General features: G+C 48.8%; 61 protein-coding genes, 1 other RNA gene and 3 riboswitches (2 of these 65 cut by a window edge). Of the genes, 11 read left to right on the top strand and 51 right to left on the bottom strand.

All coding sequences use genetic code 11. From position 1 onward, the window contains the following. The 15 genes from ODZ53_RS01875 to ODZ53_RS01945 all read right to left on the bottom strand — a co-directional run. Positions 1 to 340, bottom strand: the 5' portion of a protein-coding gene (locus tag ODZ53_RS01875; protein ID WP_372675721.1) for a protease complex subunit PrcB family protein. 125 nt of this gene lie to the left of the window's left edge; 340 of the gene's 465 nt are visible here — the first part of the coding sequence; its start codon is at positions 338 to 340; its stop codon lies beyond the left edge, outside the window. A gap of 386 nt (positions 341 to 726) precedes the next feature. Beyond that, on the bottom strand, positions 727 to 1,377 hold the full coding sequence (gene rpe / locus ODZ53_RS01880; protein WP_015891988.1) for a ribulose-phosphate 3-epimerase: 651 nt from the start codon (positions 1,375 to 1,377) through the stop codon (positions 727 to 729). Then, on the bottom strand, positions 1,371 to 2,261 hold the full coding sequence (gene rsgA, locus ODZ53_RS01885) for a ribosome small subunit-dependent GTPase A (protein WP_372675723.1): 891 nt from the start codon (positions 2,259 to 2,261) through the stop codon (positions 1,371 to 1,373). The genes rpe and rsgA overlap by 7 nt, the downstream gene beginning before the upstream one ends. An 18-nt stretch (positions 2,262 to 2,279) precedes the next feature. Further along, positions 2,280 to 4,265, bottom strand: coding sequence for a Stk1 family PASTA domain-containing Ser/Thr kinase (gene pknB, locus ODZ53_RS01890; RefSeq protein WP_173604717.1), 1,986 nt, complete (start codon positions 4,263 to 4,265; stop codon positions 2,280 to 2,282). Between the two features lie 5 nt (positions 4,266 to 4,270). Continuing rightward, entirely contained in the window at positions 4,271 to 5,026 is a 756-nt protein-coding gene (locus ODZ53_RS01895) for a Stp1/IreP family PP2C-type Ser/Thr phosphatase (RefSeq protein ID WP_015891991.1), read from the bottom strand. 4 nt (positions 5,027 to 5,030) lie between these two features. Further along, positions 5,031 to 6,101 carry a dual-specificity RNA methyltransferase RlmN gene (rlmN, locus tag ODZ53_RS01900; RefSeq protein ID WP_199929905.1) on the bottom strand — a complete coding sequence of 357 codons (1,071 nt, stop codon included), beginning with the start codon at positions 6,099 to 6,101 and terminating at the stop codon, positions 5,031 to 5,033. Positions 6,102 to 6,312: 211 nt separating this feature from the next. Beyond that, positions 6,313 to 7,659, bottom strand: coding sequence for a 16S rRNA (cytosine(967)-C(5))-methyltransferase RsmB (gene rsmB / locus ODZ53_RS01905; protein WP_372675724.1), 1,347 nt, complete (start codon positions 7,657 to 7,659; stop codon positions 6,313 to 6,315). Between the two features lie 3 nt (positions 7,660 to 7,662). Beyond that, entirely contained in the window at positions 7,663 to 8,613 is a 951-nt protein-coding gene (gene fmt, locus ODZ53_RS01910; RefSeq protein ID WP_372675725.1) for a methionyl-tRNA formyltransferase, read from the bottom strand. Between the two features lie 4 nt (positions 8,614 to 8,617). Beyond that, positions 8,618 to 9,094, bottom strand: coding sequence for a peptide deformylase (gene def, locus ODZ53_RS01915; protein ID WP_372675726.1), 477 nt, complete (start codon positions 9,092 to 9,094; stop codon positions 8,618 to 8,620). A gap of 16 nt (positions 9,095 to 9,110) precedes the next feature. After that, positions 9,111 to 11,546: a primosomal protein N' gene (gene priA / locus ODZ53_RS01920; protein WP_199929908.1), complete on the bottom strand. Its 2,436-nt coding sequence runs from the start codon at positions 11,544 to 11,546 to the stop codon at positions 9,111 to 9,113. Continuing rightward, positions 11,543 to 12,790: a bifunctional phosphopantothenoylcysteine decarboxylase/phosphopantothenate--cysteine ligase CoaBC gene (gene coaBC / locus ODZ53_RS01925; protein ID WP_087347859.1), complete on the bottom strand. Its 1,248-nt coding sequence runs from the start codon at positions 12,788 to 12,790 to the stop codon at positions 11,543 to 11,545. The genes priA and coaBC overlap by 4 nt, the downstream gene beginning before the upstream one ends. Before the next feature lie 75 nt (positions 12,791 to 12,865). Beyond that, positions 12,866 to 13,072: a DNA-directed RNA polymerase subunit omega gene (rpoZ, locus tag ODZ53_RS01930; protein ID WP_007728388.1), complete on the bottom strand. Its 207-nt coding sequence runs from the start codon at positions 13,070 to 13,072 to the stop codon at positions 12,866 to 12,868. A gap of 4 nt (positions 13,073 to 13,076) precedes the next feature. Beyond that, the gene (gmk, locus tag ODZ53_RS01935) at positions 13,077 to 13,697 is read right to left on the bottom strand and encodes a guanylate kinase (RefSeq protein ID WP_199929910.1); all 621 of its coding nucleotides are present in this window, start codon (positions 13,695 to 13,697) and stop codon (positions 13,077 to 13,079) included. Between the two features lie 16 nt (positions 13,698 to 13,713). Beyond that, on the bottom strand, positions 13,714 to 13,974 hold the full coding sequence (remA, locus tag ODZ53_RS01940) for an extracellular matrix/biofilm regulator RemA (RefSeq protein ID WP_015891999.1): 261 nt from the start codon (positions 13,972 to 13,974) through the stop codon (positions 13,714 to 13,716). Between the two features lie 24 nt (positions 13,975 to 13,998). After that, positions 13,999 to 14,886 carry a YicC/YloC family endoribonuclease gene (locus ODZ53_RS01945; RefSeq protein ID WP_372675727.1) on the bottom strand — a complete coding sequence of 296 codons (888 nt, stop codon included), beginning with the start codon at positions 14,884 to 14,886 and terminating at the stop codon, positions 13,999 to 14,001. A gap of 178 nt (positions 14,887 to 15,064) precedes the next feature. Here ODZ53_RS01945 and ODZ53_RS01950 point away from each other — a divergent pair, with 178 nt between their 5' ends. From ODZ53_RS01950 to ODZ53_RS01960, 3 genes are read left to right on the top strand one after another with little or no spacing between them, the layout of a single operon-like run. Next, positions 15,065 to 16,804 carry an Rqc2 family fibronectin-binding protein gene (locus tag ODZ53_RS01950; RefSeq protein WP_372675728.1) on the top strand — a complete coding sequence of 580 codons (1,740 nt, stop codon included), beginning with the start codon at positions 15,065 to 15,067 and terminating at the stop codon, positions 16,802 to 16,804. A 36-nt stretch (positions 16,805 to 16,840) separates the two neighbouring features. After that, entirely contained in the window at positions 16,841 to 17,182 is a 342-nt protein-coding gene (locus ODZ53_RS01955; protein ID WP_015892002.1) for a DUF2512 family protein, read from the top strand. Between the two features lie 32 nt (positions 17,183 to 17,214). Continuing rightward, complete coding sequence (locus ODZ53_RS01960; RefSeq protein WP_372675729.1) at positions 17,215 to 17,664, top strand: hypothetical protein; 450 nt, start codon at positions 17,215 to 17,217, stop codon at positions 17,662 to 17,664. Between the two features lie 89 nt (positions 17,665 to 17,753). Here ODZ53_RS01960 and ssrS read toward each other — a convergent pair. The 5 genes from ssrS to ODZ53_RS01985 all read right to left on the bottom strand — a co-directional run bounded on the left by ssrS (position 17,754) and on the right by ODZ53_RS01985 (position 20,885). Continuing rightward, positions 17,754 to 17,944, bottom strand: a non-coding RNA gene (gene ssrS / locus ODZ53_RS01965) — 6S RNA. 110 nt (positions 17,945 to 18,054) lie between these two features. Then, positions 18,055 to 18,825: an enoyl-CoA hydratase/isomerase family protein gene (locus tag ODZ53_RS01970; protein WP_372675730.1), complete on the bottom strand. Its 771-nt coding sequence runs from the start codon at positions 18,823 to 18,825 to the stop codon at positions 18,055 to 18,057. 18 nt (positions 18,826 to 18,843) lie between these two features. Then, positions 18,844 to 20,019 carry a CaiB/BaiF CoA transferase family protein gene (locus ODZ53_RS01975; RefSeq protein WP_372675731.1) on the bottom strand — a complete coding sequence of 392 codons (1,176 nt, stop codon included), beginning with the start codon at positions 20,017 to 20,019 and terminating at the stop codon, positions 18,844 to 18,846. 131 nt (positions 20,020 to 20,150) lie between these two features. Continuing rightward, on the bottom strand, positions 20,151 to 20,501 hold the full coding sequence (locus ODZ53_RS01980) for a DUF4870 domain-containing protein (protein ID WP_015892006.1): 351 nt from the start codon (positions 20,499 to 20,501) through the stop codon (positions 20,151 to 20,153). 96 nt (positions 20,502 to 20,597) lie between these two features. Beyond that, a complete protein-coding gene (locus tag ODZ53_RS01985) occupies positions 20,598 to 20,885 on the bottom strand; it encodes a hypothetical protein (protein WP_372675732.1) in 288 nt (95 codons plus the stop codon). 282 nt (positions 20,886 to 21,167) lie between these two features. Between ODZ53_RS01985 and ODZ53_RS01990 the strand changes: the two genes are divergently transcribed. Further along, entirely contained in the window at positions 21,168 to 21,338 is a 171-nt protein-coding gene (locus ODZ53_RS01990; RefSeq protein ID WP_007728413.1) for a YjzC family protein, read from the top strand. 49 nt (positions 21,339 to 21,387) lie between these two features. Here ODZ53_RS01990 and ODZ53_RS01995 read toward each other — a convergent pair whose 3' ends face one another. Next, positions 21,388 to 21,642, bottom strand: coding sequence for a hypothetical protein (locus ODZ53_RS01995; RefSeq protein WP_199929916.1), 255 nt, complete (start codon positions 21,640 to 21,642; stop codon positions 21,388 to 21,390). 91 nt (positions 21,643 to 21,733) lie between these two features. Here ODZ53_RS01995 and ODZ53_RS02000 point away from each other — a divergent pair, with 91 nt between their 5' ends. Further along, positions 21,734 to 22,267, top strand: a complete 534-nt coding sequence (locus ODZ53_RS02000) for a DUF309 domain-containing protein (RefSeq protein ID WP_372675733.1) — start codon at positions 21,734 to 21,736, stop codon at positions 22,265 to 22,267. On the opposite strand, the gene ODZ53_RS02005 is transcribed toward ODZ53_RS02000, so the two are convergent. Continuing rightward, on the bottom strand, positions 22,264 to 22,818 hold the full coding sequence (locus tag ODZ53_RS02005; protein ID WP_372675734.1) for an RNA 2'-phosphotransferase: 555 nt from the start codon (positions 22,816 to 22,818) through the stop codon (positions 22,264 to 22,266). The two genes, ODZ53_RS02000 and ODZ53_RS02005, sit on opposite strands and share 4 nt — an antisense overlap. 18 nt (positions 22,819 to 22,836) lie before the next feature. After that, entirely contained in the window at positions 22,837 to 23,517 is a 681-nt protein-coding gene (locus ODZ53_RS02010; protein ID WP_372675735.1) for a CPBP family intramembrane glutamic endopeptidase, read from the bottom strand. 194 nt (positions 23,518 to 23,711) lie between these two features. Between ODZ53_RS02010 and ODZ53_RS02015 the strand changes: the two genes are divergently transcribed. The 3 genes from ODZ53_RS02015 to ODZ53_RS02025 all read left to right on the top strand — a co-directional run bounded on the left by ODZ53_RS02015 (position 23,712) and on the right by ODZ53_RS02025 (position 26,655). After that, positions 23,712 to 24,911 (top strand): MFS transporter, encoded by a 1,200-nt coding sequence (locus tag ODZ53_RS02015; protein WP_015892011.1) that lies wholly within the window; start codon positions 23,712 to 23,714, stop codon positions 24,909 to 24,911. A gap of 98 nt (positions 24,912 to 25,009) precedes the next feature. Further along, positions 25,010 to 25,489, top strand: a complete 480-nt coding sequence (locus tag ODZ53_RS02020) for a CcdC family protein (protein ID WP_372675736.1) — start codon at positions 25,010 to 25,012, stop codon at positions 25,487 to 25,489. 185 nt (positions 25,490 to 25,674) lie between these two features. After that, positions 25,675 to 26,655, top strand: a complete 981-nt coding sequence (locus ODZ53_RS02025) for an arsenic resistance protein (protein ID WP_372675737.1) — start codon at positions 25,675 to 25,677, stop codon at positions 26,653 to 26,655. 55 nt (positions 26,656 to 26,710) lie between these two features. Here ODZ53_RS02025 and ODZ53_RS02030 read toward each other — a convergent pair whose 3' ends face one another. Beyond that, the gene (locus tag ODZ53_RS02030; protein ID WP_372675738.1) at positions 26,711 to 27,526 is read right to left on the bottom strand and encodes a VOC family protein; all 816 of its coding nucleotides are present in this window, start codon (positions 27,524 to 27,526) and stop codon (positions 26,711 to 26,713) included. A 78-nt stretch (positions 27,527 to 27,604) separates the two neighbouring features. Between ODZ53_RS02030 and ODZ53_RS02035 the strand changes: the two genes are divergently transcribed. After that, positions 27,605 to 28,774, top strand: coding sequence for a CapA family protein (locus tag ODZ53_RS02035; RefSeq protein ID WP_372675739.1), 1,170 nt, complete (start codon positions 27,605 to 27,607; stop codon positions 28,772 to 28,774). A gap of 62 nt (positions 28,775 to 28,836) precedes the next feature. On the opposite strand, the gene ODZ53_RS02040 is transcribed toward ODZ53_RS02035, so the two are convergent. The 13 genes from ODZ53_RS02040 to ODZ53_RS02100 form a co-directional block, all read right to left on the bottom strand. Then, positions 28,837 to 30,102 carry a homoserine dehydrogenase gene (locus tag ODZ53_RS02040; RefSeq protein ID WP_372675740.1) on the bottom strand — a complete coding sequence of 422 codons (1,266 nt, stop codon included), beginning with the start codon at positions 30,100 to 30,102 and terminating at the stop codon, positions 28,837 to 28,839. Between the two features lie 86 nt (positions 30,103 to 30,188). Continuing rightward, a riboswitch (SAM riboswitch) is annotated at positions 30,189 to 30,300 on the bottom strand. Positions 30,301 to 30,365: 65 nt separating this feature from the next. Continuing rightward, a riboswitch (SAM riboswitch) is annotated at positions 30,366 to 30,472 on the bottom strand. Positions 30,473 to 30,566: 94 nt separating this feature from the next. Further along, positions 30,567 to 30,701 (bottom strand): hypothetical protein, encoded by a 135-nt coding sequence (locus ODZ53_RS02045; RefSeq protein WP_256436197.1) that lies wholly within the window; start codon positions 30,699 to 30,701, stop codon positions 30,567 to 30,569. Continuing rightward, entirely contained in the window at positions 30,698 to 30,829 is a 132-nt protein-coding gene (locus ODZ53_RS02050; protein ID WP_256436198.1) for a hypothetical protein, read from the bottom strand. Before ODZ53_RS02050 ends, ODZ53_RS02045 begins: the two co-directional genes overlap by 4 nt. Positions 30,830 to 30,860: 31 nt before the next feature. After that, positions 30,861 to 31,066, bottom strand: a riboswitch (cobalamin riboswitch). A gap of 33 nt (positions 31,067 to 31,099) precedes the next feature. After that, positions 31,100 to 31,615, bottom strand: a complete 516-nt coding sequence (locus tag ODZ53_RS02055) for a DinB family protein (RefSeq protein WP_372675741.1) — start codon at positions 31,613 to 31,615, stop codon at positions 31,100 to 31,102. A 17-nt stretch (positions 31,616 to 31,632) separates the two neighbouring features. Continuing rightward, on the bottom strand, positions 31,633 to 32,274 hold the full coding sequence (locus tag ODZ53_RS02060; RefSeq protein WP_372675742.1) for a cyclase family protein: 642 nt from the start codon (positions 32,272 to 32,274) through the stop codon (positions 31,633 to 31,635). A gap of 21 nt (positions 32,275 to 32,295) precedes the next feature. Then, complete coding sequence (locus ODZ53_RS02065; protein ID WP_372675743.1) at positions 32,296 to 33,285, bottom strand: Gfo/Idh/MocA family protein; 990 nt, start codon at positions 33,283 to 33,285, stop codon at positions 32,296 to 32,298. A 23-nt stretch (positions 33,286 to 33,308) separates the two neighbouring features. After that, positions 33,309 to 34,808, bottom strand: a complete 1,500-nt coding sequence (zwf, locus tag ODZ53_RS02070) for a glucose-6-phosphate dehydrogenase (RefSeq protein ID WP_372675744.1) — start codon at positions 34,806 to 34,808, stop codon at positions 33,309 to 33,311. Positions 34,809 to 34,905: 97 nt separating this feature from the next. After that, positions 34,906 to 35,526: an arylformamidase gene (gene kynB, locus ODZ53_RS02075; RefSeq protein WP_372675745.1), complete on the bottom strand. Its 621-nt coding sequence runs from the start codon at positions 35,524 to 35,526 to the stop codon at positions 34,906 to 34,908. A gap of 138 nt (positions 35,527 to 35,664) precedes the next feature. Further along, a complete protein-coding gene (locus ODZ53_RS02080) occupies positions 35,665 to 36,843 on the bottom strand; it encodes an ATP-binding protein (RefSeq protein WP_372675746.1) in 1,179 nt (392 codons plus the stop codon). Positions 36,844 to 37,026: 183 nt separating this feature from the next. Then, entirely contained in the window at positions 37,027 to 37,551 is a 525-nt protein-coding gene (locus tag ODZ53_RS02085) for a phage tail protein (protein WP_142496500.1), read from the bottom strand. Between the two features lie 15 nt (positions 37,552 to 37,566). Continuing rightward, positions 37,567 to 38,076: a phage tail protein gene (locus ODZ53_RS02090; RefSeq protein WP_372675747.1), complete on the bottom strand. Its 510-nt coding sequence runs from the start codon at positions 38,074 to 38,076 to the stop codon at positions 37,567 to 37,569. 27 nt (positions 38,077 to 38,103) lie between these two features. Continuing rightward, a complete protein-coding gene (locus ODZ53_RS02095; protein ID WP_372675748.1) occupies positions 38,104 to 38,619 on the bottom strand; it encodes a phage tail protein in 516 nt (171 codons plus the stop codon). 54 nt (positions 38,620 to 38,673) lie between these two features. Then, positions 38,674 to 39,150 carry a GNAT family N-acetyltransferase gene (locus ODZ53_RS02100; RefSeq protein ID WP_372675749.1) on the bottom strand — a complete coding sequence of 159 codons (477 nt, stop codon included), beginning with the start codon at positions 39,148 to 39,150 and terminating at the stop codon, positions 38,674 to 38,676. 231 nt (positions 39,151 to 39,381) lie between these two features. On the opposite strand from ODZ53_RS02100, the gene ODZ53_RS02105 reads away from it, so the two are divergent. Together ODZ53_RS02105 and ODZ53_RS02110 are read left to right on the top strand one after the other, a co-directional pair. After that, positions 39,382 to 39,699: an ArsR/SmtB family transcription factor gene (locus tag ODZ53_RS02105; protein WP_064200587.1), complete on the top strand. Its 318-nt coding sequence runs from the start codon at positions 39,382 to 39,384 to the stop codon at positions 39,697 to 39,699. A 97-nt stretch (positions 39,700 to 39,796) separates the two neighbouring features. Then, positions 39,797 to 40,894, top strand: coding sequence for a saccharopine dehydrogenase family protein (locus tag ODZ53_RS02110; RefSeq protein ID WP_372675750.1), 1,098 nt, complete (start codon positions 39,797 to 39,799; stop codon positions 40,892 to 40,894). A gap of 29 nt (positions 40,895 to 40,923) precedes the next feature. Here ODZ53_RS02110 and pyrE read toward each other — a convergent pair whose 3' ends face one another. The 14 genes from pyrE to ODZ53_RS02180 all read right to left on the bottom strand — a co-directional run. Next, positions 40,924 to 41,562 carry an orotate phosphoribosyltransferase gene (pyrE, locus tag ODZ53_RS02115; RefSeq protein WP_372675751.1) on the bottom strand — a complete coding sequence of 213 codons (639 nt, stop codon included), beginning with the start codon at positions 41,560 to 41,562 and terminating at the stop codon, positions 40,924 to 40,926. 27 nt (positions 41,563 to 41,589) lie between these two features. Beyond that, a complete protein-coding gene (gene pyrF, locus ODZ53_RS02120; RefSeq protein WP_372675752.1) occupies positions 41,590 to 42,327 on the bottom strand; it encodes an orotidine-5'-phosphate decarboxylase in 738 nt (245 codons plus the stop codon). Positions 42,328 to 42,342: 15 nt separating this feature from the next. Beyond that, entirely contained in the window at positions 42,343 to 45,555 is a 3,213-nt protein-coding gene (gene carB / locus ODZ53_RS02125) for a carbamoyl-phosphate synthase large subunit (RefSeq protein WP_372675753.1), read from the bottom strand. After that, positions 45,539 to 46,636, bottom strand: a complete 1,098-nt coding sequence (locus ODZ53_RS02130) for a carbamoyl phosphate synthase small subunit (protein WP_199929934.1) — start codon at positions 46,634 to 46,636, stop codon at positions 45,539 to 45,541. The genes carB and ODZ53_RS02130 overlap by 17 nt, the downstream gene beginning before the upstream one ends. Positions 46,637 to 46,691: 55 nt before the next feature. Then, on the bottom strand, positions 46,692 to 47,972 hold the full coding sequence (locus ODZ53_RS02135; RefSeq protein ID WP_015892035.1) for a dihydroorotase: 1,281 nt from the start codon (positions 47,970 to 47,972) through the stop codon (positions 46,692 to 46,694). After that, positions 47,939 to 48,880: an aspartate carbamoyltransferase catalytic subunit gene (locus ODZ53_RS02140; protein ID WP_372675978.1), complete on the bottom strand. Its 942-nt coding sequence runs from the start codon at positions 48,878 to 48,880 to the stop codon at positions 47,939 to 47,941. Before ODZ53_RS02140 ends, ODZ53_RS02135 begins: the two co-directional genes overlap by 34 nt. Positions 48,881 to 49,137: 257 nt before the next feature. Continuing rightward, positions 49,138 to 50,487, bottom strand: coding sequence for a solute carrier family 23 protein (locus ODZ53_RS02145; RefSeq protein ID WP_015892038.1), 1,350 nt, complete (start codon positions 50,485 to 50,487; stop codon positions 49,138 to 49,140). Positions 50,488 to 50,666: 179 nt separating this feature from the next. Next, the gene (gene pyrR / locus ODZ53_RS02150) at positions 50,667 to 51,206 is read right to left on the bottom strand and encodes a bifunctional pyr operon transcriptional regulator/uracil phosphoribosyltransferase PyrR (protein ID WP_007728461.1); all 540 of its coding nucleotides are present in this window, start codon (positions 51,204 to 51,206) and stop codon (positions 50,667 to 50,669) included. Between the two features lie 224 nt (positions 51,207 to 51,430). Then, positions 51,431 to 52,792 (bottom strand): hypothetical protein, encoded by a 1,362-nt coding sequence (locus ODZ53_RS02155; RefSeq protein ID WP_372675755.1) that lies wholly within the window; start codon positions 52,790 to 52,792, stop codon positions 51,431 to 51,433. Positions 52,793 to 52,891: 99 nt separating this feature from the next. Further along, positions 52,892 to 53,293 (bottom strand): VOC family protein, encoded by a 402-nt coding sequence (locus ODZ53_RS02160; RefSeq protein WP_372675756.1) that lies wholly within the window; start codon positions 53,291 to 53,293, stop codon positions 52,892 to 52,894. 18 nt (positions 53,294 to 53,311) lie between these two features. Continuing rightward, entirely contained in the window at positions 53,312 to 54,241 is a 930-nt protein-coding gene (locus tag ODZ53_RS02165) for an RluA family pseudouridine synthase (protein WP_015892041.1), read from the bottom strand. A gap of 45 nt (positions 54,242 to 54,286) precedes the next feature. Then, a complete protein-coding gene (lspA, locus tag ODZ53_RS02170) occupies positions 54,287 to 54,736 on the bottom strand; it encodes a signal peptidase II (protein ID WP_172140206.1) in 450 nt (149 codons plus the stop codon). Positions 54,737 to 54,813: 77 nt separating this feature from the next. Further along, entirely contained in the window at positions 54,814 to 55,455 is a 642-nt protein-coding gene (locus ODZ53_RS02175; RefSeq protein ID WP_015892043.1) for a serine/threonine-protein kinase, read from the bottom strand. Between the two features lie 1,595 nt (positions 55,456 to 57,050). Continuing rightward, positions 57,051 to 57,315, bottom strand: partial view of a phosphoglucomutase/phosphomannomutase family protein gene (locus ODZ53_RS02180; RefSeq protein WP_372675757.1) — the end only. It continues 1,160 nt past the right edge of the window; 265 of the gene's 1,425 nt are visible here — the last part of the coding sequence; its start codon lies beyond the right edge, outside the window; its stop codon occupies positions 57,051 to 57,053.

Below are 57,315 nucleotides of genomic sequence, written 5' to 3' on the forward strand. Positions count from 1 at the left end.
GATTTGTCAGCTCTACATAAACCTTGAGCATTTCCCATCCTTGCTCTGTTCCAACAACCTTCAGACTATAACCAGAGGTAGGCATTTCACCACGAGAGACTACATACAAGTCGCCTTGGCGGTGTACACCCTTCTTATCTTTTACTTTTCCTACGAATGTTCGTTCAGCCGCTGATAATGTCCCTTCTTTTTCGATAGACAATTTTTTCGTTTGCACGTCTACCTGAGAAGCCGAGATCGACTCCGAATGTTTTTGTTCAGCCTGCACGGCAGTTTGTGAAAATGGGAGGATGGAGAGAATGGTGAGAACCGCTACACTGTTTTTCAATAACGATTTCATACTTTATCAACTCCTGATTTTTTTTAGAGGGCAACAACATTACTTGATACTGGCCAGTATCTCTCAGATAGGATTTTTACCACTATCTGGATAATTTAATTTAATCATTATATTTATTAAAAAGCAATATTTTCCAAAATGTTTTATTTTTGTTAATTAACCTTTACTCATATATCACCAAAAATCCTTATTAGAGTAAGCATAATTCGATTTCTTTCTATTTGTAGTTTGAACTATAATTATACTTATATTTTTATTATTAATTGATTTATCACATAATTAGTTAAAATATTCAGATGATTACAAATGAACTATGCACAGAGGGAAGCACAAAAAAGCTGACGCCGATTATATCGTCGTCAGCTTACAGCTGCTAAGCATTATTCTTACTGTCCACGAATCGCAGCGATCGCTTGACCGCGATTTTCCTGATTGAATACCGCGCTTCCTGCAACGAGGACTGTCGCTCCTGCTTCCTCGCACAAACGTGCTGTTTGTGCATTGACACCGCCATCGATTTCGATTTCCACATGCCCCAAGCCACGCTCGTTCAGCATTTGACGCAACTGGGCAACCTTTGGCACAACGCTGTGAATGAATTTTTGTCCACCAAAACCAGGGTTCACTGTCATAAGGAGAACCATATCCAAATCAGCAAGGACTGGCTCGATCGTGGAAATCGGTGTAGCCGGGTTCAATACCACTCCCGCTTTCACACCTTGCTCCTTGATCAAGTACAGCGTGCGATGCAGATGACGGCATGCTTCCTGATGAACAGTAATCCAGTCTGCTCCACTTTTCGCGAATTGCGGAATGTAGCGATCTGGCTCCTCAATCATCAAGTGCACATCGAGTGGCAGCTTGGTCACTGGACGAATCGCTTCCACAATCAGAGGACCGATCGTAATGTTTGGAACGAAGTGTCCATCCATCACATCCACGTGAATCCAGTCTGCTCCTCCCTTCTCGACATCGAGAATTTCTTCACCCAGACGGGCAAAATCAGCAGATAGGATAGAAGGTGCAATTTTTACCATGGTTTGTTCCTCCGTTGGTATTCTTTTAGCTCTTCGCGGAATTGCTTGTAGTGCGCGTAACGCTGTTCACTGATTTCTCCAGCCTCCAGCGCGGCCTGCACGGCACAAGCTGGCTCGCTTACGTGAAGACAGCCACGGAACTTGCATTCCGAGCTGCGATCGGCAAAGTCCAGGAAGGATTCCGCCAGGTCAAGCTCGGAGAAATCGATAAATTCCAATGAACTGAAGCCCGGTGTGTCTGCCACATAGCCGCCGCCCGCAAGCGGAATCAGCTCGACATGACGCGTTGTATGCTTTCCGCGTCCGAGCTTTTGGCTGACATCTCCTGTCTGCAAGCTTACACCCGGAAACAGCATGTTGATCAGGGAGGATTTACCCACACCTGACTGACCGGCAAAAACCGAAATACGGTCACGCAAAATCTCACGCACGTCCTCTACACCGCGTTCATCCTCCGTTGAGGTCGGAATCACGCGGTACCCGATCGCTTCATACTTCTTCACGATTTCGGTGACCTCTTCTTCCGACACTTGATCGGCTTTGGATAAGACAATTACGGAATCAATCCCTGCATGCTCCGTGTGCGTCAGGAACTTGTCCAGCAGCAACGGGCTAAACATCGGCTTGTACATCGAAAAGACGAGTACCGCCTGATCCACATTGGAAATGGGCGGACGAACCAACTCATTCGTCCGTTCGCCCACCTCCATGATATAGCCTTCTTCCTCATTGATCGCATCGTAGACGACCCAATCCCCAACCAGTGGGTTTACTTTTGCATCTTTTTTCTTGAAAAGCCCTCGTGCACGGCAACTGTAGATTCGCCCTTCGTCGGCTACATAATAGAAACCGCTGAGCGCTTTCACAATCCGTCCTTCTGGCATTCATGTCCCTCCACTACACTATGGCAAGCTGTTATACGAAACTGGAATCGTCTGGTATTCATTGAAGCCTTGATCAGTCGATCGTTTCACAAAGACCTTGACTACCGAGTCCTTCTGTGGCGCCAAGACGATTGGTACATCGTACTCTTTATTTTCGGTGATCGTCTCCGTCTGGAAAACTTTTGCCTCTCCACGAGCATCTGTCACTTCAATTTTCACTTCCAGTGGTTCACCAGGTACAACCTCTACATAAACCGGAACGTTTGCCAGCTTGGCGTCCTGCGGATATTGGCCATTGCTGACCTCAAGCGGAATCGCTACATCCTTTTGCACTTCCATTCCCGGATCGTAAGGGTGAGTGCTGAGAACAATACCTGGTTTGTCAGTCGTATAAGAAGGTACTTCGGTGATTTTCCCGACAGACAGCCCTTTTTTGAACAATTCTACTTGCGCAGCCTCTACGGATTTATTCCGGACATCCGGCATTTTCACGAAGGTTTTCCCTTTACTGATCGTGACCGTCACATTCGTTTTGGTCGGGAAGACCTTTTCATTTGCTGCTGGAGACTGCTTGATAACCGTCCCTACCTCAGCCTTATCGTCCTCTTCCTCTACGAAAGTGACATTCTCCAGTTTAAAACCATTGCTTTTCAATGCTTCCTCTGCTGTTGCTCGCGGCAACGTAACCAGATTTGGCATGTTGATCTCTTGTTGTCCTTTGCTTACAAACAAGGTCACAACGGAATTTTCCTTTAACCGCATGGGAGGTGCAGGGTCCTGGCGTATCACCATTCCCTTTTCTATCGTATCATTGGCTTCTTCGACGATACGGGCAACAAGTTTGGCATCCTGAATCTTTTTCTCAGCAAGCGTCACTTCGATCCCTTCCACATGAGGCACCTGTGCCTCTGGAACGGACGGGAACAGATTCAACAGTAAGTTAAATCCGAAGAATGCCAGTACGAAAAACAGTCCGATACCGCCTACCCAGAACAGTGCTTTGACCCACCATTGTTTCTTGGCTGGTTTGGCATCCTCTTCTTCTGTACGCTGCTCATAGCGGCTACGCCCCGCTCCTCCGGTTTTGCCATTGGTATGGCCTTCGAGCATGTCAGGTGTGATGATCGGCACCACACGCGTCATTTCTTCATCCACCGGGAACGTCAGCTTTTCTTCGTTTAATCGTTCTGGGAACAGGCAGGTCTCCAAATCTTCTAGCATTTCACTCGCGGATGCATATCTGAGAAATGGATCCTTTACCAGCGCCTTCAAAATGACATTTTCCACACTCTGTGGGATAGCCGGATTGACTTGGCGCGGCTCTGGAAGCGGCTCCTGCAAATGCTTGAGCGCCACTGATATAGGCGAGTCACCGGAAAACGGCAGTTCACCCGTCACCATTTCGTACAAGACGATCCCCAGCGAGTAAATATCGGATTTTTCCCCGGTAATCCCACCGCGCGCCTGCTCTGGCGAAAAATAATGGACAGAGCCAAGCATCGCATTCGTATGCGTAATCGTTGCTGAAGTAACGGCTCGCGCAATCCCGAAATCCGTAACCTTCACCCGACCATTTTTTCCAATCATAATGTTATGCGGCTTAATATCTCGATGAATGATCTGGTTTTGATGCGCATGATCGAGTGCATCGCAAATTTGCTCGGCGATCCGCACTGCCTCTTCTACCGGCAGCGCACCACGTTGAATGATGACCTCTTTCAACGTATAGCCTTCTATGTACTCCATCACCATGTAATGGGTATCGCCATCCTGACCGACATCATACACCCCAACCACATTGGGGTGAGATAAGCTCGCCACCGCCTGCGCTTCACGTCGGAAACGATTCACGAAATCTTCGTCCGTACCAAACTGTGAACGCAGTACTTTAACTGCCACTGGACGATTCAAAATTAAATCTTTGGCCTTGTATACAATGGCCATACCGCCCCCACCGACGCGGGATTCTATTTGGTATCGTCCTCCCAGTCGTTGACCTTCCATCTCTCTCACCCCTCTTTCTGACCGGCATCAAGCGTATTTCGTACGGCAACCAGCGTTATGTTATCTTCCCCACCAGCATCCAGTGCTTCCTGCACCAAACCGTCCACCTTCGCTTGTAACGATATCTGTTTCTGCAACTTTTCTTCCAAGGAAGGATGACTGACCTTGTTGCTCAATCCATCTGAGCAAATCAAGACGATATCACCCTCTGACCATTCAAACTGCCCAAGATCAATGAGTACATCCGGTTCTGTCCCGAGTGAACGCATAATAACATTGCGGTGAGGGTGGACAGACGCCTCCTCGGCTGTAATCTGTCCACTTTTCATCAGCTCATTGACAAGGGAATGGTCTTCTGTTTTCATGACCAGTCCGTCTTGGTTGTAAAAATACAGACGGCTGTCACCGATATGCGCGGTAATCACGGAGGATTGGTCGAACAAGGCAGCAACTACGGTTGTGCCCATGCCACTGCACTCCGGATGTTCAAGCGCATATTCATAGACTTCTTTATTCGCAAGCAGAACGGCGTTCATCAATTGCTCACGCACATCCTCTGCTTCGAGGTCCCCATCTAGGTGACGCAGTTCTTTCACTATTCGCTCAACAGCTAGGCGACTGGCAATATCACCAGCCTGATGGCCACCCATACCATCTGCTACAATGGCGAGCACGCGTCCGTTTAAATCGGTCACACAGGCATAATAGTCCTCGTTAACCTGACGAACGCGACCAACATGGGATTTCATCGCGATTTCCATGGCATCACCCCACGGTTTCTTTAGCGTGTTGTGCCCTCAATTGTCCACAAGCAGCAGCAATGTCACTGCCTTGCTCGCGTCTGATGGTCACATTGATTCCTTTTTCCTCTAAAATGCGTTTGAACTGAAAAATCTCATTACGTGGCGTGCGTACATAATCACGCTCTGGTACGTAGTTCACCGGGATCAGATTCACGTGGCAAAGCATGTCGCCAATGAGTTCGGCCAGCTCCTCTGCATGCTCGGGCTGATCGTTTTTCCCGCCGAAAAGACCGTACTCAAAACTGATGCGACGCCCTGTCTTGTTAATGTAATGGTGACATGCCTCCATCAGCTTAGCAAGCGGAAAGCCACGGTTGATCGGCATCAGCTGGCTTCTCAGCTCCGTGTTCGGAGCGTGTAGGGAAATCGCCAGGTTCACTTGTCCGCCTCGTTCAGCAAACTCGTAAATCTTCGGTACAATTCCACTGGTGGAAACTGTAATGTGACGAGCACCGATATTCAATCCACGGTTATCGTTGATGACGGACAAGAACGCCATCAAGCTCTCGAAGTTCTCGAACGGCTCCCCGATCCCCATGACGACAACGTGACTGACACGCTCACCTTCCGCATCCAGTCTGCGTTGTGCCGTCAATACTTGAGAGACGATTTCACCTGCATCCAGGTTACGCTTCAGTCCACCTAATGTAGATGCACAAAACGTACAACCAATACGGCAACCCACCTGTGTCGTAACACAAATGCTGTTTCCGTAGTTATGACGCATAATCACTGTCTCAATCGCATGTCCATCGACAAGCTGGAACAAAAACTTGATCGTCCCATCCTGCGACTCCTGATGCGTGATTTCCTTGAGTGGCTCCATACGGAATGTATCAGCCAGCTTTTCGCGCAGCTCCTTGGACAAATTGCTCATCTCATCAAAAGAAGAGACGCGTTTTACATACAGCCAGTCAAAAATTTGTTGCGCACGAAATGCTTTGTCGCCTGCACTAACCAGCCATTCTTTCATTTCATCTTGCGTTAAACTGTAAATAAGCGGCTTTGCGCCAGTAAATGTCGTTAACGGCATTCTATCTCCACATCCTCAAAATCATTGCTTGCTTAAATCCATTCTATCATTGTACCTCGTGGGGCGTCTCGCTTCAAACGGTTTTGACATCCAGATTCACAAATGCGTCGCTTTTCCTAGTGTAAACCAATCCAAGCGCTCGCAAACAAAGGCAAAGGAGTGGCATTTTCCACCTGTTGGTGCGCCACCCCTTGTTTGTACGTCCGTTACCTTATCCTCTTCGTTTCAATCGCGCGATAAAGAATCCATCACTCTCGAAATGGTGAGGCAAAATTTGCACGCAGGCTCCGGTTTCATCGACATGCCCACTGACAGCCTCAGGCAGGTCTTGTGCCAGTGTATCATCAAATACGAAATCAGGGTGTTCCTCAACAAAGCGGCGAACAATCTCCTGGTTTTCTGCTGGCTCAATCGTACATGTGCTGTAAACCATGACACCACCCTCTGCGAGTAGCGGCGCCAATGTCTTGAGCAGTTCGTACTGTAGCTGAGCAATCGCACGGACATCTTCCGGCGTTTTGTTCCACTTCAGATCAGGCTTGCGACGAATCACGCCAAATCCGGTGCATGGCGCATCCAGCAGGATTCGATCGAAAGTTCCCAGCGCTTTTTCAGGTAGGTCCAGTGCATCACTTACGATTGGCTCGATGATTGTGATCCCGAGTCTTTTCGCTGCATTCGCAATCAGATCGCGTTTGTGCGGATGCACGTCACTCGCTATGATTTCCCCGCGGTTTTCCATCATTTCGGCTATGTGCGTTGTTTTTCCACCAGGTGCCGCGCAAGCATCCAGTACACGCATACCTGGTTGGGCAGCAAGAGCTGGTGCTACGAGCATGGAACTCTCATCCTGGATCGTGAAGTAGCCTTCCTTGAACAAGCGAGAGCCTGCTGCATATCCGCCTTCCATCAGAATAGCATGAGGACTGACAGACGACGCTTGTCCTTCCAGCCCTTCTTCCGCCAGCTTGTCCAGCACTTGATCCTTCGTCGTTTTCATTGCATTGACTCGGATAGAGCTATGCGGGTTTCTGTTGTTGGCTTCGCAAATGGCAATCGTCGTCTCTTCGCCATATACGTTAAGCCACTGACGCACAAGCCATTCCGGATGCGAATAGGCTACGGCGATTTGCAAGGCACGGCTGCCTTTTGGCTGACGCTCCCACACATCCGGCTGACGCAACACATTGCGCAAGACACCGTTGACCATCGAAGCAATCCCTTGGTGACCACGTTTCTTGGCGATTTCAACCGCCTGGTGTACGGCAGCACGCTCAGGAATACGGTCCAAAAAGTGAATTTGATACAAGCTGAGACGCAACAAATTACGGACCCAGGTCTGGACCTTTTTATTCCCGACAAAATGGGACAGGACATGATCCAGCGTCATCTTGCGCTGTATGGTACCGTACACAAGCTCTGTCACCAGCCCTGCATCTGCTGCGCTGAGATTTTCCCGATCCAATACATTGCGCAGCTCAAGATTGCTGTAGGACTTATGTTCTTCTACCCTGTTCAAAACATCGAGGGCGATATCGCGAGCTCCCTTTTTTGCCACGGACTATTCTCCTACCTTTGTGCCGATTTCAATGCTGCTGCCCGCTCCGCGCAAAAAGTCGAGTGCACTCATACGTTTTTTGCCTTCTGGCTGCAATTCGGTTATTTTCACAGCACCGCTACCGCAAGCGACAACGATACCGTCTTCCTCACGGGCGATGATGGTTCCCGGCTCTTTGCCTTCACCGGACGCAGGCATTTTTTCTACCCACCACAGCTTCCAAATCTTCCCTTCGCATGTGGTAAATGCGACAGGCCACGGATTCAAGCCGCGGACTTGGTTGTAAATCTGTTCCGCAGAACGGCTCCAGTCAATTTTTTCGTCTGTACGCTTGATATTTGGGGCAAAAGTCGCTGCCGAATGATCCTGTTGCTCTGCTACAAGCTCACCAGCCAACAGGGGCGGAACAGTAGCAATCAACAGCTCAGAGCCTGCCGCAGCCAATTTGTCATGCAAGGTCCCCACTGTATCGCGCTCTTCAATCGGCACAACTACCTTGGACAGCATATCCCCTGCATCGAGAGCTTCCACCATGTACATGATCGTTACGCCTGTTTCCGCTTCTCCCTCGACAATCGATTTATGAATCGGGGCACCCCCGCGATATTTCGGCAAAAGAGAGGCGTGCACATTGATGCAGCCATATTTCGGGGCATCGAGCAGTTTTTTAGGCAAAATCTGCCCATATGCTGCTGTAATGATCAGATCAGGCTTGAGGGCCAACACTTCTTCAAGCGCTTCCTCTGCCTTGATTTTTTCCGGTTGCAATACCAAAAGTCCATGACGCAAAGCCGCCTCCTTCACGGGGGGCGGCGTCAATACTTGCTTGCGTCCAACGGGACGATCGGGTTGTGTTACGACTCCAATCACGTTGTAGCCTGCTTCGAGTACTGCCGTAAGACTCGATACAGCAAAGTCAGGCGTACCCATAAACAGGATGCGAGCATCTTTCAAATGGTTATTCCCCTTCCTGGTTCGGGTTTACTTTGTACACCTTGTCAGCTACATCGATAAAGAGGACACCGTTCAAATGATCGATCTCATGTTGAGCACAACGGGACAACAGGTCGTCTGCCTTGAGCTCAACCACATTCCCGTTACGGTCATGACCGCGCAGCTTGATCCACTTGTGGCGACGAACGTCTCCTTGCAGGCCAGGAATGCTCAAGCAGCCTTCTGGATAATCGTATTGCTCCCCTTCATGCTCAATGATTTCCGGATTGATCATTTCAATCAGTCCATCACCGCAATCCATCACGATGACACGCTTGGAAATGCCCACTTGTGGAGCAGCCAAGCCTACACCGTCTGCATCGTACATCGTGTCTGCCATATCATCAAGCAGCTTGTGCAAGTTGGAATTAAATTTGGTTACGACCATTGCCTTTTCACGCAAAATCGGATCTGGATGTTTTACAATTGTGCGAATCGCCATGTGTTTCATATCCTCCCTAAAGCAGTACGTAAGGGTCGACGTCAATCGTCATCAATACTTTCTGCTGTTTGTTCCATTCTTCAAACGCAGCCGTCGCCTGAGCGAGCAGCTCTGACAGTTGCGGTTCATCACGATATTTTAGCATGATCTGAAAACGAAATCTATCCTTCACCCTTGCAATGGGCGAAGCCACAGGGCCCAAGAGGATCGTCGTCTGTGCCAAACGCTGCCGCAAATAGTCAGCCATCGTATGCGCACCACGGATCACAACAGGTACCTCCTCGTGGCTAAACGTAATTAATACGAGACGGAAATATGGCGGGTAGCCTGTTCGTCTGCGCTGCATCATTTCATCCTGATAAAATGCGGGATAATCATGTTTAGTCGCATGAACAATGCTATAGTGCTCCGGCGTATACGTCTGAATCACAACATCCCCGTCCAGCTCATGCCGTCCTGCCCGTCCACCTACCTGCGTCAAAAGCTGAAATGTCTTCTCCGCTGCTCGGAAGTCGGGCAGATGCAAGGACGTATCCGCTGCAATGATACCCGCCAGCGTCACTCGTGGAAAATCAAGTCCCTTGGCAATCATCTGCGTACCGAGCAGAACGTCGCCTTGACCCGAGCGGAATTTATTTAGCAGCTCTTCATGAGAGCCTTTTCGCGAGGTTGTGTCCACATCCATTCGGATGACCCGGATTCCAGGGAAAAGTTTTGCCAGCTCGGCTTCCACCTTTTGCGTTCCCGTACCAAAAAAGCGGATATGCTCACTTTGACACTCTGGACAATGCTTAGGCTGTGCGATGGTATATCCACAGTAATGGCAGCGCGCCGTATGATTTGTTTTATGATAAGTAAGCGAGATGTCGCAATGAATGCAACGCATCGTATATCCGCAGGAGCGGCACATGACAAAGGTAGAAAAGCCTCTTCGATTAAGGAAAATGACCATCTGTTCCTCTTTTGCCAATCGATCCGCAATCATCTCATGTAGCTTTCGGCTGAACATCGAACGATTCTGGGCCTGAAGCTCCTCGCGCATATCCACGACATGTACCTCTGGCATCGGGCGATTCCCGACACGCTCCGGCATACGCAACAGCTCGTATCGGCCTCGCGTAGCCAATGCATACGTCTCCAAGGCAGGAGTCGCACTTCCCATGACAAGGACACCCTGATTCTCTTTCGCTCGCCACAGAGCTACTTCTCGTGCATGATATCGCGGGGTCTCTTCCTGCTTATACGAGCTTTCATGCTCTTCATCGATCACAATCAAGCCAACATTCCGAAACGGAGCAAAGATGGCAGATCGGGCACCCACCACCACTTTGACTTGCTTGCGAATGATCTTGCGCCACTCGTCAAAACGCTCTCCTTGCGACAACGCGCTGTGCAAAACAGCTACATCTGCGCCAAAACGAGCTTTGAAGCGCTCTACCATTTGCGGAGTCAGTGCAATTTCCGGAACGAGAAAGATCGCCTCGCGCCCTTTTTCCAACGTGCGTTCGATCGCTTCAAGATATACTTCTGTCTTACCGCTTCCGGTAACCCCGTGGAGCAAGTAAGAAGCATAGGTTCCCGATTCAATCGATTGCAAGATAGGTGTCAATACCTCTTCCTGTAACGGGGTAAAGACAGGCTTCTGCTTTTCCTGGAATCGTCGATTAGCGTATGGGTCCCGGTAAACCTCCACTTGCTCGATCGCGATCCAGCCTTTTGATTCCAGGCTTTTCAGTGGAGAACGCGTAATTCCGTATTCATCCCGCAGCATTTGTACAGATAAGGACTGCTCCTTGTGCATGAGCATCAGTTGAAGGACACGGCGCATCTGCTCTGCCCGTGCTGGCAACGAACCAATCGCTTCCTCCAGCTTCCCCTCATCCAATAAGCTTCGGACAAATGATTGCTGCTTGCGAGTTATTTTGTCTCTTACTTGATACTCCGTAGCAAGCAGACCGCTTTGTATCCAGCCCGGAACGAGCAAATACTCCTCTGCAAATTGTTTCTCCACTTCTGTCAGCAGTAGTTGCCGTTTGCGAAACAATTCCCACAGAAGCCCCGATCTCCCGCATGCCTCTTCGTCCAATGCGTCTGTCGCCGTCAACCACTTCTCCGACTTCCCTTTGAGCACAGCCGGAAGCATCGCCTGTACAGCTGTTACCCACGGACACAAGTATTGTTTGGACATCCATTCGCTCATCTTTAGCAGCTCTGGCGTGAGAGGAGGAGTGTCGTCTTGTACCTGCACGACATCTTTTAGTCGCGAACGATCTGGTATGGCTTGGTCGTCCTCAACGATCCCGATAACATAGCCTTGCAATTGACGAGGGCCAAACGGGACAACCACACGGCTGCCAATGCGAATCAGTGGACGCAACCAAGGCGGAACATGGTAATCAAAAGGTCGATTCGTTCGATTGACCGGAACGTCCACGATAATTTGGGCAATCATGACAGGTCTTGGAGCGGTCTATGCTCTTGCACCGCAAGGACAGCATCAAACAGCTTGTCTGCCACAGCCCGCTTGCTCAATTTATCCAATGCCAGTTGCTCGCCGCCACGGGTTAGCAAGGTCACGATATTCGTATCGCTCCCCATACCTGCTCCCTCAAGCAACACATTATTGGCTACGATCATATCGAGATTTTTTCGCTCCAGCTTGGACTGGGCATGCTGTAACACATTTTGGGTCTCTGCTGCAAAGCCTACAACGAATTGCTTCGTTTTGCGCTCACCGATCGTCTTTAAAATATCGGGTGCTTTTTCTAGCACGAGGTCGAGTGGACCATCACCCTTTTTCAGCTTATGCTCAGCTACATGCTTCGGTCGATAATCGGAAACGGCTGCTGATTTGACGACAATGTCACAGTGTGGCAACTGCTCCATGACGGCATCGAACATTTCTTGTACCGATTCCACCGCGATGAATTCTACTCCATCAGGACGTGCCAAGGTTGTCGGCCCACTGACCAACGTGACCTTTGCCCCTCTGTCTCGTGCCGCTTCCGCGATGGCGTAGCCCATTTTTCCTGAAGCATGATTGGTTATGTAACGAACGGGATCAATTTTTTCACGAGTCGGTCCCGCTGTGATCAGTACGTGCTTGTCCTGCAAATCTTTTTCTCGAATCGTTTGTCTGGTCTCATCGGAGGCAAACCACTGACGCACAGCTTCGACGATTTCCTCTGGCTCCGCCAAACGTCCTTTGCCAATCCAGCCACATGCCAAAAGCCCGACACCCGGTTCCACAAACCGATAACCATAAGCGGTAAGCTTATCCATATTGGCTATAACCGCAGGGTGATTGTACATATTGACGTTCATGGCAGGCGCGACCATGACAGGCGCTTTCGTAGCCAATACAGTCGTCGTCAGCATATCATCCGCAATACCATTCGCCATTTTGCCAATCACGTTTGCCGTTGCTGGCGCGATCAAAACGAGATCAGCTCGATCAGCCAGTTCAATATGGCTAATCACATGTGGATCTGGCTCCGTAAATGTATCTGTATAAACAGGCAGGTGAGACAAGGCTTGAAACGTCAAAGGCTGAATAAACTGCAAGGCGCTCTCTGTCAAAATGACATGCACCAATGCACCTGCTTGTGTCAGCTTGCTGGTCAGTGCAGCAGCCTTATAAGCAGCAATGCCGCCAGATACTCCAAGAACAATTCGTTTTCCTGCAAGCGAATGCATCTGCACTCTCTCCTTTCTCCCCTATCCGAAATCCGAAAAAAACAACCTCATGAGGTTGTTTTTAAAGGTGACTGCTTATTTGCGACCGTCCAAAAACTCGTGAACGAGCTCGTCGGAGATGAACTCCTCCAGTGCCAAACCTACAAACTTTTTGGATTTTGGTCTCACGACTTGAACTTCGCTGTTTTCGCGAAGCTGACGCGCACGCTTGGATGCCACTGTCACCAGGATGTACTTGCTCTCTGCCTTTTCGGTCAATTCGTCAATAGATGGATACAACATAATTCTATTCAACCTCCTGTAACCATTTGCGATATTTGTGAACCTGACGATCTTTTTTCAGATGCTCCGCTGTAATAATCGCTTGGATACGATCGCACGCCGATTCGATGACGTCATTGACGACTACATAATCGTAGTGGTCCATGAGCTCGATTTCAGCACGCGCCACTTCCATGCGTTTGCGAATGATCTCTTGTGATTCTGTCCCGCGCCCCACGATCCGGTTTTCCAGTTCGTTTAAATCAGGCGGAGCCAGGAACAGGAATGTACCTTGCGGGAAGCTCTTTTTTACTTGAAGAGCACCCTGAACTTCAATCTCAAGAATGACATCGCGCCCTTCATTGAGCATATCGTCCACGAACTGACGAGGGGTTCCGTAGTAATTCCCCACGTATTCTGCCCATTCCAGGAGAGCATCTTCTTCAATCATCTGCTTGAACTCTTCCTGGCTTTTAAAAAAGTAATTAACTCCTTCTACCTCTCCAGGACGCGGCTGGCGTGTGGTAGCAGAAACAGAATACACCAGATCAGGCATCACTTCACGAAGTGCCTTGCATACTGTTCCTTTTCCCACACCAGCTGGTCCGGAAAGAACCAAAAGGAGACCACGATCAACCATACTCATTGTTTACACTCCTACTTTATTCGTCCGATTCGTCATCCTTCGTAGTCAAGCGTTGTGCCACTGTTTCAGGCTGTACCGCTGACAAAATCACGTGATCGCTGTCTGTAATAATGACCGCACGTGTACGTCTCCCATAGGTAGCGTCCACTAGCATGTTGCGATCGCGCGCTTCCTGGATGATCCGTTTGATAGGAGCGGACTCCGGACTTACAATTGAAATAATGCGGTTGGCATTGACGATGTTGCCAAAACCGATATTGATTAGCTTGATTGCCATGACGGCCCAGCCCATCCTTTCATGCTACTCGACATTCTGTATTTGCTCCCGCATCTTCTCCAGTTCTGTCTTGATCTCGACAGCCAAATGCTGAATGCGCAAATGATTCGCTTTGGAAGCAATCGTATTGGCTTCCCGATTCATTTCCTGGAGCAGAAAATCCAGTTTTCGACCAATTGCTTCTTCTTTGCCTAATTGATTGGCAAACTGTTGGCAATGACTATCTAAACGGGTCAACTCTTCACTAATATCACTTTTATCAGCGAAAAAGGCAACCTCTTGTGCTACACGAGCAGGGTCCAATTCAAAAGGCGTCAAACCGGCCCACTCACTTACGCGTTGCTCGAGTCGGCCCTTATAATCTTCCTTACAAAGTGGGGCCAACTGGGAGATCTCCCGCGTCCATGTGTTGACGGCAGTCAGGCGACTGGCTAGATCAGTGTGCAACAGTTTACCCTCGGTCTCTTTCATCGAAACGAGATCCATGGCCGCGCCCCTGACCAGGTCTTGGAGCCACTCTGCCAGCTCCTCCACATTGTCGTCCTCTGACTCTTTGGTATGTATCACGCCAGGAAAGTGTAGTAGATCCTTGACGGTTAAAGGCGTCTCTAGCGCAAAACGCTGAGTCATCTCACGAGAAATGGAGACTAGCTGTTCAGCTACATCCCAGTCAATGTCCATAACCGTAGCAGAAGAATTTTTCCCTTCCACTGAGACAGTGACATCGACACGCCCTCTTCTGACATACTGTGCGACCAGCTTACGAATCGAATCCTCAAGCATATTCCACGCTTTAGGCAGGCGCACGACAATCTCAGAAAAGCGGTGATTCACTGCACGTATCTCGACTGTTGCTCGAATGGAGCCCTTACTATCTTCTTTTCTACCGTAACCAGTCATGCTTCGAATCACAAGTTTTCACTTCCATAGACGCAAAATCGTTAATTTATTATAGGAGACAACTCTTGGCAGTGTCAACCGAAGCACCCCCACCACGATGAGATTCCTCCTTGCTCTGACTTATGCTACACTGTGACTGGCAGCTCTCTATCTATTATTCTAGCCATTTTTTTGATCTGAGGTGACTTTTGTGGCATTTGATGGCGTAGTAACCCGCTCTGTTGCGCGGGAATTACATAAACTGGTAGGAGGACGTATCTCCAAAATCCACCAGCCCCACCATAGCGATATTATTATGCAAGTACGGACACAAGGAGAAACGGTAAAATTCCTCCTGTCTTCAAACCCGACCTATCCCCGCTTGCACATCACGACAGAAGAATTCACGAATCCGCTGGAAGCTCCGATGTTTTGCATGCTATTGCGCAAGCATTGTGAGGGCGGCGTAATTGAATCCGTCCAGCAAATCGGGATGGAGCGAATCATTCACATCGACGTACGCACCCGGGATGAGCTGGGTGACACGGCTGTCCGCCGCATTATTGTAGAGATCATGGGCAAGCACAGCAACATCATCCTCATCGATCCTGCAACCGGAATGATTTTGGATAGCGCCATGCATGTGACGCTCGCCATTAGCCAGTACAGACAAGTTACGCCCGGCAGACCTTACGTCACTCCTCCGAGCCAAGATAAACGCGACCCTCTCACTGTAACCGAGCAAGCGTTTATTTCTTCCCTCGATTGGAACGGCGGTCGTTTGGACAAGCAAATCGTAGATGGCTATACCGGGATCAGTCCCTTATTGGCAAAAGAAATTTTGCACAGAGCCGGCCTCGCGAATCGCGAATCACTGTGGGCTGCCTTTTCACAGGTGATGAAAGCAATCAACGATCATTCGTATGTGCCATCTATTGTAGAGACAAACGGCAAAGCGTACTTTCACGTCGTCGAGCTGACACATCTCTCAAATGGAGTTACCACCCCCTATCCTTCCGTCCAAGAATGCTTGCAGGCATTTTTCGAAGGGAAGGCGCTCCGTGACACTGTCAAACAACGTGCGCATGATTTGATTCGCTTTGTCACTGTTGAGCGCAATAAAAATGAAAAGAAAATTGAGAAGCTCGAGCAAACGCTGAAATATGCTCATGAAGCAGATCAGTTTCGCCTGTACGGTGAATTGATCACCGCCAATATGCACCAAATGAAGCGAGGGGATCGCGAGCTCGTCACAGTAAACTGGTATGACGAAGAGGGAGGTACCATCACCATTCCGCTCGACCCATTAAAGACCCCGTCGGAAAATTTGCAGTCGTATTACAAACGGTATAACAAGGCCAAAAACAGCCTTTCCATCGTGAGTGAGCAGATTGAGCAAGCGCAGGCTGAACTCTTGTATTTGGAGGGCGTATTGGTCCAACTGGAACATGCCACCCTAAAAGATGCCGAAGAAATTCGCGAGGAGCTCGTTGAGCAAGGCTACATGCGAGATCGTAAAAAACGTGGTCCGCGCAAGAAAAAAGATACCCGACCAGAGCTGGATACGTACCTTTCTTCGGATGGCATTGAGATTTTGGTCGGCAAAAACAATAAACAAAATGAATACCTGACCAACAAGCTCGCATCGTCGCAAGAAACATGGCTGCACACCAAGGATATCCCTGGGTCCCATGTGGTCATTCGCGCTCGGGAATTTTCGGATGAGACGTTGCTTGAAGCAGCCAATCTGGCCGCTTTCTTCAGTCGCGCCAAAGAAGGAAGTCAGATTCCCGTAGATTACACGCTCGTGAAGCATGTAAAAAAACCGAGCGGGGCCAAGCCTGGCTATGTGATCTACGAACAGCAACGAACGCTGTATGTGACACCGGATGAAGCACTGATCCGCCGTTTAAAATCAAACACCTCTTCTACGAATAGTGCGACTACCTAAGTTCATACTAAGGGCATGAAAGGTGGTGTTCGCTCTTTGAACATCGTTCTCAAGCTCTTGTTTAACGGAATCATTGCCATTCCAGGGCTTTGGTGGTCAGGGACGTCCCTTATGTTTGCCGTGCTCGCAAGCGTGATTGTTAGTTTACTGGGTTATGTATTGGATTTGACAATCCTCCCTCGTACAAACAATACGTTTGCAAGCACCGCTGATTTCTTGTTCGTGTATGCCTCCTTGTGGCTTGGCTGTTACTTGTTTGGTCAGACCATATCCTTATCAGGTTTGCTGTTGACGACATTTGCCATTACGGTGGTGGAATACTTTTTCCATGGTTACCTGCAACGGCACGGCGTCCACCATTCCAAACATCCGGGCTGAAGCATCATTTCTATTTTGGAAGGAGGATCAGGATGAACGTTATTGGCATCATCCAGACCGATCTGAACGAATTCAACGTGCTGTTTGAGCAGCAAGGTGGACAAGGTGGAAACGGACAAGGACAGCAATCACACGACGGCGGACAAAACCATCAACAAGACCAAGACAGCGACTCGATGTTTCTCAGCTTTCTCGATGAACAACCGAGTTCAAATGAACACAGCGGGCAAGGGAACAGTCAAGGCGGAGGCCAAGGCGGACAACAGCAAAATGGCCCGCAAGAGCTGACCGTCCGCATTAAAGGAATTCCTGAGGGACAAAAAGCGAATTTCCTGCAAATGTATCAAATTCTTCAAGATGCCCAAGACTCCCAAACCCTTGAAAAGGACCTGACCATTGTCGATCACGGGGATCAAGACCAGAGCGCCCAAAAACAAGGGCAGGGCCACGGCTCGGGCAAGCAAAACAAAACCACTCATTAGTTTGAAGACAAAAAACAAAAACCACCTGGAAGCAGATTCCAAGTGGTTTTTGTTTTTGCTATCGGTCATTCATTGCGTTCATAAACGGCCAAGTCCCCGCTCTGCCGTTGACCTCATGTTTCTATAACCTGCGCTCACACAGGTGGGCGACCCTTCTGTACTTCAACCTTCCCATGCATCCAAAAAGGAGGTGGGCCTGACATCCATCACAGTTTCCGTCTCCCGAAAAACACGTATAAGGTTAGAAACATTTACGGCCTATCGTACATCGCAGGATCTTGATATCCCTACTTTAACACAGAATGGTCCTTTGCTCAACGGATAAAGTTCCCTTTGGACTTTTCAATCTTATCAATCCCATGAGCTAAGCATTTCCCTGCCAAAAAAACACTACGTCCGCTTTACCTTCGCTTGTACAAGCGTCTGAAATTCAGGACGTGCGATCAGGGATGGCTGCTGTTGCTTTTCCCAGGCCAGGGCATATTCTAGGCCCTGAATCTGGCAACGTCCCAACCCTTCTTTGGTTACGGCATACGCTTGTTTCGGCAGGCGACGTACCGCAGTAACCAATTTTTCCAGCTCACTTTCGACTTGACTGGCTTCAACGGCTCGATAGATCAAGCCGATTTCCTCCGCCTTTTTCCCTGTAATCCTTTCTCCCAGCAATGCGAGCCGCTTCGCCCACGCCGTACCAACAAGCCTCGTCAAAAGGTATGTCCCGCCAAAATCCGTTGTCAGACCGATCTGGACAAAAGGCTCCTGCAACAGAGCATCTTCCGTCGCAATGACAAAATCAGCATGCAACGCAAGATTGAGTCCCGCTCCGACAGCTACTCCTTCGATGACTGCAATCACAGGCTTTGGCATTTGATGCAAATTGGTGATGAAATCATTAATGATCGTCAGTGATTGATCAGCATCACTCTTATCCGTCAGAGCAGTCAACACGCCCAAATCCGCACCGGAGCAAAAGTTCCCTCCTGCTCCCCGCAACAGAAGCACATCGACTTCCTCATCTGTTGAAGCTTTTGCGAGCGCGTCCTGCAAAAGGGAAAACATTTCAACCGTCATCGCATTGAGGACGTGTGGCCTGTTTAGCGTCATCGTGCAGATTCCATCCGCTTTTGTTACGATCAATTGTGTTTGATGATCCTGTTCCATCCTTTTTCTCACCCTTTCCTATGAAGAAGCGGCAGGAATAACCCCCTGCCTTTGCAGCCGACTCAAATCCTCTCCTGTGAGGTTCAGCTTGCGTTTGAGCAGCTCGTGCGTGTAATCGGTGTGCCATGGGGGTGACAACCTCTCCGCCCTATTGCGATGCGCGAAACTCCGCTCTTGATTGGGCGACTTCTTTTCCAAATAAGGAAGCGTATACGCTATCTCCCTGTTCGCAACGTACGAATTGTCTGCCCAGTTTTCCCAATCTTCAACGGCGGTCAGACAGCAATCCACCTCACTCCCCAGCTCACTCCACTCGGCTTGGGTTCTGGACAGAAACAGTGCTTTCATATCGTCAAACATCTCTGGATGCAGAGCAACGCTAGCCCGGTGACATAGCTCCCAGTCTGCTCTTCCTACCGCGCGGCAAAAATTGAGCCAGAACTTCTCTTCCAACGCAGCAAGTGCGACATACTGACCGTCTGCTGTCTCATAGACCTGATACGCCAGCAAACTCCCTCTCCCGGTCTCCCGTCCAATGGAGGAGCTGTATGACATTAACAGTGCGTGCAGCCCTGTCCAAGAGCTAAACAAGTCAGCCGATGAAACATCCAAATAAGCTCCCCGGCCTGTCCGCGTACGTTGCACAAGCGCCGCACATATTTGTTCACTGGCATACAGCCCGAGTGCGTAATCAGAAAGCGGAATATCTGCAACGACAGGCTTGCCTTCCAGATCGCGAACCAGTGAGAGAAATCCACTTACTGCCTGGACATTCAAGTCATGCCCCCCTATTTGGTATAGCTCGCCGCTTTGGCCATAGCCCGTCACAGAACAATAAATGACCGCAGGGTGCATCTCCCACAGGTGATCGTAATCCAGTCCCAAATGTCGCATCACACCTGGTCGATAGCTTTCCACCACAACATCAGCCTGTCTGGCCAGAGCAAACGCGAGCGCTTTTCCCTCATTCGTCCGCAAATTCAAGGAAATACTTTTATGATTGCGATGTGAACGTAGGTAAAACGCTCCCGTCTCTCTAGCTTCCGAATGAGAAGGTCTGGTTAACGGTGAGTGAGCTTTGTCGTGAAACGGTTCCACCTCAATGACCTCTGCCCCCAAATCAGCCAGGCGCATCGTACAAAGCGGACCTGGAAGATGGCGAGAAAAATCAACTATTGTCACTCCCGTCAACATGATTTGACTCCCCCTTCACCGACTACACTCACTTGTAATTCGAGATGAACGACTGTTCACCCTCTTTTTTAATGGAAAATTCAAACAAATACAAAAAGCCGTCCCACAAGGAACGACTTTCCCAAGAACGGTTATTTGATAAACCGGAGAGTGAGCGGGTAACGGAATTCTTTTCCCTCATTTGCTTTCACCGCAGCGATGATAACGAAGATCGCCCAAAAAATAAAAAGGGCTCCCAATAATAGTGCGCCGATAAAAATGATAATCAATAAACTTGAAATGGCGGCATAAATCATTACCGAGATGCTAAAATTCAGGGCCTCTTTTCCATGCTGATAAAAAAAGGCTCCCTCTTCACGCTTGATCAACCATACGATTAAAGGTCCTAATACATTGCCGAACGGAACGACAAAACCAAGGAAGGCAGATAGATGTACGATCATCGCCCACATTCGTTCCTCTTTCCCATTCAGGAATTGCATATCCATACCTCCCTTAACCCTTTTCCACTATTGTACGACAAATTGCACGAAACTTGCGAAAAAACGAAAAAAGCGCCACCCCGGCGCCTTTCTCTATTAATACTTGCTCTCGTTACTTCCGCCGTGACTTCCACCGTAACCGCCGCCGTATCCGCCACCATAAGAGGAGCCGTAACCATCGAAGCCATCGTAACCGCCGTGACCGCCGTAACCGCCGCCAAAGTGTTCAAAACCACCAAAGTGACCGTGACCGTGTCCGCAACTACGACCGTATGGCTTACAATGGGTTCTGTAGTGTGGCTTGTAGAAGCAATGCTTTTTGTACACTTTCTTTTCGCAGCATTTAAAGCATCTGCGACGAGATCTTCTGCATCCGCAACTCATTAACCTCACTCCTTCCTTTTCGTTACATCTACAAGGTATGTAGGTGATGACATATCGGCATGGACAGAAGTCTAGATTCTAGTCAAAATCAGCGGATGTCTCGTAGGCTATTTTGCAGTAGGAGTGGTCAAAACGCTGATGGAATCGATGTTTTTCCGAGCAAGACAGAGGACCAGACGAAGCGAGAATTCAAAACTTATCGTCAATAAAAGGGAGGGCATTAAGCCTGTATACCGGGTCATACTAATGCAGATGACAAATCGTTAGGAAGAAGGTGCCTTCGTGGGAGAACACAGCCGTTTTCGTGAAGGAGAAAAGTCTCCGAAAAATGCCGTATACATGGAGATTGGTGAGTCCGGTGCAAGCGTGCAGGACCCGATGATCATCGAGCTTTCCAGAGGGGAAAAGTTCCCCGCTACACGAAATAAAAATCGCGTATGGACGCAAAAGTAAGGAATGCAAAAAACCAACCTGGCACCATGCACAAGGTTGGTTCTCTTTTTTACGAATTGTCGTCGTCTTCGTCGTCGTTTTCTTCCTCTTCGTCTTCTTCATCGCCGCTTACGTAAATAATGGTGACACCCAAGCTCTCCAATAACGAAAGGACTTCTTTGTTCAACTCCTGATCCATGAGCAATCCTAGGCTTTCAACAAGCTCGAGCTCTTCCAGCTCGCCTTGTTCAGCATCCTCGATCAGTTCTATAATTTCGGTCATTCGCTTTTTTTCCAATACGGCTACGAGTTCATCTCTTGTCATAAATCGTTTTACACCTCATTTTCTACTCTCTATGCTTTATAATAGTACATAAATGATCCATTGAAAACCAAGCAGTGAGGTGAAGATCACCATGTATCCGCAACCGTATCTGGATTATTTGATCCAGTTCCATGTAGAACGCGATTATTTTGAGTGTCATGAGATTCTCGAGGAGTATTGGAAAAGCGCTCCTCCCCATGAGCGACAGCCTGTATGGGTGGGGTTGATTCAAATCTCCGTCGCTCTTTATCATCAGAGACGCGGGAATCAGGCAGGTGCAATTAAGATGCTCACGGGCGCCATTTCCCTTGTCAAAAAGCATCAGCTAGACATTCAAAAGCTTGGGTTGGATAGTGAAAGTCTGGCGAGCCTGCTTGAAGAGCGTCTGACAGAAATGCAAAATGGTCAGCCCTATCGAAGCATGTCTCTGCCCATGTCCGATGCTTTGAAACAGGCGTATCAAGAGGCTTGTACGATGCAAAATCACCCTGAGCATCGGGATAGCGATATGCAAGACGCCTACTTGCTGAATAAGCATACCTTGAGGGATCGCAGTGAAGTTATGGCAGAACGCCAGCACCAGCTACAAAAGCGCGAAGCACGTCGGAACAACGAGTCAAACTAATCTGCGTACAGCTGTAAATAACTGGATGGAAGAGCATCGCTCAAGCAATAGTGCTCACCCACTCGGTAAAAACAAATGCCGGCTTCATGGGCTTCCTTTGCATTCACAGTAACGAGGCGCAATGTGTCTGTCTGCTCTCCTATATGCTCCGTTCTATCCGCAAGCTGCACATACTCACTGGCGATCGGTAACAGGCCGCCAGTGAGTACTTGTTTCAATAACTTTCGATGTGTCCCGTAATAGAGAACATCAGGTGGCACGATCTCCATGAGCCTGCTTTTTGCAATCGAGGGTAAAAAGCCGTAGGTAACTCGAATGAGTGATCCTCCGTCCCATTCGATACTCCGCTCCGGATCGAATTCCACGACTTGATGAAGATCTTGCCTGGTTGTGTATGCGCACCCTTTCAGCGTATGAAGATATTCCAGTAACGGCTCAACCGGGGTATACCCATACGTGTCATAGTAGAGTTGAAATGCTTCACTGTTTTGCCGAAGTATACTAAGCAATCGCTTGCGAAGTCTCGTTTCTTCATGAATCGCCAGCATCATTTTCTCCCTCCTATCCGGTTAATAAATCCAGAGAACCACAGCTAGTGCGAGACCCAAATCCGCGAGTAAATGACTAATCCAGTTTGGATAAATCGAAGGAAACATTTCTTTCAGCCATCCCCATATCAGCCCTACACCAAAAACCAACGATGTAATGAACAAGCCGTTTCGCAAACCAAACAGGAGCGTAGAGATAATCAGGTGATACAAGGAATAAAAAAAGCCAGAAAGAAAAATGGATAGGAAGCGGGATAAGGACGCACGAAACCGCTGCAATACGAAGCCTCGCCAGAACAATTCTTCCAGCAGCGAGTTAATGAAAATAAGATAGACGGAAAAAACCCAAATCCAGCGGCGCTTAATCCCCCATGCTTCCATGCCTGCTCGAACGACTTCAGGTCTTCCCGGTTCCTGCAAGAGCAACCAAAGTCCAGCCAGCACTCCTGTCAACATCAGAACGCCAAGTGCCAGTCCGTATAAAGTACCCTGCCATTCAAAACTTCCCCACGCGGAATGCCATTGCTTGCGCAAATCTCCTTCCCACCATCCGTGAATGACGGGAATACAGATGCATACGAGCACATGAAAAGAAAAAAACGTGATAATGACACTATGCTTTTCCACCAGTCCGTAAAAGATCGTGAGTGTCGCAGCAAACCCATATACGATCAACAGTAGCAACGTTCGTTTTCGCGCCATTTACGAATATCTCCTTTTGGGCGTAATGGCCGCAGCATTGCGTTAGTTTGTCCGTTATGAATACGAAGAATACCCACAAAGACAATAAATATACAAGCGTTTGCATGAATGCTATACTAGAGAAATCGCTTTTTCTCAAATGATTGGATCGGTTCATTTTTTTACCTAACTAACGAATGTTTGGAGTGGCTCTCATGTTATGGCGTAATCGTACCTTTCTGCTTTTAATGAGTGGAGAGATCGTCGCCGGAGCGGGCATGTGGATTTCGATTATTGCCAATCTTTCGTTCATGCAGAAACTTGTTCCTTCTGATACGGTGAAGGGCTTGATTCTGATGTGTGGATTGGTGGTCAGCATTCTCCTCGCCCCAAAAGCGGGTGTGGTGATTGACATGTACGACAAAGGCAAGATCATGCTGTTTGCCAGCCTGATCCGGACACTTAGCCCAGTCTTCATGTTCCCAGCTCTTGCAAATGATTCTCTTCTGTGGATGATCGTATCTTTGATCGTGATGCAATGCTCTGCTGCTTTTTATTTTCCGACCGTGCAGGCTTCCTTGCCAGCCATCCTTTCTCAGGACGAGTTACTCAAGGCGAACAGCGCATATTTGAATATCTCTACGCTCTCGCGCATTGGCGGAACAGCAATCGGCGGTATACTCGTTGCGTCCATGGACCTGTCCATGCTGTATGTATTCTCTATCATCGCGTATGCAGTACTCGCTGTGGTCACGCTCTTTCTCCGCATTCCTCCAGTCACTTCTCGGAAGATTCAGGAAAAGGTGGAGTTTCGCGAAGTACTGACGATCTCGCGACAAGACCCGGCTTTGTTTGTCGGATTGATTAATAATGGGTTGATCACCTTGTTCCTTGGCGGTGTGAACCTGATGATCTTGAACTTTAGTGAGCTGCAACAGGAACCTCAGCTCATGGGATGGATCTATGCGGCAGAAGGAATCAGCATTTTGATTGGGGGGCTCTTGGCAAAACGTTGGATAGGTCACAGAAATCTCGTGGCAGCTTCCACCATCATGCTCTTTTTCTTCGCGCTGTCCCAGTTTGGCATGTCATTTGCCGATAACAAATTCATGGTCCTTGCTTCCTTCTCCGTGTTCGGCTTTGTCGTTGCTTTCTTCTTCCCGGTCACCGCAACGATTTTCCAGAAGCGCCTGCCACCACACCAGCAAGGGCGATTCTTTTCTTTCAAAAGCATGCTAGATCGTGGATTTTTCTTGTTGGCTCTTGCGATTACAGGAGTTGGGCTGGACCTTCTCGGCATTAGCGGCTACCTCCTCTTCATCGGCTCTCTAACACTGCTCTTTGGCTTGTTAACTTTTATTTACAGTAAAAAGCATAAGCTGGATGTTCGCTCTCATGATGAAGCCGCTGCCTAGTATCGGAATGGAACGTACCATGACAACCGCTTTCCTATCGACCATGCTTTGGTGTACACTAGTGAATGTAGGTTGAACACTAATGGAGGCGTTTTTCCATGCAGATCCTTTCCTCTCCCGTTTTGGGAATCCTGCTGCCTCTCGTGATGGCTATTGCAGTGATCTTTTTGAGAATGCGTCGGCAAAAAAAGCCGGCTTCTGCAAAAAGCATTATTTTGCCACCATTCTTTATGGCGACAGGGTTTGCGATGTTCTTGTTCCCGGAGGCGCAATTACCGCCCAAGTTTGATATTGTAGCCTTTGTGGTTGGGGTAATCTTTTCGATTCCGTTGATTATGACGTCACGCTTCGAAATCATTGGGCAAGATGTGTATTTGAAACGGTCCCGTGCGTTTTTCTTCATTTTGTCCGGTCTGTTGGTCATCCGGCTGATTATTAAACTGTTGATCAATGATAGCTTTACACCGATTCAAACAGGTGGACTGTTCTTCTTGCTCGCATTTGGTATGCTCGTGCCTTGGCGTATCGCGATGCTGGTGATGTACCGGAATTTAACCAAAAAGACGTTTGGCACCTAGTAAAAAGACCACCTCCATTTCGAGGTGGTTTTTGGTTTGCTCCCTGCCCCGGAGCGTAAAAACGGGACAACGTCGCTATGACGAACGACTACTTAAACGCATCCAACTTGAGGAGAAGAAAAAACAGCTTCACTCGATGATACAGATATTAGACAGAGGACTGTTAGGAAGGGGAAGTACAAGAGGTGATTTCAAGAGAAGAATTGGAAAAGAATCAAGTGTGGCTTTATGCTTTCGTACTCCTTATCGCTGCTGGAATAGGCTTGTTATGGCCAGAATCCAGTGAGAGCTTAGATAGCATGATTTCATTGATACTTGCCATCTTACTGTATGGGATGTTTGCCCAAATACCGTTTTTTCGTTTAAAAGAGGCATTATCGAATCGAAAGTTCATTTATGCACTGCTTGTTACGAATTACATAGCTATACCTATCCTTGTTTGGGGATTGACCCATTTTCTTCCAAGCGATCCAGCAATACGATTAGGTGTACTTCTTGTTTTGCTTACTCCCTGCATTGACTATGTTATTGTCTTTACACAACTTGGGAGAGGGAACGAAAAGCTTGTTTTGGTTTCAACCCCTATACTCTTTGTCACCCAAATGCTTTTATTACCGATTTATTTAGGGCTTTTTATGGGCAAGACATCGGCAGAAATTGTGAGTGTCGGACCGTTTTTCGAAGCATTTTTTGGTCTTATTGTCGCTCCACTGGTACTTGCTCTCCTTACTCAATGGTGGTCAAGACGCCAACCATACGGAGAACGTTTTCTTGATGCTACAGCATGGCTTCCTGTGCCTTTTATGGCACTAACCCTTTTTATTGTTGTTGCATCTCAAATCTCTAAACTATATACCTCTTTTCCTTTTATTAGCCACGTGATTCCCGTTTATGTAGCCTATATGGCCATAGCACCGATTATTGCACGCATCGTTTCTCGTATATTCCGTTTAGATACTGGAGCAGGGCGGGCTCTTATCTTTAGTGCAGGAACCCGAAACTCTCTTGTCGTTCTTCCTTTTGCACTGGCGCTACCTGAACCTCTAAACGGGGTAGTGTCTGCTGTCATCGTAACGCAAACTATTGTAGAGCTGATTGGGGAACTATTATATATTCGTCTTGTTCCACATGTACTTTTACGAGGGACGAAGGGAAATGCTGATTAAACGATCTACCAGGGGTGGCGTCAACTTCATTGGTACCACCCCTGGTTCTACATAACTATTCCAGCTCTGCTAGAAAGTAAGATCCTCCACCAATCTTATACTCACTATTCGTCCCTCCTGCTGCCAACCTCGCAAAAAACGGTCTTTGCCCGCGTTTTTTCCATGCAGTCTGCGCCATTCCCTCCTCAGTCGGTTGGCAAAGTACTACATTTCCACCCGGAAGTTCAAATGCTTGGCAGATGGCCCCCAATTCTTTATCGTGGAATACTTCGCTCTTCTCCCACCGAAACCAGCTTTGCCAACGTGCTGTTGCTTCTTCCAGATCCGTCACGGCATACCCTACAGACTTGAGATCGGCAGCACCGTTCGGATGTGCGCCAATGATGCCGCGATTAGTCAAATCTTCTCTTCTCTCTGCATCCGTTTGCGACCATTCAATGAGAAAGGGCGGGAGAAGAGTACTATCTGCATCTTCGAGGAACAACATCCGCCATCGAAGCGTCGTGCCATCATCACGCGTACGACTTCCCGCAACAGGCCCAGTAACCTGCAAGCCTTGGCTTCGCAAGCGCTCTGCCCACGCATCCATCTCGTTGGTCCGTAGGGCAATCTGGCCGAATCCTTCTCCCTTTGCCTTATCCTCGATGCATTGACGTATGAGCGGATTCTCTGATTGTTGAGCAAGCTCCTGGTGTTCAACCGCCAAAAACTCAACATAAGAAAGCCCGAAATAACTAAGGCTATTCCATGTCCCCCAAGACGCATGACGCCCTCCAGCTACCGTATGAAAACCCGCTTGGCAAAATTGCTCCGCTGCTTCCTGAGGAGTCCGATGTACAAAATGAACCAAATGATCAAAAGTTAATCGCACCTTTTTTCTCCCCTTTTTCGTATTACTTATAGGATATCAAAATTCATTTATGTAAGGATAGAAAGACAAGGGGGAAAAATGAACGAGAACAGATCAAGCCGGATACATGCTCGGCGCAAACGCTCACGCAGAAAATGGGCACGTGTGGGAAAGAGCACGCTCCTCTTTAGCGTGTTGGCCATCTTCGTAGTCGGAACCTACTACTTATTCCAAACTGCCATGGATGGAGAACATGCCAACCCGAACACCCAGCCTGCTCCTGATAATACAGCGAACCAAAAGTCTTCTGTGCAGCTCACCTTTGTCGGTGACATCATGATGTCAGGAAACGTTGAGAAAACCTTACTTGCAAATAGCTATGACTACCCATACAAACATGTAAGCTCGCTCTTTTTGCAAGATGATATCACCATTGCCAATTTGGAGACCCCGATCACCGACACAGGTGTTGCTGCTCAAAACAAGGAGTATGTTTACAAGTCATCGCCACTTGCTGTTCCTGCCATGAAAAACGCTGGGATTGATGTGGTGAATCTGGCCAATAACCACTCCATGGACCAAGGCGTTCCGGGATTGCTGGATACCTTTGACGCTTTGGACGAAAACCGTATAGAATACGTCGGTGCCGGTAAGGATGCAAGCCGCGCCTATTCACCTGTTTTCCTAGAAAAGAACGGCATCAAGATCGCGATTCTCGGCTTCAGCAGGGTCATTCCCGAAACGAGCTGGTTTGCAGGGAATTCCCAACCAGGTATGGCCGCTTCCTATGATCCTACACTGGCAGTGAAAGCGATCCAGGATGCGAACAGCCAAGCGGATCTCGTGGTGGTGATTGCACACTGGGGCAAAGAACGCTCCGATTATCCTGTCGATCATCAAAAGGAGCTGTCTCGTGCCTACATCGATGCTGGTGCAGATTTGATTGTCGGCGGTCATCCCCACGTACTGCAAGGCTTTGAAAGATACAACGACAAATGGATTGCGTACAGTCTTGGCAATTTCATTTTCACACGTTCAAACGAACCCAAGACTTGGGAAACGATGGTCCTGCAAGCAAACTGCTCCAAAAGTGGTGATTGTGAGCTAACGATGTTTCCATTTCATGCAGAATTGGGACAAGCTGTACCCATGAATGAAAGCAACGGCGCTACCCTGTTAAAACGCATTAAATCCATTTCTGAGCAAGTCGACATACAAAGTGACGGGCGTGTGCAGCCACGTGCAAAGGCGGTGGAGACTGCCCCCTGATAAAAGAAGCCGTGTTTCCAGATTCCTGGAAATACGGCTTTTCTTCTTATGGTTCCTCTTCCTTACGCAGATTCAAGAATAGGGAAGCAGCGCACTTCTAAGCCAAAATCATTTTTCAATAAGGACTCATGCTGTTCACTGATTCCCGTCACGATCAACCCTGCGCGCAAGACGCCTCCCAAATCGAATTGGACTTTTAGTTTATGCACGTTCACCCCGGCCTGCTGAAGGAAATGCAAGACCCGATCTGGCGTCGCAGTATGACATGAGCCCTCCAGATAACATAGGACGGGTTCTGCCGAGTCCACCGTGCCTCCAGCTTTGTCAGCCGTTTTTTCTTTCCAGGTAGGATGCGGCGTGAATGGCTGTGTCAATAAATAGGCCAAATCCTCCACGACTGCACTTGCTGTAGGGAGCTCTCCTGCCCCTCTTCCTGTAAACAACAGGTCTCCAACGATGTTGCCGGATAGCTGGACAGCATTAAACGCATCGTGGATTTGCGCCAACGGATGGCTCAGCGGAAGCATGGTTGGTTCAACAGATAGTCGAATGCCTTTTTCGTCTTGATAAGCCTGCGCGATCAGCTTGATCCGGTACCCTAAGTCGCTTGCAATCCGAATGTGACCTGCTGACAAATCTGCAATTCCTTTGCGAACAACATCCGCTAAAGGCAGCGATTCTCCATAAACAAGCTGTGCCAGGATATACAATTTGTACATAGCATCAAAGCCTTCTACATCCGAACGAGGGTCTGCTTCCGCATAGCCCAGCTCCTGTGCTTGCTTGAGCACCTCCTGGTAGGAGAGCTGCTCTGCTTCCATTTTCGTCAAAATGAAGTTCGTTGTTCCGTTGAGAATACCGCGAACACCTTGGATATCGTTCGTACGTAGGAACTGCCGGAGCACACTCAAGATCGGGATACCCCCAGCCACACTCGCTTCATAGGCAAGATGCACTTGATACTGATTTGCCAAATCGACTAGCTCTGTTCCTTTTTTCGCCAGGAGCTCTTTGTTGGCGGTTACCACATGGCAGCCCTTTTCGATCAAAGCACGTACGTAGCCATAGGTAGGTTCTACACCGCCCATGACCTCCACCACGATATCCACATCGCTTCTCAATACATCCTCAAAATCTGTCGTTAGTAAAGATGGGTCGACATGAACCGCCCGCTCTTTTTCCGAGTCACGCACCAATGCCTTGACGATCTCAATTCGTTTTCCCAGACGAGAAGCCAGCTTCTCCTGTTGTGAACGGATCGTTTTGATTACGCCCCCACCCACTGTCCCCAATCCCAATAATCCCACGCGTACTACTTCTGCACTCATCCTGACCACCCCATACCCCAAATTTTAGATAAAAAGAAAAGCCATCTTCGATAAGAAGAAGGCTTGATAGCAGCTAATGCTCCCCCTCCTTATCTCCCAGGACGTATATGTCCTGCAGGAATTGGCACCTTGTCACAAAATATACGTGACGGTTGCCGGGCTTCATCGGGCCAGTCCCTCCACCTCTCTGGATAAAGAAAATATGAAATTAAAAAAACCTTCTTCGCTAAGAAGAAGGTTCATCTACAAATGGAGTAACCCGCTTCTTATCTTTCGAGACGAAACGTCTCGCAGGAATTGGCACCTTGTTGCAATATGCAACGGTTGCCGGGCTTCATCGGGCCAGACCCTCCACCTCTCTGGATAAGAACTATTTATGCTGTTGAGCTTTATTCTAAGAAATTCCAAGGCAAGCGTCAACAAAATTCTTTCTTTTCTGATTGCAAGCTGATTTGGCAAGGATTTCAGTTGTGGGTGAACAGGCTTTCTACCTCTTCCATACTGCAGCAAGCACAATGAAACACGCCCTCCTGGCACTCCTCAGGCTGCTCTTTTTCCTCAACATATCCGCACCATTGGCAAATAAAAAGTTGTATCATTGCTCGCCCTCCTCTTCTATTATTCTGCCCAAAATAAAAAGAGCATTTTCCGCACGACCGTGACGATCGTTAGAAAATGCCAGAAAAGGAGGGGCATACTTGTCCACTCGCTGTTTTTCGCAAGCCATCTCTAACACCTCCCTATCTCCCGTAGGTCTATCAGTGTTGTCGAAACAGGCAGGTCTCCTGACTATGGGTTCATCGCCTAGCGTCGCCTTCCCCGTCTATTTTGATAGACCAGTGGCTTTTTGGACGCTGACTCCCCTCTTACAGTGGCGGGACCGTGTCGGATTTGCACCGAGCTTCCCTATTATCCTTGTGGCGAGTTGGTTACGCCCTAAGGAACCTGTTTCCACCTATGAAATTGTCTATTCTCACTACTACCCTCAGATTTTACCTTACCCGAAGTACCGTTCTTTCAAAATGCTAGTGTGGTGAGCTTCATGTCCAGCAATCACGTAGGCCAATGTCCTTGCAGATAGCTTGTTTCCGTTGGCAATTCCTGTACGCAACCACGCTTCTGGCGAGATTCCTCGCACCTGCGCGATGGTGGAAGCACGGACAGCCTTATACTCTTCCAATAAATCAGACAGATCTCTTAGCTGAAAACACCCGTGTTCGACAAATGCATTCTCATCAAAACCGACGAGGGGTGTCCGATCTCCTCTCGCGATTCTCAGCAAGCGATAGCTCATGATGCGTTCAGTATCGAAGAGATGACCCAACACCTCTTTAACCGTCCATTTGCCTGGCGCATACCGATAATCAATTTGCTCGGGCGCAAGGGACGAAAAGAACGCGACTTGCCTCTCTCCTTGCTGCGTGAGGATCGTTTGGAGCTCCCCCTCCGGTACAAGACCAATGTAATAGTCAAAATAAGCAGCGTATTCATCGCGCTCTGGTCGTCTGAGCATCTGTTTCCCACTCCTCGTCATTCAGTTTCAATAGACAAATTACTATGTAAACCTTCAAACAATAGGACCCTTGCCGGGGCTGCATCCGTGCCGACCAGCTTGAGTGGTGCAGCTACCAGAAAATACTCGCCTGGCGGGACCTCTGCTAGCCGTAAGCCTTCCACGACAATGACTCCCGCTGCAAACAATTTTTTATGTGTGGGGTGACCTTCCTGGCTGCGTTCGATTCCAAGTGCATCGGTACCAATGCCACGCACCCCTAGCTCACTTACATATTCCGCACCTTCTTCAGACAGAAAGATAAATTCAAAGGAGAACGCCTCTTCAAAAGAGTTTTTCGTTTTAAATAGGACAAAATCTCCTCGCGCAAGATCGAAGCTCTCCAAGTCAGCGCGAGTGATTCTGTCCTCGACCGCTGTGAGATCGAGAACCTTGCAAGGGCCCACTAGCTTCTCCAAGGAAATACTCTCAAATGTATCACCAGCATTCACCATGTGCAGGGGAGCATCCACATGGGTACCCGAGTGGAGGTCCATGTCGATTCTCGATTCTGTTACATAACCGTTGGTAGCGGTACATATTTTCGGCTGTTTTTCCGGCTTGTTTTTATACACCGTCATTCCTTCGTACACGGTGGCGGTTACATCATACATTTTCATCCCAAACGCCCTCCCTTTTGCCTACTGTTTTTTTCGATCCGCTGGAAAAACAATCCCCATCTGCCTTCTCGCTTCATCCATGACCTGCATGGCCATTTTGGAAACTTCATGCGAATTCGTTGCAGATTGTCTGGCCCCGATCTTCGCCAAGTGTAGGAATTCTCTTATTTCATAATGCATGGTCTTCGGGGTCTGCGGCCTTGCTACTTGCTCGGTTCGTCCGTCCCTGTAGCGAATGTCCACTTCTTTGAGATGGTTGATTCGATCGATCACCATCGTAGCGTCCTCCCCTTGAATTTCTGCTGGCTGATAGGAGGTCGTAATTTTCGAGAAGCTAATGATGGCATCCATCTCTCGATACTTCAACAACATACTGCCTTCTCCGTCCACTCCAGAATCAAGCACGATTCCGTCTGCTTTGATCACGTCTGGTTTGCCAAAAAGGATGAGTAAAGGATAAAGACAATAAATACCGATGTCCATCAAGGCTCCGTTTGAAAAAGCAGGATCAAAAGCACGTAAAACCTTCCCTTCGCGGTAGGCGTCATAGCGCGAAGAATATTGGCAATTGCTAGCAATAAAACGTCGTACTTTTCCCAGCTTGTGCAGGTTGTCTTGTATCGCAAAAAAATTCGGCAACAGTGTAGATTTGACAGCTTCCATGAGCAGCACGTCATTTCTTTTCGCTGCCTGGATCATTTCTTCTACCTCACTCGCATTAGAAGCCAGTGGTTTTTCACACAATACGTGCAGCCCCGCGTCCATGCACTGGATCGCTTGTTCCGCGTGGTAGGAGTTGGGGCTTGCAATATAGACTGCGTCAATATTTTTGCTTGCAGCCATTTCTGCTAGGCTGCTATAGGCGAATGGAGCATGGTACTTGTCCGCGATTTCCTTGGCGCGTTCGATCGTACGTGAATAAACAGCCTGAAGAGAAAATCCTTCTACTTCTTGACCAGCCTGGATAAATTCCTCGGTGATCCAGTTCGTTCCGATTACGCCAAATCGCATCTCATCCGCTCCCTTTTCTTTTTCTATCTCGTTGCAGTGACTGGCAGTCGTTCTTCGACCTTATCCAGCCACCACACGAATCCGTCTGCTGCAAGCAATTGCTCTGCAGCCTTTGGTCCGAATGAGCCTGCTTCGTACGTAAAGAGCGGCACCAAATTTTCAGCGAAGGCTTCCAAAATCGGTGTCACCCAATCCCACGACAGCCGAACCTCATCCCAATGCGCAAAGTAAGTGGAATCCCCTCGGAGTGCATCGAACAAGAGCAGCTCGTACGCTTCTGGCACGTCTTTTGTCCCTGAACTGAAATCTACCGTCACCGGCTCAATCTTACCGCTATTTGTCGGATTCTTACTATTTACCTGCAAAGCAATACCTTCGTTCGGATTCACACTGATGATCAATAAATTTGGCGATGGCGTTTCATTTTGCTCCTGATATAGCTTTTCGTGCGGATTTTTGAACTCAATGACGATCCTGGTTGATTTCTCTTGCAGTCTTTTTCCCGTGCGAATATAAAAAGGTACCCCTTCCCAAAACGGGTCATCAATCCAGACACGCGTGGCAATATACGTTTCTGTCATGGAAACGGGATCGACACCAGGCTCGTCCCTGTAGCCAGCTACAGACGTTCCTTGAATATGTCCAGCGCTATACTGACCGCGAATCACGTGTTTCCCGACTTCTTCTTTCTTCATCGGGCGCACGGCTGCCATCACCTTGCGTTTTTCTTCGCGGATATGGGCGGATGTGATTCGCTTCGGAAGCTGCATGGCGATAATCATCAGCATTTGCAGCATATGATTTTGGAGCATGTCCCGCAGTGCTCCGGCTGGCTCGTAATATCCAGCCCGGTCCTCGACGCCGACGGTTTCATTCGCCGTAATTTGTACGTTGGCGATGTATTGATTGTTCCAGAGAGCCTGGAAAACCGGGTTCGCGAATTCGAGAGCTTCGAGGTTTTGCACCATCGGTTTCCCCAAGTAATGATCAATGCGATATATTTCTTCTTCTGAAAATGCTTTTCCCAGCTTTTCATTCAATTCTTTCGCGGATTGCAAATCATGCCCAAACGGTTTTTCGATGATCAGACGCTTCCAGCCTGTCGTTGAGCCCAGTCCGCTGTCTTTGACATTGGTTGCAATTCCCTCGAAAAATTGCGGGGCCACTGACAAGTAAAACATCCGGTTTTGCGGAATCTGCAGCTCTTGCTCTCTTTGCAGGACCAGATCATGTAACGTTACATAAGCACGCGGTTCCATGACATCTACTTCCGCATAGCGACAAGCAGACAAGAAAACATCTAGCTCGCGGGAATCAATCTGGGCGCGACGGGAAAATTCATGGACAGACTGGCGAACAGATTCCTGAAATTCGTCATCAGACCAGGCCCTTCTCCCCACACCAATAATCGAAAAGGCAGCAGGCAACTTTTGATCTACAAATAAGGTAAAAAGCGCAGGGAAAATTTTGCGTTTGGCTAAATCTCCTGTCGCACCAAAAAGGACAAAGGTCATCGCTTCCATCTACTTTTTCATTCCCTTCATACGTACGCCGTGATGATGGTTTTTGTGGTTACCCTGTTATTATTCGAGAAAATCACTGCTTTATCAATATGCAGCGTTACAAACGGCGCAAGATTGCACGTACCGGACTTCCATCTGCTTCTACTAAAGGTAGCGGCAGTGCGATCAATTCATAATCACCCGGTTCCACATGATCGAGGAGAAGCCCCTCCAAAATATGAATATCATGCTGGTGAAGCCCATGATGAGCAGCCAGTTCCTTGCTGTCCAACGGATCGACAGATGGGACATCCACTCCAATCAGCCGAATGCCTTTTTGAGCGAAGAACGCTGGCAAGTCCGCTCGCAGGTGACAAATGGTTGAAGGAAATTGATTAGGATCGCTCCATGATAAAGTTTTGAGCAGCAAGCGTTCCACCCCCTCCAGATCAACCTGGGCAAAATCTTCTGGACCAATGCTGGAGTGTCCAGTAAGCTCTACCACTCTTGCGTCTCCGATGTACAAGTCTAGAGGTAATTCAGCTATTTTGCGGCCATCATCATCGAAGTGAAATGGAGCATCCACATGAGTACCTGTGTGAATACTCATGGTTACTTTGCCGACATTGACTGAGCCACTCTCCGCTTTGGGCCAGTTTACGACATAGTGAAAGGGAGTGTCCCCCGGCCAGGTCGGCATACCTTCCATGAACGGACGGGATATATCTATTATTTTCATCGCGTAAACCTCCACCTTCCAGCAACTGTTCAAGCCTATACTCAGCGTACAAAAAAGACTGTATTGAGTCAATATTCTAACATTTGTACCAAAAAAAGACTGCAGCTTGATAGCGTGCCGACAGTCTTTTCGTTGATTTCAGATTCTACTGTGAAGAGACAGGTAATCCCACACTTCATGATAAATTCCGTTATCATCCACTTGTTTCAAATGTTCTTTCAAAGTCCTCAACCACTCAATGGTCGTTGGATACGTTGCTGCAATGGCCTCCCGTAGATCGCTCATTTGAATGGGGCGGTCGACCCCTTTTGTTACGACATCATGCCATACCTGCTCCGTCGCGAGCTCCACTACATACTCGATGTCTGCCCCCGAATAAAACTCCGTCCATCCTGCTAACTGCTCATAATTTAGCATCTCAGTGGGACGGCCCTCCAGTTTTAGGCGAAAAATATCCTCCCGTGCTTGCCGATCTGGCGGTCCGACAAAAATCCAGTGATCAAAGCCGACCGCTCGGAGCATGGATGGCTCCAATTCCCACGGGACGTTGGTTGCACCCATCAGGACGAATCGTTCGTTGTACTCGCCTACCTCCGCTATCTGCTGAAGCCATTTGGAATCGAGCCCCTGTCTAGGATAGGAGTTCGCATGCTCTTCGTAATGGCTGGAAGTCTCCAGTTCATCTAAAAAAAACAGAAACGGTTTATTGGCTGGGGCTGTTGCCAGTAAGTCATGGATGTCAAACTGCCTGTTCGATGGCGTATACATACTTCGACCGCCTGTGTTCGCCATGGAGAAAAACTGAGCCTGGCATTCTTCTGCGGTTGCTTTTGCCAGCAAAGATTTTCCACACCCCGACGGGCCGTAAAGTAAGATGGTACTTTTCTTTTGAGGCAACCGTTGCGAAATAGGCTGTAGGAGTCTTTGAAAGATTACCTCTTTTACTCGTCCAAGCCCGCCGACCATTCCAAAGCCCGCCGTTTTCTCAACGAGTTGAACCGATTTCGTAGTGGTCTTCCCTTTTCCCCCTTCAATGACGCGTATCTTAGGTGAAAACAACGTAGTGTATGTAGAGGAATCCTTCTGATTGATCCCTTTTAACGTCCGCGAATAGGGGGATTCTTTTTGTAGCTTGTTGAGCTCGATCACAATTTTTTCCTTCATCGCTTCATTACCATAGGCAAGGGCCTGCGTAAACGCCTGTAAAGCCTCCGTACGATCCCCCTGCTCAGCATGCTCTAACCCTAACAACAGCCATACTGGTGCATTGCGTTGATCGCTCGTCAACATGCTTTTCAGTATTTCTATCTTCGTCATCTGCTTCATCCTCTGCGATCGTTCTGCTTCAAGCGATCGTTTAGTATCACGGACATATCCATTATAATGCATACGTCTCGCAAGAAGAATACGAAAAGTAGGAAAAGATGGAAGAAGGGCTGTGACCGTCACGCGAAAAAGACGCCTCCTGCTGCACAGCATTGGGCGTCCAAAATTCAGTCTCTATCCTTTCGCCGGATAAACTCCGCCTTCCACACAAATGATGAACGAGAGTCCGAGATAAGGTTGCATATTATTATGAGGCTGAGTCCCGCCTGTGGTTCCAATTGCTTGCGGGCTAAGCTGTGTCCCATCACTCGTGTTGGAGTAAGGAATGATACCTCCCCGGCCACCAGTGGATGACCATTTCGCCCCTGTTGGCGTATCCCCTGTAGGCGTTGAGCACGCATTGGGAACATGCGTATGCGCCGGAATTTCGTTTTGTAGCAGTGTTATCTTGGCTGCGCCATCTGTCTGACCTGCCGTACGCGGTGTCAATCCAGGTCCTTCCCCCTGGTTCATCGGGGCTGTACCTCTTAAATTGGGAAGTGCAAATGTGGTCTTGCCATCGCCGCCATACTTTGTTCCCAATATCGAATACAAAATAGGATTGGAAGGGATCGCAAGCAGTTGTCCATCACAAAAAGCCCAGTCCCTCGGCGGGAAGTTGCCAGCGAAGATACGAATTTCTCCAATATACGGATCCATATGATAGTGCCTCCTCTAGTTTCTTGGCGGGTAAATCCCTTGAATCGCGATGCAAAAATTCCCGACCAAATACGGCTGCATATTCGTATGAGGTGCACTGTTTCCTACCGTTTGCAACGCACTCTCACTCATCGTTGTATCAAGGGTTGTCCCATAGGTTGTGGTGGATGCTTGTGCCCAGTAGTTCCCAACGCTCGTTTTTTCATTGGCACCTGTATTCGAACCCGTCGCGGTATGGGTATGAGCGGGTATTTCGTTTGTTGTTAATACATGCGTTTCTTCTCCGGCTGACATACCAAGCGGTACGATTGGACGATCTTGTTGATTGTTTTTATGAACGGGGACACGCCCTCTTAAATCTGGTAAAGCAAAATTATTTTTCCCGTCCCCTCCATAAACAGCTCCTAACAAGGAAAACAGTGCCTGGTTTCCATTGAGAGGCAACAACGCACCATTACACAAAGCCCAACCCTTTGGCGCAAATGGAAAGGGGAAAAAGCGAATTTCTCCAAGAAATGGTTCCACGTAAAATCCTCCTGTTCGATTGGAATGTTAATTTTGTTGAGGATAGATCCCATACAGGGCAATGATGAAATTAATAACCGTAAACGGCATCAGGTTACTGTGTGGTTGATTTCCACCTACAGTACTCAAGCTGGACGCGTTCATCGATCCATCAGGTGCATTCGTTGAATATAGCTGCGTATTCTTTGCCCATACAGCATTGGCGGGGCTGTTCTGCGTTCCCGGCTGCGATGATGCATGGACCGTATGCGTATGCGCGGGCAATTGTGGGACGGTTAAGGTGACGGATTCAACACCATTTTTTTCACCTATCACGAAGGTAGTTCCTGTGCTCGGATTTTTCCCTTGATGGAGCGGGATACGCCCTCGTAAATCAGGCAACGCAAAAGTCGTTTGTCCATCCCCGCCATATGTGAATCCAATCAAACTAAACAATGTGTCGTTTTCCGAAATAGATAAAATCTGTCCCTCGCATAATGCCCATCCTTGTGGTGCATAATCTCCCCCAAACATCCTGATTTCTCCAAGAAATGGCTCTGCCATGTTGCTTCCTCCTTATGTAAAGTGGTTATTTCCCTTGTCAAACGAACAAACTGGTCATTTTTGCAGAAGTGGTTGCCATTCCATTTGCATATACAGCCCCGTTGAGTCGGTCACGATGAAATGAAGTCGTTCATATAATCGAAAGGCAGGATTCCCTTGTAAAACATGTAAACGGATCGGTAATTGGATAGCTTCAGCCTCTTTTTGCAGATCGCCAATAATGGCAGAACCAACACCCTGTCCTCGATAAGCAAGCAGCAAAGAAATATCAACAAGATGCAGTGCTTCTCCACTCGTATCCGTGATCAAACGACCGATAGGCTGCCCGGATCGCAGAATGATTTGATGATTTTGAGCGGGAAATTGCATTTGGTAAGATTTCTGCTGCATGATAAACTGCGACTGTAAAAAAGCAAGCTTGTCCGACTCACTCCAACCCCAAAGTGCCATTTCTTCGGTTCTCGTAGAACAGTACAATTCCCAAATAAATGACTCGTCTTGCTCATATTCAAAAGGTCTGGTATGTACCATAATCCTCCTTGTAGTAATCGTTGTACTTTTCTGAAATCCTTCCTGATTAAATCACAATCATCAATCATGATATCATTATCCAAATTCTTTCTAACACTAACTAAAGTTAGCTCTTTTACATGAAAAACGCTTCGTCCCGAAAAAGAGAAGAAGCATTTTTATCGCTTGCAAAAATAAGGAAGAACTCATATACTTTGGTTTAAATGATTAAGTTTATTAACGGAGTGTGCAATGACGAATCCAACCTGCAATGAAAAAGCGACGCAAATATTTATGGAGTTAAGTCCATACTTCCAAGGCTTGGGTGATCCGATTCGGCAGCAAATCGTAGCTCTTCTCATCGACAAGGAAAGCATGAACGTAACACAAATTGCCGAACATATTCCCATGTCTAGACCTACGGTTTCTCATCACTTGAAAATATTAAAACAAGCGGGCCTAGTAAACGTTCAAAAGAAGGGAACGGAGATGTTTTATCGGCTTGAAATTACAGAGGCGATCCGTCTTTTTAAGCAATTGGTGACTTTCGTCGAAGAAGAGTGCAACTGAATAGGACGTCACGAGAAGGGACAGTGTGTCCCTGTTTTTCACACCTATCCGTTAATAAACTTAAACGAATAAACATTTAATCAAAGGAGAAATCGTCATGAATCCCACCAAAGTTTTAATTGTCGGCGGCTACGGAACGGTTGGGAGCCAAATTGCCAAGATCCTGCACGATCGCCACCCCACTCTCGAATTATTGCTGGGAGGAAGGTCTGCCGGAAAACCTTTGCCTTTTGCGTCCACGAGGCTAAAGCATTTTCTCTTGGACATCTCCAAATCTGATCCTCTCGCCCATGCTCCAGATGATTTGGCCTTGATTATCAGTGCAGTAAATGATCCAGATGACAAACTGTTGCTTGCTGCGGTTCGCCGACAGATCCCTTTGATTGACGTCACGCGTTGGACAGAGCGATTTACACGGTCAATCGACCGATTGAAGAAGGAGAACATGGGCTCTCCAGTTATACTCGCCTCAGGATGGATGGGGGGAACTGTAGCCCTTCTTGCAAGCATACATACCTCTTCCCTGCAAGATGTCTGGATTCATCTTCACGCTCTTTATTCTCTTCAAGACAAAGCAGGTCCAGATTCCACTGACTATATGGATCGTATGACGATCCCTTTTACTGTCACCACCCCCACTGGCGTAAAAGAAGTGACACCCATGTCAGATCCGGTACCCGTGACCTTTCCGAATGGATTTCATACGAAATGCTATCGTCTTGACACACCGGATCACATGACGCTCGTGAAAGCCCCAAACGTAACTGCCGCTGATTTTCGGATCGCCTTTGACAATAAACGGTCTACTTTTGCCCTCGTTTTATTGGTAAAAAGCCGGATATGGGACATGCTTGGCAAAAGCACACGTCAAAAAATACTGTACAATCCGGGTGCAGGGTCACCTCACCATGTTGTCATCCAAATAAATGGGCGCAATGAGCATGGCATGAACGTGAAACGCCAAGTCGAGATCACTGATCCGAAAGGGCAGACTCACCTGACCGCTTTGGGAGCTGCCATTTTTGCACAACCAATCCTTCGGCAAAGCGAAAACGAAACGGTTACGCCCAGTGTTCTTTTTCCAGAGGATTTGAGGCATCTCGAAATGTCTGCCGAGGATATCCTCCAGTTCTATCGATCCGAAGGGGTCCAGATTACGATCCATGACGAAACAAAAAAGAGTAGGACGGTTTGACCGCCGCCCTACTCTTCATCATGTCTCCCTTATTCAAAAAAAGTACGCGGGGATTTCCGCCATTCGCCCAATACTTTTTCCTGTTCGCTAGTAATAACCCCTTGCTCTGAAGCTACTTCCAAAAGTGCTGTGTAATTCGAGATGGTGGAGCAAGGAATGCCTGCTTCTTCAAACAAGGCTTGGGCATCCGGGAACTGATAGCTGAAAATGGCTACGACCCCCAGTACCTCTCCACCCTCTGCCTGTACCGCTTGCGCTGCTTTCAAGGAGCTGCCTCCTGTGGAAATCAGGTCTTCAATCACGACGACCTTTTGACCAGCCGCCAATGCGCCCTCGATCTGGTTTTGGCGACCGTGGCCTTTTGCCTTGTCCCGTACGTAGATCATAGGCAGGTCAAGCAGCTCCGCAACCCATGCAGCATGTGGAATACCAGCAGTCGCTGTTCCCGCAACGACTTGCGCATTTGGGTACTGCTCCTTGATCAGATCGGCAAATGCTTTCGCAACGGCACGACGCACATGCGGATAGGACATCGTGATCCGGTTGTCGCAGTAGATCGGGGATTTAATCCCGGACGTCCATGTAAAAGGTTGCTCCGGACGCAGATGAACTGCCCCGATTTCGAGAAGATTCGCTGCAATTTGTTTAGCGGTTGTCATTGTCGTCATTTCACTTATTCCCTCCAGCTGGCTACTTTACGAACGATCTTTTTCCACTGCTGCGACGATACTTTGCCATACCCCTACTGGATCTTTTGCACCCGTAATGGCGCGTCCGATCACGAGGTAATCGCTACCCAAGCGGAATGCCTGTTCTGGCGTCGTGATACGCGTCTGATCACCTTGATCTGCTCCCAGTGGGCGAATTCCTGGCGTTACGGTTACAAAGGCGTCTCCGGCAGCTTTTTTGATCATCGGTATTTCTAGTGGAGAAGCAACGACTCCATCCAAACCTGCTTGCTTGGTCATCCGTGCATAGTGCACGACAACATCTTCTACCGCACCTGGTATTGCCAATTCTTGATTCATCGTTTGCAAACCAGTGGATGTCAGCATCGTTACACCGATCAGGAGGGGACGAGCAGCACCTGCCGCTGTCCCTTGCTCCAAGCCTTCTCTCGCTGCCGCCATCATAGCTACGCCGCCTGCCGCATGAACGTTTACCATGTCTGCTCCCAGTCGCGCTAGGCTTCTCATCGCGCCTTTTGCTGTATTGGGAATATCATGAACCTTCAAGTCGAGGAACACGTTGAGTCCTTTTTCTTTCAAGAAGGAAACGATCGCTGGCCCTTCTGCGTAAGCGAGCTCCATCCCTACTTTTACATAACGGATATGCCCCTGTAGCGGCTCGATGCACTTCTTGACTTCATCCAGTGTGGAAAAGTCGAGCGCAACAATCATGCGTTCGCGAATATCAGTTAGTTGTTGTTGCACGCTGCTCTCCCCTTTTTATACAGATACTGCCACTTTGGCACCAGCACGCTGGGCTGGCATTGCTTCTGTAGAGAATGTGATCGTCTCCAGTACGTGCAGGAGAGCGGAAGCTGTATCGAGTGAAGTAAAGCATACGGCGCCGTTCTCGACCGCTTCCCGACGAATGCGGAAGCCGTCGCGTTGTGGCGTTTTGCCTTTTGTCAGTGTATTGAGTACGATGTTCGCTTCGCCTGTATGGATGACATCCAACAGGTTTGGCGTGCCTTCGGACAATTTGCTTACGCGGGTGACTTGCAGTCCCGCTTGCTCCAAATAATCGGCTGTGCCTGCGGTTGCCATCAGCTTGAAGCCGAGGTGGCGGAAGCGTTTCACGATGTCCAGCGCTTCTTCCTTGTCTTTGTCAGCAACAGTCACGAGCAAGGTGCCTTGTGTCGGGATATTCATGCCTGCTGCGACCAAGCCTTTGTACAATGCTTTTGCCAGAGTGCTCTCGCGTCCCATGACTTCTCCGGTCGATTTCATTTCAGGGCCGAGCGTAATATCGACGCGGCGCAGCTTTGCGAAGGAGAAGACTGGTACTTTGACAGAAACCATCGTCTCCTCTGGATGGTAGCCCGGTGTAAAGCCTTGTTCCATGATAGAGTGACCAAGGATCGCTTTCGTCGCGATGTTCGCCATCGGTATCCCCGTTACTTTGGAAAGGAATGGCACTGTACGGGACGAACGCGGATTGACCTCAATTACGTATGGGCGATCTTTATAGATGACGAACTGGATGTTGAGCAAGCCTTTGATTTGCAGGGCACGCGCCAGCTTCGTCGTCATGTCGATCAGCTCATCCTTAATCGCTTGGGACAAGGATTGCGGAGGATATACGGCGATAGAGTCGCCGGAGTGCACCCCTGCGCGTTCGATATGCTCCATGATGCCTGGGATCAAAACGTTTTCGCCATCGCAAATCGCATCGACTTCCGCTTCTATTCCGACCATGTAACGGTCTACCAGTACAGGGTGATCAGGGTTTACCTTCACCGCTTTTTCCATGTACTCCAACAGTTCGGACTGGTTGTAGACGATTTCCATCGCACGGCCACCAAGTACGTAGGATGGGCGCACCAGGACCGGGAAGCCAAGACCCTCTGCCGCCACTACTGCCTGATCGACTGACGTAACCGTTTTGCCTGGTGGTTGGGCGATTTCCAGCTCGCGCAGCAGTGCTTCAAACTTCTCGCGGTTTTCCGCTGCGTCGATGTTTTCCAGACTCGTACCCAAGATTTTGATTCCGCGTGCAGCCAGCTTGTCAGCCAGGTTGATCGCGGTTTGTCCGCCGAATTGTACGATGACACCCTCTGGTTTTTCTACATCGAGAATGTTCATGACGTCCTCAAGGTATAGCGGCTCGAAGTACAGGCGATCAGAGGTGTTGAAGTCTGTAGAAACGGTCTCCGGGTTGTTGTTGATGATCACTGCCTCATAGCCCGCTTCTCTCAGTGCCCAGACGGCGTGTACCGTTGCGTAGTCAAACTCGATTCCTTGACCGATGCGGATTGGTCCGGAGCCCAGTACCACCACGCGTTTTTTGCCTGTCTCGATGCGCTCGTCTTCTACTTCATAAGCGGAGTAGTAGTACGGTGTTTGCGCCTCGAATTCTGCCGCGCAAGTATCTACCATTTTATATACAGGTACAAAGCCTTTTTCTTTGCGCATGGCGTGTACCGCTTCTTCTGTCTCACCGCACAGCTCGGCAATTTTGCGGTCCGTGAAGCCCATGCGTTTTGCTTCGTACAGCTTCTCGCTCGTCAAGCCTTTTGCCAGTTGTGCTTCAAAGGCAATCATTTTATGGATCTTGTGCAGGAAGAACAGATCGATCTTGGTCAGGCTGTGCAGTTGTTCGATCGTCCAGCCACGGCGCAGTGCTTCTGCCAGCAGGAAGAGGCGTTCGTCATCTGCGTGCACCAGACGTGCTTTCAGGTCGTCCTCGCTGATTTCGCCTGCTCCCTTGATCTCAATGTGATAGCTACCGATTTCCAAAGAACGGATGGCTTTCATGATCGATTCTTCAAAAGTCCGACCGATTGCCATTACTTCTCCAGTCGCTTTCATTTGCGTACCGAGCTTGCGGTTGGCGGATTGGAACTTGTCGAATGGCCAACGTGGGATTTTGCTGACGATGTAGTCCAGTGTTGGCTCGAAGCATGCGTATGTTTGGCCTGTCACCGGGTTTTTCAGTTCATCCAGCGTGTAGCCGATTGCGATTTTGGCTGCCATCTTTGCAATTGGGTAGCCTGTTGCCTTGGAAGCCAGTGCAGAAGAGCGGCTCACACGCGGGTTCACTTCGATCACGTAGTACTGGAAGCTGTGCGGGTCGAGTGCGTATTGTACGTTGCAGCCACCCTCGATACCGAGCGCCCGAATGATGTTCAGAGCCGATGTGCGCAGCATTTGATACTCGCGGTCAGCCAGTGTTTGGCTAGGTGCCACTACGATGGAGTCACCAGTATGCACACCGACTGGGTCGATGTTTTCCATGTTGCAGACGACGATGCAGTTGTCGTTGGCATCACGCATCACTTCGTACTCGATTTCTTTCATGCCAGCAATGCTTTTCTCGATCAAGCATTGCGTAATCGGGGAGTATTTCAATCCGCTTGCGACAATCTCACGGAGGGTTTCTTCATCATCACAAATTCCGCCGCCTGTACCACCCAAGGTGTAGGCAGGACGAACGATGATGGGATAACCGATTTCGTTTGCAAAATCAACCGCTTCTTCTATCGTGCTCACGATGACTGATTCAGGTACTGGCTCGCCCAGTTCATTCATGAGGGAGCGGAACAGGTCGCGGTCTTCTGCTTGCTTGATCGATTCCAGCTTGGTTCCGAGCAGCTTTACATTTTCTTGCTCGAGAACGCCTGCTTCTGAGAGGGCAACAGCCATGTTCAAGCCTGTTTGACCGCCAAGTGTAGGCAAAAGTCCATCCGGCTTCTCTTGACGAATGACGCGCGCTACGAATTCAAGTGTGATTGGCTCGATATATACTTTGTCCGCCATGTTTGTATCGGTCATGATGGTCGCCGGGTTGGAGTTGATCAGAACTACCTCCATACCCTCTTCTTTTAACGCTTCGCATGCTTGCGTGCCTGCATAGTCAAATTCTGCAGCCTGCCCGATAACGATTGGTCCAGAGCCGATTACGAGGATTTTTTTCAGATTATCTTGTTTTGGCATGAGTTTTTTCCTCCTTAGCTGTTTCCATCATCGCAAGAAACTGGTCGAACAGGTAGCCGGAATCATACGGTCCTGGAGCTGCTTCTGGATGGTACTGTACTGAGAATGCATTCTTCGCGGCATGACGTACACCTTCGATGGTGCCATCATTCAGGGCGATATGTGTAACTTCCAGCTCCGTGCCTGCGAGCGAGTCTTCTTTTACTGCATAGCTGTGGTTCTGGGATGTGATATAGGTGCGTCCGGTTGGCAGCTCTTTTACTGGATGGTTGCCGCCACGGTGTCCGAATTTCATTTTCGTCGTGTCAGCGCCAGATGCCAGCGCGAACAGTTGGTGACCGAGGCAAATTCCGAACAGAGGATATTCACCCAAGATTTCGCGAATCATCTCTACAGCTTGCGGTACGTCCTTCGGGTCCCCAGGGCCATTGGACAAAAGTATCCCGTCCGGTTGAATGCGGCGAATCTCTTCTGCTGTCACATTGTAAGGCACAACGACTACGTCGCAGTTGCGCTTGGTCAACTCGCGCAAAATCCCGTGCTTGGCTCCGAAGTCTACCAGTACTACCCGATGCCCTGTACCTGGGCAGCTGAAGACGCTTTTCGTAGAAACGCGTGGTACTTGGTCTGTCATCAATGTCGTGCCGTTCAGGGCAGCAACCAATTCAGCCAACGGGGCTTCACTGGTGGTAATCATGCCCTTCATCGTGCCGTGGTATCGAATTTTTCTCGTCAGCATCCGGGTGTCGATTCCAGCAATGCCCGGAATTTCGTATGTTTTCAGTAGTTCATCGAGTGTGTTCGTATTACGCCAGTTGCTCGGTGCCTCGCAATGCTCGCGAACAACGAAGCCGTGAATGTATGGACGAACAGCTTCAAAGTCGTCTCGATTGATCCCGTAATTTCCGATTAGCGGGTATGTCATGGTGACGATCTGTCCGCAGTAGGATGGGTCGGACAAAACCTCCTGATAGCCAGTCAGCCCTGTATTGAAAACCACTTCCCCGTAAGACTCCTTTGTCGCTCCAAATGCCGTCCCGATAAATTCTGTTCCATCTTCCAAGATCAATCTTGCACGCATTTATGCTCCTCCTCCATTGTCGTGTAAAAACTTTTGTCTTGTCTGTCAGTCGTTTTTACACGTTTTGATATACGATCTTTCCATCTACAAGCGTCAGCGTCGGCCAGCCTTTGCATACCCAACCAGCAAATGGTGTGTTGATTCCTTTACTTGCGAATGTGCTTGGGTCAATTGTTTTTTCCGTTTCCAGATCCATCACAGTCAGGTCTGCTGGTGCGCCTACTTCCAGACGTCCATATGGCAGTTTGAATGCTTCTGCTGGCTTCACGGTCAACAGCTCAACCAGCTTCTTCAAGGTCAGCTCTCCCGTTTGTACGAGATTTGTGTACAACAGCGGGAATGCTGTCTCCAGTCCGACGATTCCGAATGGTGCGCGGTTGATCCCGTTGGCTTTTTCCTCTTGGGTGTGTGGTGCATGGTCGGTTGCGATCATATCAATGGTGCCGTCTTTCAATCCCGCAATCAGTGCAGCGCGATCTTCACGAGAGCGCAGCGGCGGGTTCATTTTCCAATTTGTATCCAGATTGTCCGGGATATCCTCGTCGCACAGCAAGAGATGATGCGGACTGACTTCACACGTTACATTCACACCAGCGCGTTTTCCGTCGCGTACCAGACGCACCGACTCTTTTGCGCTGATGTGACATACGTGGTAGTGCACACCTGTCTGTTCTGCCAGCAAAATATCGCGGCCAACGTGGATGGACTCTGACTCAGAAGGAATTCCTGGGAGTCCGTGTCGAGCTGCAACCACCCCGTCATGCAAAGCTGCTCCCGGGATCAACAGGTCTTCGTCCTCACAGTGAGCGACGATTGCGATACCGAGCTCTGCTGCTTTTTGCATGGCCTTTTTCATCATGGCGGTTGATTGGACACCCACACCGTCATCTGTCAGCGCGAAGATCCCCGCTTCTTTTAATCCAGCGAAATCCGTCAGCTCTTTTCCCAATTGGCGAACAGTAATTGCACCATACGGGATGACGCGCGCCATACCTGCCTCGCTCGCTTTGTCCAAAATGTAGGTCACAGTCTCGACACTATCGATGGATGGTCGTGTGTTTGGCATGCATGCTACCGTTGTAAATCCGCCTTGTACGGCTGCTTTTGCCCCTGTTTCGATCGTTTCTTTATGTTCAAAGCCTGGTTCACGCAGATGTACGTGGGCATCGATGAGACCCGCGCTAATCATGCCCCCGTGGCAATCGATCCAATCATGCCCACAGCGATCGAGTGTTTCTCCCATCGCTGTGATTCTTCCCTTTTCCACCAATATTTCCATCGGGGTGAGTTCCCCCGCCTGATTTAGTACGTTGCCGTTGCCAAGGATGATTCCCATGTCATTTCGCTCCCTTTCAAAAGAGTTTCTAGAACTGCCATTCTTGCTGCGACTCCGTTGGTCACTTGGGTTTGGATCAAGGACGTTTCGCATTCTACCAAATCGGTATGAATCTCAACCCCGCGATTGACGGGTGCCGGATGCATGATAACTGCGCCGGGCTTCATCATTTTGGCTCTATCCAGTGTGAGCCCATGTGCCTTGTGATATTCTTCCTTCGATAGATAGAGGGATTCCGCATGGCGCTCCAGCTGCACGCGCAGCATCATGACCACATCTGCGGTTTGAACCGCTTCTTCCATTTCCACGATTTTCACACCTTGCGGGATATGCGCTGGCATCATCGTAGCGGGACCTGAGAGCAGCAGATTCACACCGAGCTTCGGCAGCGCATGCAGGTGAGAACCGAGCACGCGGCTGTGTCGCAGGTCTCCAATGATCGCTACCGTGAGACCAGAGAGCTTGCCAAACTGCCTTTTCATGGTCAAAAGATCGAGCAGGCATTGGGTTGGGTGCTCATTCGTTCCATCTCCCGCGTTGATCAGCTTCAGATCTACACTTTCAGCCAGCTCTTGCAGCAAGCCTTCCTTCTTGGTGCGGATCACGGCTGCTTCCACGCCCATTGCTTCCAAGGTGCGGATCGTGTCATAGACTGTCTCGCCCTTTACGGTAGAGGAGGTTTCCGGAATGAAGTTCAAAACATGTGCGCCCAGTCGCTTTTGTGCCACTTCAAAAGAAAAGCGGGTTCTGGTGCTGGCCTCGAAGAACAGATTCGCGACAAACCGTCCGCGCAGGATATCCGCTTGCTCAGTTGGTCTGGCGGCCCAATACTCTGCTCGCTCGAGGAGCTGGATGATCTGTTCTTTCGATAAGTCTTTGAGGCCGATCAAATGCGCTACATTTTTCATCATGAATCCCTCCGATTCTTTTTGGTCAAAAGGAACGGTCAAGCCCGTTCTTTTGCAGACCGCAAGCGGTCAAATCCTGTTTTATGAAAAACGTCGAGACGTTTTTCACAAAGAAAAAGCTTCTTGGCATCGCTTTGCATCTGGAGGCAAGCGAGACAAGAAGCTGGTTGAGTGCCTTTTTGGGCAGCCGAAACAGCGTTCTTTGCCTTGCCAGCCTCTCTGGACTAGATTTAAAGGATTGGGAACGTATAGGCTATTTATTTTTGTTCTTCAAGATGCGCTTCTCCCATCGCGGACGCTTTTCCTGGAAGGATCAGGTGCAGAATAATTCCCAGGAAGGTAGAGAGTGCGATATTATCGATGGTCAGGTCGCTCAGGAAAGCGATACCTGTACTTGCAAAACTGATTTTGTATCCGCCGATTCCCGTGACGAGGATGACGGCTGCGAGAATCATGTTCCGCTTGTCTGCAAAATTCACTTTGTGCTCGACGTACATCCGCAAGCCTTGTGCTGCGATGATACCGAACAGGATGATGGAGACACCGCCAAGTACCGGCGTTGGAATCGTCATTAGAATGGCGCTAACCTTACCAGCGAAGGCGAACATGATTGCCAGTACAGCCGCAAGACCGATGACCACTCGGCTGTATACCTTAGTCATTGCAAGGACACCAATGTTTTCTCCATATGTCGTTGCTGGCGGACCTCCCAAGATAGCTGCCAGTGAGGTTGCCACCCCGTCTCCGAGCAAGCTGCGGTGCAGACCCGGATTTTTCATCAGATCGCGATCCATGACCTTGCTCGTTACCAGCAAGTGACCCAAATGCTCTGCCAGCGTGACGAAAGCGACTGGCGCGATGACCAGTGCTGCGATCCATGCAGAGCCGTCACCGATCACACTCATCACTTCGGTAAATTTGAAGTGCTCCGCAAACATTTTTTGTGGCGTGATGAACCAGTCTGCTTCTACTACTTTTTGAAAGTTAATCAGTTCAGGGTGACGCAGCAGTGTGTATACATAACCTGTAACCATACCGATCAAGATGGGGATAAGACCAAGGAAACCGCGCAGCATAACTGCTGCAAGCACTGTTATGACCACAGTTACCAGCGAGATTTCAATTGAAGTCAGTGACATTTGCGATTGACCGTCTACAGTAACTTTCGTTGCCATGTCTACTGCTACGCCAGCCAGGCTCAGACCGATCACGACGATGACAGAGGCGATGACAACTGGTGGCAGTACCCGATCGAGCCATTTGACCCCTGCCTTCTTCACGATTCCGGCGACGATGATGTACACAATCCCGGAGAGGAAGCAACCTAAGAGTGCGGTCCCTACTCCATGTGATTGACTCACGACGATAATCGGACCGATGAAAGCGAAGGAAGAACCGAGGTAGTTCGGCAGCTTTCCTTTGGTGATCCACAGGAACAAGAGGGTTCCAATCCCACTTGCCATGAGCGCCGTTGCAACATCCAGCCCCGTTAAGATCGGTACCAATACAGTCGAGCCGAACATCGCGAACAAGTGTTGAATACTAAGTGGCAGCAATCGCGAAATATGTGGTGTTTCGTCTACATCGATGTAATTTTTCTGGCTCATGCCTGTATGCCCCCTGTTTTGTTCCATTCATTCAAAACTTCTTTTATACAAAAAGCTTCTTTTTATACAAAAAACCTCTTTGTGCGGGCACAAAGAGGCTAGCTTCGCCATAGTCATGGGAAGTATCTTGCCTCTTGCCGACCTCACGGGATCGTTTTTAAAGAGGAATCCTATTCTTTTTACAGTAGCTGTCGGATGGAGACAATGTCCATAACGTCCACTTCTGCCAATTGTACATCGACAATTTCCGTTCGAGCAGTTGGGAGGTTCTTTCCGACGAAATCAGGGCGGATTGGCAGCTCGCGATGACCGCGATCAACCAGCACAGCCAGTTGAATCATCCGTGGGCGACCGTTATCAATCAGTGCATCCAATGCGGCACGCACCGTTCTTCCCGTGTAGAGAACATCATCGACCAGAATCACAGTCTTGCCTGTGATTTGATCCGGTAGCTTGGAGCCTTGCAAAATAGCATCTTCGGACTTGTGCTGAAGATCGTCGCGATAAAATGTAATGTCCAGCTCACCGACTGGTACTTTCACATTTTCAATCATTTCGATTCTTTCCACAAGGCGCTGCGCGAGGTAGATCCCTCTGGTCTTAATCCCCACGATAATGAGATCCTCGACGCCTTTATTTCGCTCAATAATTTCATGTGCGATTCGCGTGAGCGCGCGGCGGATCGCCGCTTCATCCATAATAACGCTTTTGTTGATCATCTCAATATCCCCCTTTTCGACGGGAACAGTGGACCTTACGAAAAAAGGCTCCTTGTCAGGAGACAAGAAGCCCTTGGACAAACTGACCGGACTTTTAAGCGTCCCGCCTGTTTGTCATTCCGTGCCCTTGCCAGCCTCACTGGACTGGATTAAAAGGTTCCATTCGTCATGTAGAATTATGTCACGATTCTGGACGGGTGTCAATGCAGCCCGGAAAAGTCTAACTATTCCCAATAGACGCTGACCCACGGTGGCAAATAGTTCGCATAATAACCAATGTCCCCTGTCATGTTTTTGATCAGCTGGACTTGTTTGTCCGCATTCTCACCAATTCCTTGGATAAACAATGAGCCGTGCTCCGCTCGATCCAACCGCAAGAAAAGAAGCTGTTTTCCATCTGGAGACGGTGCAGGATAATAGTCGGCTGTATTCGCTTCCCCTTTTGTCACCTGCTGCTCCGCTCCATCTGCGGACCGCCGCCAGATGCCCTGTTCCGGTACCATGACCTTCTTCGGGTCGTATGAATACTCTGTAGCCAAGCCCCTGGTGAAAAGCAGCGTGTACGGAGCTTTTGGAATCCATACTGGATAAGTGTCTACCACCACTGGACCAGGGCTGACTGTTTTGACCTTTCCTGCTCGATCCGCTAGCTTTAACTGCTTGTTAGTCGTGGCGGTCCGGTCAGTACCATCGACAAAAGCGAGCTGTTCGCCATTTGGTGTCCAAGCAAGCCAATCAGGATAGGCCAATCCTGTTCCGAGGTCTATTGGCTTTTTGGCAGGCTGTGTCAAATCAAACCATTGAATCGGTTCGCCATCAGCAGACAAGGAGCCTGAGTTATACCTGACAAAGTAGGCCACAGCCTTCCCATCCGGCGATACTTTTAAGCCTGTCGCTGCCCATGGGTAGATACCTTCCTCCACTTTTGGCGGTTCTGCAATCGGGTAGGCAGCCAACGGTTTACCTGCAAGTGTGCGCAAGGCCAGCGTCATCGGCTTATTTTTTTCGGCTGGTAGTGAAACAAGCATGTTTTCCCCATCCGGCATCCAGGCAAAATCTTCGAAGTCAGCCTTCGTTGTACTTTGCAAAGCTAATTCTCCATGCTCTTGAACGTCTTTTACGATCAGCAATAGTCTCGGGGCTTCATTACTGCCGACATTCACGGTGTACGCAAGCTTGTTCGCTTTCGGAGACCATTTTGGTGTTTCAAAAACCGCTCGCTCGTCTACCTGCACAGCTTTGCTTCCGTCAGCTCTGACGATCCACACATAGCCTGGTGTCGAGTAATTGTCGTTGCCTTTGTATTTCACGAACAGGAGCCACTTGCCATCTGGCGACCAGCCCACGATCTGTGCATAGCCGTCCTTGGTGATTTGTTTAATCTTTCCCGTCGCATCCCGTCCATCTACCAAAAACAAATGCTGGTTGCTCGTAAATGCCATTTTTGCCGGAACGCTTATTTCCTTGTTCACACGCTCTGGCCCTTGGCTTTGGGCTGCCACCTTTGCTTCACCGTTTGCTGTGACAAGTACAACCAAAAGGACAAAAAGACCGAACAGCTTCCCCCATTTTCTGATCACAGGCATTCACTCCTTACACTCTCTATTGAATGATAAAAAAAACGCCAGAAGAAAGTAATAAGCTCTCTACTAGCGTTTTCCAATCCAACTGCCATTATGTAAGTGTCATAGGAAGACTTGCTGCAACAACAAGAAACGATTGCCATACAGATCCTTGAAAATAACCTCTATGCCATACAGTACTTCGTTTGGTTCACTCACAAACTCCACGCCGCGTTGACGCAGTGTTTCGTATGTGGACCAAAAATCATCCGTATGCCAAACCCACATTGGATTTTTGCCGACCTGACGAAGCATTTCCTGCGCAACGTCTTCCCGATGCCAATGGGTAGGGTCATGCAATACAATCTCTAGCTCCTGCCCTGGAAGACCGACGGTGAGCCAACGAGAACCATCATCCATCCGAGAATCCATGCGTTTTTCGAAACCGAGTTTTTCCGTGTAAAACCGCAATGCATCTTCACAGTCGTGAACGTACAGTGTCACATGCGCTAATCTTTTTAGCACGGCTATTCCCCCTGTTCTCTACGCTTGTCTGAGAACTTCGATGACGTCAAGCATTTCCTTCGGCATTGGTGCTTCGAACTCGAGCTGCTCTCCTGTACGGGGATGGATGAATCCCAGCGTTTTCGCATGCAAAGCTTGTCCATCGAGCTCCAATGTATTTTTCGGACCGTATTTCGGGTCGCCCGCCAGTGGATAGTCAATGTACTTCATGTGTACGCGAATTTGATGGGTACGCCCTGTTTCGAGTTTCAATTCCACCATCGTGTACTCTTTGAAGCGCTCCAGCACGATAAAATGTGTAACAGCCGGCTTGCTGTTTTCAAAAACGACCGCCATTTGCTGGCGATTTTTCGGATCGCGTCCAATCGGTGCTTCAATCGTTCCCATTTCATGCGGGATGACCCCATGAACAAGCGCGACATACTTCCGATTGACCGTATGTGCTTTCAACTGTTCAGCCAACCCCATATGTGCCTTGTCGTTTTTGGCTACCATCAAGAGGCCGGACGTATCCTTGTCAATGCGATGGACAATTCCCGGACGCAAAACGCCATTGATTCCGGACAAATCCTTGCAATGTGCCAAAAGCCCATTGACGAGTGTCCCACTGTAATGACCAGGAGCAGGATGCACGACGAGACCACGTGGTTTATTCACGACCACGACATCGCTATCCTCGTATACAATATCAAGCGACATCTCTTCTGGCTGGATCGCCATTTCCTTTGGCGGCGGAACACGGAGGGTCACTTCGTCCTCTGCCTGTAGCTTGTAGTTGTTTTTGATCGGTTCACCATTTACAGTAACACGACCTTCCTTCACCCAAGCCTGTACCTGTGAACGGGACCAATCTTCATTTTGCAGCGTGATAAACTTGTCGATGCGCTCGTTCTTATCTGCTGGGTCTACCGTCCAATCGTAACGTTCAAACAATTGCGTGTCATTCATGTATGTTCTCCACCTATCCGAGCTTTCCCACTATTATTCTCATGACTATCTGTTTTTCTTCCCATCCAGAAAAACATCGAGAAGCAAAATCCCCACACCAATCGTGATGGCCATATCCGCCACATTAAAGATCGGGAAGTGAATCAACGTAAAGTCGAGAAAATCTACGACTTGACCGGACATCGCGCGATCAATGAAATTCCCGACGGCTCCACCCAAGACAAATGACAGCGCCAACGATGCACGAGGTTGTTTTTTTCCCAAGCGAATCAAGGAAATGACAATCCCAATCACAACGACAGCGGTAATGGCGATAAAAAACCAACGTCGATTTTGCAGGATACCAAACGCCGCTCCCATGTTTCGATGGGAAGTTAGATGAAAGACGTCCGCGATCAAAGGAATGGATTCTCCCAGTTCCATATACTTCACGACTAAATACTTTGTAAACTGATCAAGCGCAATAATTACTGCCGCAATGAGATAGTACCACAATGGAATGTCCTCCTTATTCTGCTTCGACCAGCAACTGTACAAACACAATGTCAAATGATCATTTTACCAGAGACCGCCTACGTGAACAAGCGCTTTCCTTTTTTGAACAGTCGATAGCCTTTGCGTACGACTTCCAGCATCCACAATGGAATTTTCCATCCACGATCCTTGATAAATGGCAGATACACCTTGTAATACGCCTTGCGTAAATCTCGCCATTTGGTGTCTGTATCATTGACATAGTAATCCGATACGTCAATCAGATAACCTCGTCCCTGATCCATTAATACATTTTTCCCATGGACATCATGCGGAAACAAACCCTTCCTGCGGGCCTCTTCTAACGCTTCCTCCACGTCTTCAATCACCTGCGGAGGAATCGGAATACCAAAGCGGACACAGTCAAACAAGGGGATACCGTTCATCCGCGAAATGACCAAGTATCCTTCCCCATAATCATAACAGATGGGGAAGGAACGAGTCTCCCCTAGCTTGCGATAGACTTCGATTTCCTGTTCGGCTCCTGGTCTTCCAGGTGCGTACAGCTTGATTACTACCTTTGGATAGTCCGGGTGGGCAAATACGGCAGCATAATTGCCGGTACCGACCAGTTCCCACGGGTATGGCGTGTGGTGTACAACGACTGGATCATCTGGCGACAGACTCTCCACTTGAACTTCTTGTAAAAAAGCTTGTAATATATGTTGATCGATCCGCATCGTTTCTCATCATCTCTCATCAGTTACTGACTTCGAACTACGTTAAAACAAAATTAATGAAGGTTCATCTACTACGATGATTCAGACATTTCCTATAAGGGGCAAAAAATCCTTTGCACTGGTTGGGGCCAGGAAGTCCTGTCCGATTCCAATGAAAGGATTGCATATGGACTAGAATACCTCATTTTTTTGATTTGGTAAATGGGAGTCTTGTACGTTGCTGTTGTGGTGGGGAGGAAACAGGAGAAAACGCTCAGATTCTAGGGCCACCCCCTGTGGGATTGACTGCCCGACTCCATGCAAAAAGTGAAACCGCGTCCAAAGTGGTCTCTTTAGGATGTGTTTCAGAGGTGGACGCTAAATTCGTGTTTCGCTTTTTGCATTGCATCTCGGTCGGTGTCCCAAAGATCTTCGCTTTTTTCTCCTGTTTCCTCTTCGAGCTTTACGTTTAATCCCGATTTTTTAATGCCTGAAAAGAATTGAAGAACCCCATCAGTTACGTCAGAGAAGAAGCCTTAAGTAGCTGTCGTGGTGGGGAGGAAACAGGAGAAAACGCTCAGATTCTAGGGCCACCCCCTGTGGGATTGACTGCACGACTTCATGCAAAAAGCGAAACCGCGTCCAAAGTTGTCCTCTCAGGATGTGTTTCAGAGGTGGACGCTTAAAGGCGTGTTTCGCTTTTTGCATTGCGTCTCGGTCGGTGTCCCTAAGATCTTCGCTTTTTTCTCCTGTTTCCTCTACGAGCTTTCCCTGTTTAAACGGGCTTTTAAAGATTTAAAAGAATGAAGAGATGTCCTCAGTTACGCCAGAGAAGAATATTTCCAGACGTAGCGACTTGTGGAGTCCTACCCAGCGGAGAAGGGATTTGCGGGCAAAAGAAACGCAACCGTGCCCGTACGACGTAGCGGCTACCACTTTTGCGTTTCCCCGCGAATTCCTTCGGAGCGGACAGTCTCAGCCCTCAGCAGGACGGAGCCTGGAGCCTAGACTGGAAATATTCTTCTCTTCACCTTAGCCGCATAGAGGGATCTTCAAGTAACTGTCGTGGTGGGGAGGAAACAGGAGAAAACGCTCAGATTCTAGGGCCACCCCCTGTGGGATTGACTGCACGACTCCATGCAAAAAGCGAAACCGCGTCCAAAGTGGTCTCTTCAGGATGTGTTTCAGAGGTGGACGCTAAATGCGTGTTTCGCTTTTTGCATTGCGTCTCGGTCGGTGTCCCTAAGATCTTCGCTTTTTCTCCTGTTTCCTCTACGAGCTTTACGAGTTTCCCCCGCTTTTTAAAGCTTTGAAAGAATGAAGAAATATCATCAGTTACGCCAGAGAAGAATATTTCCAGACGTAGCGACTTGTGGAGTCCTACCCAGCGGAGAAGGGATTTGCGGGCAAAAGAAACGCAACCGTGCCCGTACGACAAAGCGGCTACCACTTTTGCGTTTCCCCGCGAATCCCTTCGGAGCGGACAGTCTAGCCCACAGCGGGACGGAGCCTGGAGCCTAGACTGGAAATATTCTTCTCTTCTCCGCAGCCGCATAGAAGGACTCCACGCAAAAAGAAGAACCTCGCACATTATGCAGGCTCTCCTCGTCAACTTTTTACACATTAATCTCCAAAAACCATTCGTGAATCGCATCTTGCAGCTTCTGCAAGGCTGTCGCATTCGTTGCTTCACAATAAATGCGCACCAAAGGTTCCGTGCCAGACGGACGGATTAAGATCCAATGTCCTTCCTCGAGCAACAGCTTGACCCCATCCACTCGTTGAATCTCCAAAACCTGATAAGGACCAATGAGTGCAGGTGGCTTGGCGAACATTTGCTGTACCCATTGATCTTTTTCCGGCAATTTCATATCAAGCCGC

Source organism: Brevibacillus sp. BD137 (assembly GCF_041644655.1).
GTDB lineage: Bacteria > Bacillota > Bacilli > Brevibacillales > Brevibacillaceae > Brevibacillus > Brevibacillus brevis_D.

Coding starts and splice junctions, on each gene's coding strand:
- rpe (WP_015891988.1), bottom strand. CDS start 1,377: ATGGTAAAAATTGCACCTTCTATCCTATCTGCTGATTTTGCCCGTCTG.
- ODZ53_RS02175 (WP_015892043.1), bottom strand. CDS start 55,455: ATGCGGATCGATCAACATATATTACAAGCTTTTTTACAAGAAGTTCAA.
- pknB (WP_173604717.1), bottom strand. CDS start 4,265: ATGGAAGGTCAACGACTGGGAGGACGATACCAAATAGAATCCCGCGTC.
- ODZ53_RS02050 (WP_256436198.1), bottom strand. CDS start 30,829: ATGGCTTGCGAAAAACAGCGAGTGGACAAGTATGCCCCTCCTTTTCTG.
- ODZ53_RS02080 (WP_372675746.1), bottom strand. CDS start 36,843: ATGACGAAGATAGAAATACTGAAAAGCATGTTGACGAGCGATCAACGC.
- ODZ53_RS02085 (WP_142496500.1), bottom strand. CDS start 37,551: ATGGATCCGTATATTGGAGAAATTCGTATCTTCGCTGGCAACTTCCCG.
- ODZ53_RS02000 (WP_372675733.1), top strand. CDS start 21,734: ATGTATCCGCAACCGTATCTGGATTATTTGATCCAGTTCCATGTAGAA.
- ODZ53_RS01980 (WP_015892006.1), bottom strand. CDS start 20,501: ATGCAATTCCTGAATGGGAAAGAGGAACGAATGTGGGCGATGATCGTA.
- ODZ53_RS02165 (WP_015892041.1), bottom strand. CDS start 54,241: ATGAATGACACGCAATTGTTTGAACGTTACGATTGGACGGTAGACCCA.
- ODZ53_RS02065 (WP_372675743.1), bottom strand. CDS start 33,285: ATGCGATTTGGCGTAATCGGAACGAACTGGATCACCGAGGAATTTATC.
- ODZ53_RS02005 (WP_372675734.1), bottom strand. CDS start 22,818: ATGATGCTGGCGATTCATGAAGAAACGAGACTTCGCAAGCGATTGCTT.
- rpoZ (WP_007728388.1), bottom strand. CDS start 13,072: ATGTTGTATCCATCTATTGACGAATTGACCGAAAAGGCAGAGAGCAAG.
- coaBC (WP_087347859.1), bottom strand. CDS start 12,790: ATGCATTCGCTTGCAGGAAAACGAATTGTTCTTGGAGTATCTGGCGGC.
- zwf (WP_372675744.1), bottom strand. CDS start 34,808: ATGGAAGCGATGACCTTTGTCCTTTTTGGTGCGACAGGAGATTTAGCC.
- ODZ53_RS02040 (WP_372675740.1), bottom strand. CDS start 30,102: ATGAGTGCAGAAGTAGTACGCGTGGGATTATTGGGATTGGGGACAGTG.
- ODZ53_RS02095 (WP_372675748.1), bottom strand. CDS start 38,619: ATGGCAGAGCCATTTCTTGGAGAAATCAGGATGTTTGGGGGAGATTAT.
- pyrR (WP_007728461.1), bottom strand. CDS start 51,206: ATGATCAACAAAAGCGTTATTATGGATGAAGCGGCGATCCGCCGCGCG.
- rsgA (WP_372675723.1), bottom strand. CDS start 2,261: ATGCCAGAAGGACGGATTGTGAAAGCGCTCAGCGGTTTCTATTATGTA.
- ODZ53_RS02060 (WP_372675742.1), bottom strand. CDS start 32,274: ATGAAAATGTATGATGTAACCGCCACCGTGTACGAAGGAATGACGGTG.
- ODZ53_RS02035 (WP_372675739.1), top strand. CDS start 27,605: ATGAACGAGAACAGATCAAGCCGGATACATGCTCGGCGCAAACGCTCA.
- ODZ53_RS01985 (WP_372675732.1), bottom strand. CDS start 20,885: ATGAGTTGCGGATGCAGAAGATCTCGTCGCAGATGCTTTAAATGCTGC.
- remA (WP_015891999.1), bottom strand. CDS start 13,974: ATGGCAATCAAGCTAATCAATATCGGTTTTGGCAACATCGTCAATGCC.
- ODZ53_RS01895 (WP_015891991.1), bottom strand. CDS start 5,026: ATGGAAATCGCGATGAAATCCCATGTTGGTCGCGTTCGTCAGGTTAAC.
- ODZ53_RS02100 (WP_372675749.1), bottom strand. CDS start 39,150: ATGGTACATACCAGACCTTTTGAATATGAGCAAGACGAGTCATTTATT.
- ODZ53_RS02145 (WP_015892038.1), bottom strand. CDS start 50,487: ATGAGCCAGAAAAATTACATCGATGTAGACGAAACACCACATATTTCG.
- ODZ53_RS02010 (WP_372675735.1), bottom strand. CDS start 23,517: ATGGCGCGAAAACGAACGTTGCTACTGTTGATCGTATATGGGTTTGCT.
- carB (WP_372675753.1), bottom strand. CDS start 45,555: ATGCCAAAACAAGATAATCTGAAAAAAATCCTCGTAATCGGCTCTGGA.
- ODZ53_RS01960 (WP_372675729.1), top strand. CDS start 17,215: ATGAACGTTATTGGCATCATCCAGACCGATCTGAACGAATTCAACGTG.
- pyrE (WP_372675751.1), bottom strand. CDS start 41,562: ATGACGACAATGACAACCGCTAAACAAATTGCAGCGAATCTTCTCGAA.
- ODZ53_RS01970 (WP_372675730.1), bottom strand. CDS start 18,825: ATGGAACAGGATCATCAAACACAATTGATCGTAACAAAAGCGGATGGA.
- ODZ53_RS02055 (WP_372675741.1), bottom strand. CDS start 31,615: ATGCTCAGACGACCAGAGCGCGATGAATACGCTGCTTATTTTGACTAT.
- ODZ53_RS02135 (WP_015892035.1), bottom strand. CDS start 47,972: ATGGGAATCATCCTTGGCAACGGCAACGTACTAAATCAGGCGGGGGAA.
- ODZ53_RS02105 (WP_064200587.1), top strand. CDS start 39,382: ATGACGAATCCAACCTGCAATGAAAAAGCGACGCAAATATTTATGGAG.
- ODZ53_RS02110 (WP_372675750.1), top strand. CDS start 39,797: ATGAATCCCACCAAAGTTTTAATTGTCGGCGGCTACGGAACGGTTGGG.
- rlmN (WP_199929905.1), bottom strand. CDS start 6,101: ATGCCGTTAACGACATTTACTGGCGCAAAGCCGCTTATTTACAGTTTA.
- ODZ53_RS01975 (WP_372675731.1), bottom strand. CDS start 20,019: ATGTTGACGGGAGTGACAATAGTTGATTTTTCTCGCCATCTTCCAGGT.
- ODZ53_RS02020 (WP_372675736.1), top strand. CDS start 25,010: ATGCAGATCCTTTCCTCTCCCGTTTTGGGAATCCTGCTGCCTCTCGTG.
- ODZ53_RS02140 (WP_372675978.1), bottom strand. CDS start 48,880: ATGAAAAATGTAGCGCATTTGATCGGCCTCAAAGACTTATCGAAAGAA.
- ODZ53_RS02130 (WP_199929934.1), bottom strand. CDS start 46,636: ATGCGTGCAAGATTGATCTTGGAAGATGGAACAGAATTTATCGGGACG.
- ODZ53_RS02015 (WP_015892011.1), top strand. CDS start 23,712: ATGTTATGGCGTAATCGTACCTTTCTGCTTTTAATGAGTGGAGAGATC.
- gmk (WP_199929910.1), bottom strand. CDS start 13,697: ATGAGTATGGTTGATCGTGGTCTCCTTTTGGTTCTTTCCGGACCAGCT.
- ODZ53_RS02155 (WP_372675755.1), bottom strand. CDS start 52,792: ATGCCTGTGATCAGAAAATGGGGGAAGCTGTTCGGTCTTTTTGTCCTT.
- def (WP_372675726.1), bottom strand. CDS start 9,094: ATGGCGATTCGCACAATTGTAAAACATCCAGATCCGATTTTGCGTGAA.
- priA (WP_199929908.1), bottom strand. CDS start 11,546: ATGATTGCCCAAATTATCGTGGACGTTCCGGTCAATCGAACGAATCGA.
- ODZ53_RS02045 (WP_256436197.1), bottom strand. CDS start 30,701: ATGATACAACTTTTTATTTGCCAATGGTGCGGATATGTTGAGGAAAAA.
- ODZ53_RS01995 (WP_199929916.1), bottom strand. CDS start 21,642: ATGACAAGAGATGAACTCGTAGCCGTATTGGAAAAAAAGCGAATGACC.
- kynB (WP_372675745.1), bottom strand. CDS start 35,526: ATGAAAATAATAGATATATCCCGTCCGTTCATGGAAGGTATGCCGACC.